Source organism: Streptomyces sp. XD-27 (assembly GCF_030553055.1).
Taxonomy (GTDB): domain Bacteria; phylum Actinomycetota; class Actinomycetes; order Streptomycetales; family Streptomycetaceae; genus Streptomyces.
The window spans coordinates 3941079-3995351 of record NZ_CP130713.1 but is presented as its reverse complement, the minus strand read 5'-3'; the positions used below and the strand labels follow the sequence as shown (position 1 = coordinate 3995351).

The window sequence follows — 54273 nt, the reverse complement described above, 5'->3', positions numbered from 1 at the left end:
GCCGGTGCGGCCGTGCTCGGGCAGGGTCCGCAGGCGGAGGCCGCCGTGCCGGTGGCGCTGGAGGGCGAGACCGCCCGCGCCCGACGGGCGGCGCGCGGCCTGCGGTTCACCCCGGTCGCGCCCAACACCACGGACGCCGTCGTCATCCCCGAGGGCTACGGGCAGAACGTGGTCCTCCGCTGGGGCGAACCGATCCTGCGCGGCGCGCCCGCCTTCGACCCGGACAACCAGTCGGCCAAGGCGCAGGCCGGGCAGTTCGGTTACAACAACGACTTCCTCTCCCTGCTCCCGCTGCGGCGCGAGCCGGGCCGTCAGGTGCTCGTGTCCAACCACGAGTACACCGACGAGGTCCTGATGTTCAGGGCCTACGACCCGGAGAACCCCACCCGCGAGCAGGTCGAGATCGCCTGGGCCGCGCACGGCCTGTCCGTGGTCGTGGTGCAGGAGGAGGACGAGACCGGCAAGCTGACCGCCGTCACCCGCCACCACCTCAACCGCCGGGTCACCGCGACGACGCCGTTCAAGGTCACCGGTCCGGCGGCCGGCAGCGAGCTGCTGCGCACCTCCGCCGACCCGACCGGCACCAAGGTGCTGGGCACGCTCAACAACTGCTCCGGCGGCACGACCCCGTGGGGCACGACGCTGCACGGCGAGGAGAACGTCGACCAGTACTTCGGCAACGCCGAGAAGGTCACCGACCCCACCCACGCCGCGCGCCTGAAGCGCTACGACATCAAGGGCGGCGCCAGCGAGCGCAAGTGGGAGCGTTTCGACAAGCGCTTCGACGTCTCCCAGGAGCCGCACGAGCCGCACCGCTTCGGCTGGGTCGTCGAGCTCGACCCGTACGACCCGACCTCTGCGCCCCGCAAGCGCACCCACCTCGGCCGGTTCAAGCACGAGGGCGCGCAGCCGCGGCTGACCGAGGACGGGCGCCCGGTGGTCTACTCCGGCGACGACTCGCGCTTCGAGTACTTCTACAAGTTCGTCTCCAGCAAGCGCATGATGCGCGGCACCAGCCGGGCCGCCCGCGAGCACAACCTCACCCTGCTGGACGAGGGCACGCTGTACGTCGCCAAGCTCACCGGTGACAGCCCGGCGACCGAGATCGACGGCACCGGCAAGCTTCCGAACGACGGCGAGTTCGACGGCAGCGGCGAGTGGATCCCGCTGGCCAGCGGCGACAAGTCCTTCGTCGAGGGCATGACCGCCGAGGAGGTCTACGTCTTCACGCGGATCGCCGCCGACAAGGTGGGCGCGACGAAGATGGACCGCCCCGAGGACATCGAGCCGAGCCCGCGCACCGGCCGGGTGTACCTGGCGCTGACCAACAACAAGGACCGCGGCGCGGCGGGCAAGGCGGCGGCCGACGAGGCCAACCCGCGCAACGCCAACAAGCACGGCCAGATCCTGGAGCTGGCCGAGCGCTGGAACGACCCGGCCTCGGACCGGTTCGCCTGGCGGCTGTTCCTGGTCGCCGGCGACCCGAACGACCCGGCCACCTACTTCGCGGGTTTCCCGAAGGAGCAGGTCAGCCCCATCTCCTGCCCGGACAATGTCGCCTTCGACTCGCACGGCAACCTGTGGATCTCCACCGACGGCAACCAGCTCGGCAGCCACGACGGCCTGTTCGGGGTGGCGACCCGCGGTGAGCGGCGTGGCGAGGTGCGGCAGTTCCTGACCGTGCCGACGGGTGCCGAGACCTGCGGGCCGATCGTGCAGGACCGGCGCGTGCTGGTCGCGGTGCAGCACCCGGGCGAGGTGGACGGGGCCAGCGTCGAGAAGCCGGCGTCGACCTGGCCGGACGGTCCGGGCAAGATCGTGCGGCCGTCGGTCGTCAGTGTGTGGCGCCGCGACGGGGGCGACATCGGCGTCTGACGCGATGCGTCGACAGCGTCGACAGCGTCGACAGCACCGATTACGCCGATAACGGCCCGAGGGGGGCTACGGGGGAAATGAGGAAATGGGGGAAATAGCGGGGGAATAACAGGGGGTGTCCCAGCACGTCGATCTGTGGGGGTCGACGTGCTGGGGCGTTATGGGCCGTTCATGCGGCCTTTCGTATGTCCGGGGACATCGGCGCCAGGAACGGCGGCAGGAAGGTCGGCCGCTGCCCGTCCGGTCTTTCGCCCGGTTTGCCGCCCGCGGTGCCGCCCGCCCTCTCGGCCGCCTTCTCCAGCGCTTTGGGGACATCGGCGACGCACTGGACCACGGCCGATTCCTCCGGTTTCGTGGCGTGTTTTTCCATGAGGATTCCGTCCACGGACACGGCGCATCCGACCGCGTGGGCCGGGGCGGCCTCGCCCACTCCGTTGACCGTGAGGGCCAGGAGTTCGTCCGCGGTGGCCTCGACGGTCGTGGACCATTTGCCCTTGAGGCCCTTCACGGCCCGGTCCTTCGCCATTCCGTCCGCGTCCTCGGCGCCGGTGTCGTAATTCACGTCGAACACCTGCGATCCGGCCGCTTCGTAGGTGACCTGGTGCAGGGATTCCTTCTTCCGTCCGGTGCCGCCGCCGTCGGCGGAACAGCCGCTGAGAAGGATCGGCAGCGCGGTGGAGGCGATGACCGCGGTACGTACACGCATGGGGCTACGGGGTTTCCTGTTCGAGGGTTCGGCTGACTGGCCTTCACCATCCTGACAGCCCGTTGAATATTACGTTCCGGATATTGCGGATCTGCGGGTACGAGCCGGGGCTAAACTCAATGGCTCCCTATTCCCGCAGAGTTGGAAGGTGAGAGGGAAAGGTATGCCGACTCCCGTCCCACCCAACCCGGCGAGCGCGCGCGACAGCCTGTTGCAGAGTCCGCTCGCGCTGCTGGACACCACGATGGACCAGCTCCGTACGCTCATCGTCGTACACGAGACCGGTACGGCGCTGGGCGCCGCCCGGGTCCTGGGCCGCGAGCAGTCGAGCGTGCAGAAGCAGCTCGACACGATGAACCGCAACTTCCGCGAGCTGTGCGGCGAACCGCTCGTGCTCAAACAGGGGCGCGGCAAGGACGTGCTGTTCACCGGCACCGGGCGGTCACTGGTCGAGCTGGCGCGGGGCACGCTCGGCAACTGGCTGGACGGGGTGCACGAGTCGCGCCGCCGGCTGGGCCGGACGCTGATGGTGGGCACCACGCGTTTCACGCTCCCCTATCTCGCCGACGCCGGGGAGCGGGTCGCCGAGGACTTCCGGGAGCGCGGCGTCGAGTTGAAGGTCGGGCACGTACGGACCCGTGACGTCCTGGCCAAGCTGCGCGCCAAGGAGGTCGACCTGGTCTGCGGCAGCGTGGTGACCCGCCCCGGCGGCGACAACGAGCTGGACGCCTTCGACGTGATGGAGTGGCGGCGCAGCGGCGTCTCCCTGCTGACGAACCTGCCCCCCGGGCAGCTGCCGGGCCCCACCGTGGAGACCAGCGAACTGCGCTACCTGCCCCTGGTGGTGTCCACCAGCGGCCTGATGTCGGGCGCCCTGCACACCTGGTTCGGCGCCGACTACCGCAACCGGCTCAACATCGCCGCCGAGATCGACACCATGAACTACGGCTTCGAGCTGCTGCGCTCCGGGCTGCTCCAGGGCTGCATGCTGGTGACGAAGGGGGTCGCGGACGCGGCGGGCGGTCATCCTCCCCCAGGCCTGACTCCCCCAGCGCGGCCGCTGGGCGGTGCCCCCAGGAGGTACCCCCAGCTGCCGGCGCCCGGCGCGGGCGGCACGTCGGTGGCGGTGGATCCCCGGTTCGCGTACGGCAGCGGGCTGCGCTCGGTGGAACTGGTCAACGACACCGGGCCGAGGCTGGAGGTGCTGCTGGGCGCGTTCACCCGGCGCGGCGAGCGCGACCACTACGACAGCGCCCACCCGCTCAACATGCTGTGGGACGCGCTGGCGGCGGAGGGCGCCCGCTGGCGCCGCGAGCAGCGGTGGCCGACGGCGGGACTGGAGCCGGACCCGTTCGAGCTGGCCAACTCCTACGATCCGAGCGAGAGCTGACCGTCCTGGCCGCGGGCACCGCCCTTCAGCGCGTGGCTACGGCGCCGCGTACAGGTCGAGGTCGACCAGCAGCGCCCGGTGGTCGGTGTGCGCCAGGTCCAGGAACCGGGCGGCACGCGGCCGCAGCGTGTCGCTGACCAGTACGTGGTCGATCTGCGCGCCCAGCACCGGGGCGGTCAGGCTCGGCCACGACGGCGTACGCGACGCACCTGTCGCCCGCGCGCTGTCCCGCAGCCCCGTGTCCAGCACGGAGCGGAACGCCGCGTGGTCCTGGGTGGCGTTGAAGTCGCCCGCCACCATCGTGGCCTCGCCGCCGCGCCCGGCCGCGTAGGCGCGCAACCGGCCCAGCTCGGCGCGCCACAGGTCCACCCCGCCCGGCTCCGGCGGCATGGGGTGGGCGACCTGGATGTGGACGCGCTGCCCGTGGACCGTGGCCACCGAGCGCGGCATGGCCAGCGTGGCGTCGATCCCCTCCTCGTTCCGGAGCGGGTGGCGGCTGAGGATCGCCGAGCCTTCGGCCGGGGCGCCGGTGACGACGTTCCGGTACGGATAGCTCGCGCGTACGGCGGGGCTGTCGAGCGCCGCCGCGCATCGGACGTCGCACTCCTGCACCGACACCAGGTCCGGGCGCTCCCGGCGCAGCGTGCTCAGCAGGCCGTCCGTGGCCCCGCCGTACTCCAGGTTGGCGCTCAGCACGCGCAGCCGGGCCACCACCGGGCCGCTCGGCTCGGGCCCGGCCGGGCCGTCGTAGGGCTGGGTGAACCAGCCGGTGGCCGCGGCCGCCACCAGGGCCCAGACGCAGCCGGCGGCCCACCGGGCGGCCACGGCCAGGAGCAGCGCGAGCAGCACGGGGACCAGCAGCCACGGCAGGAAGGCCAGGAGTTGCGGGACCGGGGTGATGCCGTCCGTGTCGGCCGCCCGGCAGCCCAGCACGACGCTGGCCGTGGCGAGCGGGGGGATGGCGCACCAGGCGGCGATCCGCCGTCCCCGCGGGCGCGGCAGCCGCACGTACGGCGCGAGCGCCATGAAGCGGGCCGGGGGCTTGGGCAGCGGCTCGGTGCCCCGCCGCTCCGCGACGGACGGTTCCACGTTTCGGCCTCTCGGTGGGCGGCGGGCGCGGCGTACGGGTCGATTCTCCCTCGGAGGCGCGCCGGGCCCGCTCCGGACCCCGGGGGCGCACGGGGTCCGCACCAAGTAAGTTGATTTTTATACGAGTTAACCCTTCGCCGAGCCCGGCGGTATGCCAGACTGCTTGATCGTGACCGAACAGACCGTCGCGATCGAACGACTCATGGCGGTGGAGCAGGCGATCGAGGTGTTCGCCGACGGCGGCTTCGTGATCGTCTTCGGCGACGAGTCCCGGGGGAACCACGGCGATCTGATGCTCGCCGCCGAGTACACCCACGAGGACGCGCTGAAACAGATGCTGGACCACACCTCGGGCGTCGTCTGCGTGGCCCTGCCCGACGAGCGCGCCGCCGCGCTGCGGCTGCCGCAGATGGTCGCGGACAACTCGGGGCTGCACGAGACCGCGTTCACCGTCTCCGTGGATTTCAAGGCGTCCGCCACCACCGGTGTCCCGGCCCGGGAGCGTGCCCGTACCATCCAGGCGCTCGCCGACCCCGCCACCGCGCCGGAGGACCTCGGCCGTCCCGGGCACGTCTTCCCCGTACGCGCCGAGCCCGGCGGTGTGCTCCAGCGCGACGGGCACACCGAGGCGGCCGTCGACCTGTCCCGGCTCGCGGGGCTGTCCGGCACCACCGCCATGTGCGAGATCGTCACGCCGGACTGGGGCACGGCGCGCTACGACGACCTGAGCCGCCTGGCGGCCAGCCGCCTCCTCCCGATGATCTCGGTCCGCGATCTGGCGGCGTACCGGCTGGCGCGCGTGCAAGATCGAGTGGCCGGCTGGTAACCCCGGGTCTACGTTCGAAAGTGGCGTTCGAAAATTTCGACAAGGGTGGACGCCACCAGTAACGCCACCAGTGGTGAACGCCACCGTTCACCGACGCTGACACCGGGACCCACCATGGCGACTCCCCGCCCGGTATCGGAGACGGGCACCGTCGAGGAAGCGACACACCACGGCAAGGGCATCGCGCTCGCCGTCATCGCGTCCTGCCAGCTCATGGTCGTCCTGGACATCACGATCGTGAACATCGCGCTCCCGCAGATCCAACGGGCGCTGGACTTCTCCACGACCAGCCTGTCCTGGGTGGTCAACGCCTACACCCTCACCTTCGGCGGACTGCTGCTGCTCGGCGGCCGGACCGGCGACATCCTGGGCCGCCGCCGGATGTTCGTCTTCGGCGTGCTGCTGTTCGTCTTCGCCTCCCTGCTCGGCGGGCTCGCCCAGAACTCCGGCCAACTGCTGGCCGCCCGCGCCCTGCAAGGAGCCGGCGGCGCCATCGCCTCCCCCACCTCGCTGGCACTGATCACCACGACCTTCGACGAAGGCCCGGAGCGCAACCGGGCCTTCGGGGTGTTCGCCGCCGTCTCGGCGGGCGGCGGCGCCATCGGACTGCTGGCGGGCGGCATCCTCGTGGAGTGGCTCGACTGGCGCTGGATCTTCTTCGTGAACGTCCCCATCGGCGTGCTGATCGCGTTCGCCACCCTGCGGGTCATCCGGGAATCCGAGCGCCACGCGGGCCACTTCGACCTCGCCGGCGCCCTCACCTCCACGCTCGGCATGGTCGCCCTGGTCTACGGCTTCATCCGCGCCGCGCAGGACGGCTGGCGCGACGGCTGGACGCTGGCCGCGTTCGGCGCGGCGGTCGCGCTGCTCGCGGCGTTCCTCGCCATCGAGCGGCGCTCCACCCAGCCCATCACCCCGCTGAGGATGTTCGCCGACCGCAACCGGGCCGGCACGTACGGGATGATGCTGAGCCTGGCCGCCGCGATCTTCGGGATGTTCTTCTTCCTCACCCTCTTCGTCCAGAACGTCCTGGACTTCAGCCCGATCCAGGCGGGCCTGGCCTTCCTGCCGGTCAGCGCGGTCATCGCGGTGGGCGCGGGGCTGGCCTCCCAACTGCTGCCCCGGTACGGGCCGAAGCCGTTCATGGTCACGGGGGCGATCCTCTCGGCGACCGGGCTGGCCTGGCTGACGCTGACCGACATCCACAGCACGTACGCCGGGAGCGTCCTCGGGCCGATGCTGGTGTTCAGCCTCGGCATGGGGCTGCAGTTCGTGTCGCTGACGCTGATGGCGGTCTCCGGGGTCGCACCGCGCGAGGCGGGCGCGGCGTCCGGCCTGCTCAACGCCACGCAGCAGGTGGGCGGCTCGCTGGGGCTCTCCATCCTGGTGACGGTGTTCTCCACGGCCAGCCGCAACAAGGCGGAGGACCTCGTGCCGGAGTTCATGGTGCGGGCGACCCCGCGCGAGCGGCTGCTGTTCCGGCGCACCGGTCAGCTGCCGGGGCACTGGGGGGACGAGGTGCTGACGGCGGGGGTGTCCTCCGCGTTCGTGGCGGCCGCGATCTTCACGGTGGTGGCGGCGCTGATCGCGCTCCTGGCGATCCAGGTGCGGCCGTCGGACCTGGAACGACTCCAGGGGACGGGCCCGCCCGGGGTGTGACGCCGGCGCGGGGCGCCGGTCACAGCCCCGCGCCGCGCAGCGCCAGCACCGTCTCCACCGTGTCCGCCTCCGCCGCCGCCTTGTCCTCCCGGTACCGCACCACCCGCGCGAACCGCAGCGTCACCCCCGCCGGGTACCGCGTCGACCGCTGCAACCCGTCGAACGCCACCTCCACCACCAGCTCGGGCCGCACCCGCACCACCCACCCGTCGTCGCTGACCGCGATCCGGCGCAGCGCCGCGGTCTGCCACTCCAGCATGGCGTCCGTCAGCCCCTTGAACGTCTTGCCGAGCATGAGATACGTGCCGTCCGCCCGCCGTGCGCCCAGGTGCAGGTTGGACAGCTTCCCGGTGCGGCGCCCGTGCCCCCACTCGGCGGCCAGCACCACCAGGTCGAGCGTGAGCACCGGCTTCACCTTGAGCCAGGACGCCCCGCGCCGCCCCGCGCTGTACGGGGCGTCCAGGGCCTTGGCCATGACCCCCTCGTGGCCGCGCTCCAGCACCGCCCGCTGGAACTCCCGTGCCGCGCGCCGGGTCGCCTCGTCGGCCGGGTCCGCCACCACCAGCCGCCGTACCCGCCGGTGCTCGGGGGCCACCCGTGCCAGCTCGGCGTGCCGCTCCCGGGTCGGCAGCGCCAGCAGGTCCCGGCCGTCCACGGAGAGCAGGTCGAAGAAGACCGGGGACAGCGGCAGCGTCTCCCGCGCGCCCGCTACATCGAGCCGGGAGCCGACCCGCCCGGCGACCTCCTGGAACGGCCGGGGCCGCCCCGCCGCGTCCAGGGCGATCACCTCGCCGTCCAGCACGGCCCGGTCCACCGCCAGCTCCCGCGCCGCCGCGACCACCTCCGGCAGCCGCGCGGTGATCTCGTCGAGGGCGCGGGTGTAGATCCGCACGTCCGCGCCGTCGCGGTGCACCTGCACGCGGATGCCGTCCAGCTTCTCCTCGACCGCGCACGGGCCGAGCCGGTCCAGCGCCTCGTCCAGGTCCTTCGCGCTCTGGGCGAGCATCGGCAGCACCGGCCGCCCCACCTCCAGCCGGAACCGGTCCAGCGCCGCCGTACCCTCCGCGAGCAGCGCCCGCGCGACCGCGCCGAGCGACCCTCCCAGCATCACGGCGCGGCGTACGTCGCCGGGGTCCGCGCCCACCGCGGCGGCCAGCCCCTCGGCGGCGAGCGCGTCCAGCGCGCCTTGCCGCAGCTCCCCGCCGATCAGCCGCAGCAGGAAGGACTGCTCCGCCTCGGTGGCGGCGGACATCAGCGCGCCGAGCTGCTCCTTGCGCCGCGCCGCCGCCCCCTTGCCCGCGACGGCCGCGATCCCCTCCAGCGCCGCGTCGACCTCCCGTACCTCCAGGCGGGGCTCCGGGGCGGGTGGCGGTCGGTCGCGCAGTGCGCTCCAGCCCACGCCGGTACGGCGCTGCGGCAGCCTGCCCGCCAGATATGTGATCACCACCGGGGCCTCGTCGGGCGGCGTCCGGGAGAACAGCCGGGCGAGCGCGGCCACCTTCTCCGTACGGGCGGACGTGGCCGCGACCTCCTCGGAGGTCCGGGCGACGTCGGCCAGCAGCATGCCCTCATCGTCACCCGGCCCGGACGCCGCCGCAGCTCGCGCGCGCGGGGTGGACACGCCGTCGTCCGGGTGACGGTGACGGCCGCCGCGCGAACGGGACGGTACTCCTACAGGTGGCGCACCTCGCAGTTGGTCCGCCCCTGGTACGACCTGTAAGGAGAGGCAAGATGGCGCAGGGCACCGTGAAGTGGTTCAACAGCGAGAAGGGCTACGGCTTCATCGCGGTCGACGGCGGTGGGCCGGACGTGTTCGTGCACTACAGCGCGATTTCGGCTACCGGCTACCGCAGTTTGGACGAGAACCAGCGGGTCGAGTTCGAGGTGGCGCAGGGCGAGCGGGGCCCGCAGGCGGACCAGGTCCGGTCACTGCACACCTGAGCCCGCGCCCGCATCCTGCCCGGGGCCGACCGCCGCCTGCCGCGGTCGGCCCTTCGCGCCGCGTACCTCCAGACCGCCGAGGAGCTCGCGGGTCGCGGCGGCGACGGCGTCCACGGCCTCCTCGAAAACGGCCCTGTTGTGGGCGGCGGGCGCGTGGAAGCCGGACACCTTGCGTACGTACTGCAACGCGGCCGCCCTGATGTCCGCGTCGGAGACCTCGGGCATCGCGGGCGGCCGGAGCGTCTTGATACTTCGGCACATGGTTCCAGTGTTACGTGTGGTTCCGGTGTTTCGTGGTCGCCTGCCGTAGGTCGCTTGCCGTTCCCGGTGCTACTCCTTGCCCTCGCCCTCGACGGCCGAGGGGTCCATCCAGAAGACCTCCCAGAGGTGGCCGTCCAGGTCCTGGAAGCTCCGGCCGTACATGAAGCCCTCGTCCATGGGCTCCTTCGACGGCTTCCCACCGGCGGCGAGCGCCTTGTCGGCCAGCTCGTCCACCCGCTCCCGGCTCTCGACGCCGAGCGCCACGATGGCCTCCGCGCCCTTCGAGGTGTCGACGATCTCCTTGTCCGTGAACGACTTGAAGAACGGCTCGACCAGCAGCATCGCGTAGATGTCGTCGCTGATCACCATGCAGGCGCCCTTCTCGTCGGTGAACTGGGGGTTGAACGAGTAGCCGAGCTGCTCGAAGAAGCCGATGGACTTGTCGAGGTCCTTCACCGGCAGGTTGACGAAGATCTTGGTGCTCATGGGGTGCCTCATCTCTGTGTGTCCGGACTGCTCGTATGCGTAGACCGCAGGAGTTCGCGAAACTCATCGCCCTCGCGATGACGAGTTCCCCGGATTTCCCGTCCGGTGGCGATGTCAGTGGTCCGTCCTAGGCTGAGGAACGAAGGGGAGGGTTCCTCGATGAGCGATCTCACGGCTACGGAAACGGCCACGGACGACGGCAGCGCGCGGGACGTGGAGGCGTCGCTGGAGCGGCACCGCGCGGAACTGACCGGGTACTGCTACCGGATGCTGGGCTCGGCCTTCGAGGCCGAGGACGCCGTCCAGGAGACCCTGGTGCGCGCCTGGCGCGGCATAGGGAAGTTCGAGGGGCGGGCGGCGCTGCGCTCCTGGCTCTACCGCATCGCGACCAACGTCTGCCTGGACATGCTCAACGGCAGGCTGCGCAGGGCCCGGCCGATGGACCTGGCGTCCCCGGTGAGCGCGAGCGCGCCGCTGCCCGACGCCCTGCCCGAGGCCACCTGGATCTCCCCGGTCCCGGACGGCCGGGTGCTGCCGGAGAACGGCGATCCGGCCGACCTGGCGGTGGCGCGGGAGAGCATCCGGCTGGCGTTCGTGGCGGCCTTGCAGCACCTGGCGCCCCGGCAGCGCGCGGTGCTGATCCTGCGCGAGGTGCTGGCCTGGAAGGCGAGCGAGGTCGCGGAGCTGCTCGGCACCACGGTCGCGTCGGTCAACAGCGCCCTCCAGCGCGCGCGTGCGGCGCTCGCCGCCCGCGAGATCGCCGACACCGCCCTGGCCCCGGCCATGGACGAGGAGCAGCGCGACCTGCTGGCGCGTTACGTGGCCGCCTTCGAGGCGTACGACCTGGACGCGCTCACCTCGCTGCTGCGGGAGGACGCGACGCTGTCCATGCCGCCGTACGAGCTGTGGCTGCGCGGCCACGCGGACATACGCGCGTGGATGCTGGGCACCGGGATCGGCTGCCGGGGCTCGCGGCTGGTGCCGGTGGTGGCGAACGGCACCCCGGCGTTCGGCCAGTACCGCCCCAGCGCGACGGGTTCCGGTCACGAGCCGTGGGCGTTGCAGGTCGTGGAGGTGTCAGGGACCCGGATCACCGGGCTCAACGCCTTCCTGGACACCGAGCGGCTGTTCCCGCTCTTCGGCCTCCCGGCGCGACTCGACCCGTAGCGGGCCACCGGGCGGCGACCGTTTCGCGGCGCCCGCCGCCGGCGCGCGCTCGTCTGGCGGCTCGGGTTCGTCTGGCGGCTCGGGTTCGTCTGGCCGCTCGGGTTCGTCCGGCGGTTCGGGCTCGTCCAGCAGGGGGAGTACGTCGTCGAACCCGGCCAGCGCGATCAGCGCGCGCAGCGCGGGCCCGGCCCGGCGGAGCGCCATCCCCCGCCCGTACCGCCCGGCGGTGAGCCGCAACCGGGCCAGCGCGTCGAGGGCGACGGCGTCGGGCCGGGTGAGGGCGCGGACGTCGCAGATCACCACGGGCGGGCACGCGGCGGCCTCCGGGGCACCGTCACGGAGCAGGGCACGCAGGCGCGCGCACAGCACGGCGACGTCGTCCCGGTGGACGGGGGCGGGGACGACCAGCACGGTGGGGTGTGGCGACCCGGGCGGGGTGCCTGCGGGTGGGGCTGCGGCTGCCATGCGCGGTCTGCTCCTGACTCCTGGGCGATGCGACGTGCCTGACTCCTGGGCGATGTGACCTGTGGGAGTAGGACTGCCCGACGAGGTGGAAGTCATCGCCACCGCGCCGTACCCGCGACCTGTGCCGTACCCGCGACCCGTGCCGTCCGGTTCGACGCACTGTCCCGGGCGTCGCGTTGCGTCTTACGATCATCACTCCGCGTACGAGGGGGCTTTGATGACGGCGGGTGGGTCGGCGGGGCGCAGGGCGGCGGAGGCGCGGCGGCAGGAACGTGAGCTGCGCGAGCAGTGGTTGGCGGCCCGGCAGCGGGCCTGGCGGTGGGAGGCGGCGAGCAAGGGGGAACAGCGCATCGCCGCCCAGCTGCTCGTGCTCGTCCAGCGCGGCTGGCGGCTGCTGGTGGACCGGCGCTGGCCGGGGACGTGCTCGGCCAACGTGGACATGCTGCTGGTCGGACCGGGCGGGGTCTTCGTCATCGACGTCAAGAACTGGCGCTCGGCCCCGGAGACCACGAGCGGCCGGCTGTACGCGGGCGGCGAGGACCGGCACGGGGAGGTCGACAAGCTGCTGGCGGTGACCCGGACGACGGAGCGGGCCGTCGAGGAACTGGGCCTGTCACCCGTAGCCGTACACCCGGTGATGGCCTTCACCGGCCGACGGCTCCACACCACGCTGGGCCGGGTCCGGCTGGTGGGGGAGTACGAGGTGGGCGCGGCGCTCGCGGCCCAGCGGGCCAGGATCGGCGCGGCGGCGGTCGGGCTCGTCGCGGGGCATCTGGAGACGGTCTTCACGGCGTACGAGGACTCCGCGGTGGAGGCTGACGCGGCCGAGGGTTCCACGGTCGGGGTGGTCGGTGCGGTCGAGGGCTTCGCGGCCGCGGCCGGTGCGGTCGACGGTTCCACGGTCGAGGCGGGCGCGGCTCCGCCGCGCGGCGGCGGCTCCATCTCGGTGCCGCCGGGCAGCCCCTTGGGGCCGGGCCAGGGGGACCCGGCGAGCCATGCGGCGGAGCCGCGTACCGACACCGGCCCTCGCCCCGGCCTCCCCCAGCGCGGTGGCGCCACCGGAGCACCAGCGCCCGCCGGTGGTCCCGCGCCCGCCGCTGGAGCGTCCGTACGCGCCGCACGGGAAACCGCGCCCGGTACCGCTACCGCTGCCGGTGCCGGAGGCGACGATGCGCTGTTCGATCTCGGCGGGTTGCGTGACGCGGTGGTCGACGCGGCCCGACAGGGCCCGATCGAGCGCTGGATGACCTTCCTCGACGCCGGCCAGATCCCGCTCGTACGGCGCAACTGGTCCGGCCCCGCCCGGATCAGCGGCCCGGCGGGCACCGGCAAGACGGTGGTCGGCCTGCACCGCGCCGCCTACCTCGCGCAGCGCACCACCAAGCGCGTCCTGTACGTCACGTTCGCCAACAACCTGCCCCGCGTGCAGGGCACGTTCCTGCGCGCCATGTCCCCCGAGGTGGCCGAGCGGGTCGACTTCCGCAGCGTGCACGCCTGGGCGGGAGAGTTCCTGCGCGAGCGGGGCGTCAGCACCCGACTGCATCGCAAGACGGCCGAGACCGCGTTCAACCTCGCCTGGATCCACACGGGCCGGGGCAGCTGCCTGGCGGAGATCGAACCGGCCCCGCACTACTGGCGCGACGAGATCGACTACGTCATCAAGGGACGCGGCATCACCGCCTTCGAGGACTACGCCGCCCTCCGCAGGCGCCGCAGGCTGACGGTGCTGCGCCGCCCGCACCGGGAGGCGGTGTGGGCCCTGTACGAGGAGTACGAGCGCCGCCGCCGGGAGAAGGACGTCCACGACTTCAACGACGTCCTCCTGCTGGCGAGGGACGAGGCGCGGGCCCGCCCCGACCTCTCGCCGTACGGCGCCGTCGTCGTGGACGAGATCCAGGACCTGACCCTGGTCGGCGTGCAGATGCTGCACGCCCTGGTCGGCGACGTACCCAACGGCCTGCTGCTGATCGGCGACGGCCAGCAGGCGGTCTATCCGGGCGGTTTCCGGCTCTCCGACGCGGGGATCGACATCCGCGGCGACCGCGGCCAGGTGCTGCGCACCAACTACCGCAACGCCAGGGAGATCCTGGAAGCGGCGCTGGAGGTCGTCGCCGACGACCAGTTCGAGGACATCGACGGCAGCCGCACGCCGGGCCGCCGCGACATCGACCTCACGTACCACGACGGCCGGGTGATCCGGGTCGCCGAACGGTCCCTGCACGACCACGACCAGGCGCTGCTGGCCGCGCTGCGCGCACGAGGCGGAGGCGACGGTGGCGGTGCCGGCCGGGGCTGGGGCGACACCGCCGTGCTGTGCCCGTCCCGGCGCGACATCGAGCGCTACCACCGGCTGCTGGACCGGGCGGAGATACCGGTCTGCACGCTGGAGAACTACGAGGGCCACCCGGTCGACGCGGTGAAGCTGGGCAGCTACCGGCGGGCCAAGGGACTGGAGTTCAAGCATGTGTTCCTGCCGCGCCACGACGCGGCGCTGCCGGGGGCGCCGCACGCGGCCCCGGAAGGGAATGCGGCCCCGGAAGGGAATGATGTGGTGCGGGAGCGGGAGGAACTGGCCCGCAGCCAGCTGTTCGTCGCCATGACCCGGGCGCGCGACACGCTGTGGCTGGGCAGCGTCCGGCCCCCGGCCGCCACCACCTCGGAGGACAGCTCATGACGGAGCGCGCCCCGGCCCGCCTCAAGGTCGCCGTACTCGGCGCCGGGAGCATCGGCTGCCACCTCGGCGGCAGTCTCGCTCCGTACGCCGACGTCACCCTGATCGGCCGCCGGGCGGCCATGGACGCGCTGGACGAGCACGGACTGACCCTCACCGGGGGCGGCCGCCCGAGCCTCCGCCTCGACCCGGGAGCCGTACGCACGGCCCGTTCGCCCGCGGCCGCGGCCGGAGCCGACTACGTCCTGGTGACGGTCAAGTCCCCGGCGACCCGCGACGCCGCCCGCGAGCTGGCCGCGCACCTCACTCCCGGCACCGTGGTGGTGAGCTTCCAGAACGGCCTGCACAACCCGCGGATCATCAGCTCCGTACTCGGCCCCGGACACACCGTGCTGGCGGGCATGGTCCCGTACAACGTGGTGCGCGCGACCGGCGCCGGACCCTCTGACACGCCCCCCGCCGCGACCCCTGTCGGGTACCACCAGGGCTCCGGTGGCGCCCTCATGATCGAGGACCGTCCGGAGGCCGCCGCGCTGGTCCGGGCCCTGGGCCGGGCCGGACTACGGGTCCAGGTCTGCCGCGACATGCCCGCGGTCCAGCGCGCCAAACTGCTGATGAACCTCAACAACGCGGTCAACGCGCTGTCCGGCCTGCCGCTGCGCGAGGAGCTGGGGCAGCGGGCGTTCCGTACGTGCCTGGCGCTGTGCCAGGCCGAGGCGCTCGCCGCGTTCCGCGCGGAGGGCGTCCGCCCGGGCCGCGTCGGCGCGCTCCCCGCTCCCCTCATGCCCCGCCTGCTGCGCCTGCCGGACCCGCTCTTCCGCCGTCTGGCGGCCTCGCCCCTCGCAATCGACGCCCACGCGCGCTCCTCCATGTGGGAGGACCTGCGGCGCGGCCGCCCCACGGAGATCGACACCCTTCAGGGCGAGATCGTCGCGATGGCCGCCCGCCATGGCCTTCCGGCCCCGGTCAACGCCCGTCTCGTCACCCTCGTACGGCAGGCGGAGGCAGCCGCCCCGGAGCGTGGCCGCACGTGGACGGGCCCCGAGCTGCTGGCGGACCTCCGGTCCCAGCGGGCCTGACGCTCCTCGCCGGGCGTTGGCGGTCTCCCGGCGCCGGGAGGACGCTGGAGGGAGAGGCCACGAGGGGCCGGACCCTGCGGGCCCCCGGGCCGACGGACGTACCTGGAGGTGCGGGAACGATGACGAAGTTCATGGACGTACACCGTGGGATGAAGGGCATCACGCCGGACCAGCTCAAGGCGGCCCACGAGGCCGATGCCGCGATCGAGGGCGAGGAGAAGGTCCACTTCGAGCGCGCCTGGGCCGATCCGGAATCCGGCACCGTCTACTGCCTGTCCGAGGGCCCGTCGGCTGACGCGGTAAAGCGGATACACGAGCGGACGGGCCACCCGGCCGACGAGATCCACCCGGTGCCGCTCACGATCTGACGGAGGTTCGGTCAGACCCCGGCGGCGAGCTTGAGCGTGATGACACCGGCGATGATCGAGGCGAAGGAGAGCAGTTTGGGGAGGGTGATCTTCTCCCGGTAGACGACCGAGCCCAGGACGACGGTGCCTATGGAGCCCGCACCGGTCCAGATGGTGTAGCCGACGCCGACGTCGAGGGTTTTGAGCGCGAGGCTGAGGGTGAAGATGCCGCCTGCCGCGGCGAGCAGCGTGAAGACGGAGGGCCAGAGCTTGGTGAAGCCCTTCGTGGCGTTGGTGCCGAGGGCGAAGGCGATCTCGAAGACGATGGCGATCGCGAGGTAGATCCAGGTCATGGCGGTGTTCCTTTGCTGGTCAGAGGGTGTGCCGGGGGCAGAGGAGCGCGGGGGCGGACGAGGGGTCAGCCGGCGGCCGGCTGAGCGGACTGCGTCTGCCGCCTGTCGGCGAGCTTGAGGCCGAGGACGCCGCCGATGATCAGGACGAAGGCCAGGGCCTTCCAGGCGTTGAGCGTCTCGTTGAAGATCACGGTGCCGAGGATGACCGTTCCGACGGAGCCGATGCCGGTCCAGACCGTGTAGCCGACGCCGACGTCGAGGGTCCGCAGGGCGAGACTCAGGAAGAAGATCCCGCCCGCGGCCGCGGCGGCGGTGAGCAGCGAGGGCCACAGCTCGGTGAAGCCGTGCGTGGCGTTGGTGGCGAGCGCGAAGACGACTTCGAAGACCGAGGCGATGAGCAGGTAGATCCAGGCCATGGGTGGTTCCTCCGTCAGCTTTAATTGTATGTACGTGCAAGTTTCTGCTGTCGAGGAGAAGCATGTACGTGCAAGTAAGCTGGTGTCAACCAAGGGAGAGACGAAGATGCCCGCAGGCCCCGCCGCGCAGCCGTCCGGCGCGCAGGACGCGCAGATGTGGAACCGCGTACTGTCCCTGCACGCACACGTCGAGCACCGCCTCGGCACGGCGCTCCAGCGCCGGCACGGCCTCGGCCTGTCCGAGTACCGGGCGCTCGGGCACCTCGCGGCAGCGCCGGACAGCGAGCTGCGCATGCAGGAACTGGCCGACAGGCTCGGCCTCAACCAGAGCTCGGTGACCCGACTGGTCGGCCGCCTGAACGCGGCCGGCTTCACGCACCGCGACACCTGCCCCGACGACAAGCGCGGCGTCTACACCGTGCTCGACGACTCCGGCCGCGCCCGCCACGAGGAGGCTCGCGCGACCTACGAGGAGACCCTGGCCGCGGCCCTGGACGAGTCGGCCCGGTCCGACCCGGCCACAGCGGCCGCCCTGACCGCCCTGCGATCCGCCCTCACCTGACCCGCCGAGCCCACCGTCGCCTCCACCGCCGTGTCCACCGCGGCGTCGACCGTCGCCTCCACCGCTGTCTCAGTTCGCCACGGCACGGACGATCAGCGTGCCGATGTGCCCGGGCGTCGGCGCGTCGAGCACGTACGCGTCGGCGTCCGCGAACCCGGCCCGCAGCAGGAGGCTCACCCACTTGCGGGGTGTGTGGCTGTAGCGGTACGTGAACATGGCCTTGCCCGCGAACCCGCCCTTGTACATCCCTTGGGGGCCGTACGCCCCGGGGATGGCCGGGGGATGCGAGAACGCCAGAACGCCGCCGGGGTTCAGCCGCTCCGCGACCAGGGGGAGCAGCTTGGCCGGGTCGGTGAACCAGACGGCGCCGAAGATCGAGTAGATGGCGTCATAGGTCTCGGTGCTGCCGCGGAGGTGTTCGAGTACCTCGGCACAGATGAACCGCGCGCTCGTCGACTCCCAGCGTGCGGACGTGCGCGCGACCATGACGGGTGAGAGATCCACACCGGTCGCCATGACCCCCTGCCGCGCGAGGTAGGCCAGGGCCCGCCCCGTGCCGCATCCGATCTCCAGCACGGACCCCGGCTCGCCGAGTAACTCGGGACCCGGCCCGTGCCCGGCGTACTGCGTCCAGCGAAAGACGGGCTCGGACTCGTACACGTCCTTCTTCGTGCTCTCGGCGTAGGCGTCCCAGAGTTCGCGTTCGGCGTCGATGTCGTGGCGTGCGGGCAACGGGCGTCCCTTGTGCGGTGGTTGGGGATACGGCGGCAACCCCGGCCCTCGGGGAGGAGGGCAGGGGCAGGCACTCTAGTGCCGCTTCAGTGGCTGTCGGGGACCTTGTTGTCACATGGCGAGCAGTCCGAGGCGTCCACCTCCCACAGCTCGTCGTCGACGTCGAAGCCGTTCCTGCGCAACAGGTCGGCGGTCCGCATCACCGTGCCGTCGCGGCGGCGTTCGACCAGCGGCGCGTGGTGCTTGTAGTGCCCTGCGTTGTACTCGTCGCACAGTGCGAAGTAGACGGGTGTGTCGAGGATGAGCTGATGGACGCCGATGTCCACGGTGTAGCCGACGCCCATGTCCACGCCGGGGTTCTCCATGGCGGTGATCAGGTAGGCGATCCCCTGGCCGAGGATGCGTTCGGCGAGGCTGCGGACCGCCACACTGTCGCGGAGCAGAAGCCGAACCTCGCGCTCCCAGAGGTCGGCCACGCCGACATCCGCGACCAGGTGCGGCACGCGTTGTTCTAACGCGTTGAGGATGACGCGCGGATCACGGGTCCGCGTCTGGACTGCTGTACTCATCGTGCGGTCTCCTCCTCATTTCGGAGTTTGCTGCACTTGCTGCCCCGTCCCTGCGGAGCCGTTGAGACGGGGAGTTCAGCGATGCTGGAGGGCCTCAACGCGTCCAGCCGCATGCCTCTGCTCTCGGCGATGCGCAACGCGTCGGTCAACGCCTCGGTCAGCCGGTTCACCAGGAACCGCAGTTCTCTGGTGTCCGCCTTACGGTTATCGACCAGCATCCGCGCGTGCTGGATCATCTCGGTGCCCATGCGAAGCTGCACGGCCTCCATCTCGTCGGCGAGCTTCGTCAGGTGGCTGTCGGTGCCGTCGTCACTGATGAGATAGGCGGGCTGCCCGGCCGGACCGGGCCACGGCAGCAGCCGCGGCTGCGCGGTCACCGTGCCGCCACCCTCACGCCGTGAATCCAGCGGGTGCCGACGTCGACGCCATGGACTGCGAGCCACAGCGTCCGCCGACGATGGGGCTGACGTCGCGCTTCCTGACACCGCTCGTGTGCGACGAGGTACGGCCGGACCAGCGCGACGTCCTCCGCGTGCACGGCAGGCGCCGTCGCGGCGGGCGCAGGTGGCAGGTTGACCGTGGGCGCGCCCTGCAGGCTGGTGGTGGACGAAGGGTGGGCCGCGCGGTGGCGCCCAGGCGCGGGCAGTAACAGCCGCAGCAGCCACTCAACGATTCGGGCGATAGTCTCTTCCATGTTGACGCTCCAAGGCAGCGTTGACCACGCCCCCGGACCGACGCACATCGGTCGCGGGGGTCTATCGAAGCCAACTGTCCTGCCTCGTCTAGCTGCTGACTTCCCGCCCGTGGGTATCCCCATCATGGGTAGGCTGACTGTCAGGTCAATGCGACACACTGTCACCAGCATGCGCAACGAGGCATCTCATGACCGCTTACAGGCCGCACACGGCGCTCCCGCGTGAACTCCTTGATCGCACGGACATGAGAACCGCGATCGCGACCCATGATTTCGGCACGGTGTTCTTCCTCGCACGTAGCGAGGCCGGGATCAGCTACTCGAAGATTGCGGCCGAATGCGACATCAAACCGGAGCGCGTGGGGGCCTTGGCGCGTGGTCAAGGTAGCGTGACCACATTCGACAAGATCGCACGGATTGCCGATGCATTACGCATCCCTGGCGATCTCCTCGGTCTCGCTCCGCGCGAATGGGAGGTTTCGCCGCCGGGTCGGATCACCACCATGCCTGCGCATTCCACTGCCACGAACGGAGACGGAGACGAAGTGCGGCGCAGGGAGTTCTTCAAAGCATCGGCCGGAACCGGGCTCGCCGTGGGGTTGCACGACCTCACTCGCCCGCAGGCACACCGCCGGGTCGGAAGCGACCTTCCTGAGCGACTCCGGGAGCGCACAGCCCGCTTGCGGCGCCTTGACGACGTACTCGGAGGCAGGGACACCTACCGGGTCTACCTCGGTGAGTACCAGGCCACGAAGGCTCTGATCCGCGATACCACCTGCACCGAAGAGACCAGCCGGGCCTTACTCTCCGTACTGGCCGAGCAAGCGCAGCAAGCTGGCTGGGCCGCGTTCGACGCCGGTAGGCATGCAGACGCAGCCGGGCTTTACGAGGCCAGCCACAAGGCCGCGGTCGATGCTGGAGATACCTCGCTCGCAGGTAACGCGCTCGCCTTCCTCGCCTACCAGACGGTCAACGGCGATCGGCAAGCCGGGATAGAAATCGCTGCCCGCTCGTGTGAGATTGCGGGTCCCGATGCGGCTCCAGGCGTGCGCGCGCTGCTGTACGAGCGGCTTGCGTGGGCGTACGCGGTCGCGGGCCACGCCTCTGAGACAGAGCGCGCCCTCAACGGCGCGGAGGCCGCGCTCGCTGAGATCGACGGCACCCCGCAGCCGGACTGGGTGACGTGGGTCGACCGCAACGAGCTGCGCATCATGACCGGCCGGTGTTGGACGGAGCTTCGGCGGCCACTCCGTGCTGTCCCCGCCCTGGAGACCGCGTTGGCTCAGTACGACGACACCCACGCACGAGACAAGAGCCTCTACCTGTCGTGGCTGGCCGAGTCCTACGTTTTCGCGGGGGAGATCGAGCAGGCCGCCGCCATCACGGGGCGCGCATTGGACCTTTCCGCCGGGGTGGCTTCTGCCCGCCCCTGGGAGCGGCTTGCTCCCGTACTGCGGCGGCTCGGCGAGTACCAGGCGCTACCAGCCGTCGCCGAGGTCCTGGAGAAGGCCAGTACCTGATGCTCACTTCGCCGCAACCGACTCGACAGTCGTAGCCACCCATCGAAGGTACGCATCCGATCCCGCCACGATTGGCACGGCCGAGATCTCCGGGTTCTTCCACGGGTGGTGTGCCAGGAAGTGGGCCTCTACTTCGGGATACCTGTCGGCCCGGGTCTTCAGCAGCAGTTGCCACTCCTCACCGGTCCCGAACTCGCCCTCATGCCAGAAGGCGGAGACCACTGGACCGACGATCTGTGCCCCGGCAGCCAGGCGAGCCATCACCACGGACCGGGCCAGCTCCACCGCCTGCTCACGGGTCTCCGTTGCTGTCGACACCTGGAGAAAGTCAGCCATGCGAGCGAGCCTATCCCCGTGGCCACGACACATTGGTCGATTCGATGAGGGCCTTCCCGATGATTCACTCTGGCTGTGACCCGTCGAGTAGGGACCGCAGCGCGTTGCTCACGGGTGGCACACTCCTGCTCCGTGGCTGACATAGCAACTCAAGTAGTGCCGGTGGCCTCCGCGCTTGCGGGACCGGCACGCCGAGCAGGAAGCCAGGTCGCTCCAGTCGTATGCCGACCTTCTGCAGGCGGCCACGGACATCGCACGTACGCTCCGGCAGACCGCTGAGCAGCTGGACGAGGGTCGCGAGGTCGACATGCACGAGGTTGTGGCGGTTGTCGATGGCCACATAGGCCAAGTGCGGCGGCAGGGGACCGTGGTGCGCCTCGTGGGGCCGCGCAGGGCCTTCGACCTCGTCACGTCGTTGGAGGATCAGGTCGCCCCCGTCTACCGCCTGCTCGCTGAGGTCGCGCGGTCGCGCGACGGCTCCGTTCTGGTGGAGCCTGCCCGGCGGTTGATGAGGAGCCGGGATGCGATCACCGATCACTTGCGGGAGACCGGAGGGCTCTCCTGACCCGACCCGTCGGACGGGCCTTGGCCCGACGACGGAGAACGGGCGGGCCGGTCGGGCCGCCTCGTGCGTGAGTGTGGAGCTTGCGAACCGGCCCGCACGCGTTGCTGGTGCGTGCGCCCCTCCAGGCGCGCGCACCAGCGCCCCACGGCAGGAGCTAGGCGGGGGTCATCCGCTGCATCTGGATTCCGTGGCGTTTGCCGATCTCGATGAGGCGGTCGATGTCCGGTGCCGCGTCCGACTGGGGCGGCAGTTCGCGCCGTTGGGCGGGTTCGCCCGCCTCCTCGAAGAACTTGTCGATGCCGCCCGGCGTGTAGGTGACCAGGATCCGCGTCGTGCTGGTGGGCTCGAACCGTTCCAATGTGCCCTCGGGGATGTGGAAGAAGTCCCCGGGGCCGCCGTCGACCGTCTTGTTGCCGATGTGGTACCGCAGTGTCCCCTCGATGACGTAGACGCTCTCGGTCCCGGGGTGGATGTGGGGCGGCGGGCCCATTCCCTCCGGGATGGTCATCTCCATCACGGTCATTTCGCCGTTGGTCTCATCGCTCGATGCCTTGACCTCGTAAAGGCCGTTCAGCATCCAGAACGCCTTTCCTTCACCGCTGCGGCGCACGTGGGCGTTCTTCGCCACGGGACGCCTCCTCTCCTCAGGGGACCTGCACCATGGGTTCCCACCGGAGGGCGCGGCCGAAGGCCGCCATATGGGTGGGGCGGCGCCTCAGGTGTGCTGGGTGGGACGGGAGCCGAGGTGAGTCAGGATCAGGGAGGGGATACGAGGGCTGATTCCGCCCAGGGCCGCCAGGATCCGGTACGGCGTGCCGGGGATGCTGAGGCGCCGGTTGCGGGCGAGGTCGCGCAGGGCGGTGTCGGCGACCTGGGCGGCGGGCAGCCACAGGAAGCCGGGGACGCGCGAGATGTCCCTGCCCGTGCGCTGGTGCAGTTCGGTGCGGACGTAGCCGGGGCACAGGGCCATGACGCGGACACCGGGCCGGACGGTGTTCCCGTGGCGCAGGCTCTCACTGAAGGCCGTCATCCAGGCCTTGGAGGCGCCGTACGTGCTGCGGGGGTAGAGCGCCCAGATGGAGGCGACGTTGATGATGCCGCCGCGGCCGCGGGCGTTCATGGCGGGCAGCGCCGCGTGGGTCAGGCGCAGCACGGCCTCGCAGTGCACGCGCAGCATGCGGATCTCGTCTTCCACCGGCACCCGCGGGAACGGAGCGGGGTGAGCGAATCCGGCATTGTTGACCAGGATGTCGACACCGGCGGCCGCGCGTTCCTCCACCAGGGCCAGGTCCTGTTCCTGAGCCAGGTCGGCGACGAGGGCGTCGGCGGCGACGCCGTGGGTCCGGCGCATCGCCGTGGCGGTGGCGCGCAGGCCCTGCTTGTCGCGGCCTACCAGCAGGAGGTCGCAGCCTTTGGCGGCGAGCCGGTCGGCGAACGCGGCGCCGATCCCCCTGCTTCCCCCGGTCACCAGGGCACGTGGCACGGTTCTCCTTCCCTGCGGACGACCGCCAGTTGGCTGGTGGCACGGAATGCTGCCAGCGGCGTGCGGCGCGTCAAGGACGGCGTTCTGGTCATCCACCTGGCCGAGATCGCTGATCAGGGGCGGGCATCCTCGCCTGACGGCTAGGGTCCCCGCGAAGCGGAGTCGGTCACGAGGCGTGCGGGAGGGGACGGAGTGCCGGAGGCTGTGAAGCGGGCGCGCCGGGAGGGTTTCACCGTGTTCCCATCGGTCCACGTTGCCGGGGGCAGGGTGGTGCATCTCGTCAAGGACGGGCAGGTGCCGGAGCCGGTGCGCACCGATCCGGTCAAGGCCGCCCTCGCCTTCCAGGAACAGGGCGCCACCTGGCTGCACCTGGTGATGGCCGAGGACGGGAGCGGGGGCTTCGACGTCGACACGGCCCGTCGCGTCATCGGCGCCGTCGACATCGACGTGCAGCTGATGTGCCGTGCCGGAGTGGTCGACGACGACTCCCTCGCCCGGGCGCTCGGCACCGGCTGCACCCGGCTCAACCTCGGCCGCGGCTCCCTGGCCGATCTCCGCTGGTGTACCACGGCCATCGCCCGGCACGGCGAACGGCTCGGCGTCAGCCTGCCCGTGCGCCGCACCGGCGGCGGCCTGCGCGTGGCCGGGCTCGGGCCTGTCGCCGACTCCGGTGAACTGGGGGACGTCCTGAGCGTGCTGGACCGCGCCGGGTGCGCCCGTTACGTCGTCACCGACGTGAGCAGGGAAGGCACCCTGTCCGGCCCCAACCTCGGCCTCTTTCGCGATGTCTGTGGTCGTACGCCCGCGGCGGTGCTGGCCGCGGGCGGCGTCACCACCCTTGAGGACCTGCGGGCCGTCGTGGCCCTGGCTCCGCACGGCGTCGAGGGCGTCCTCGTCGGCCGGGCCCTGTACGCCGACGCGTTCACCCTGCCGCAAGCCCTTGCCGCCGTCGAGCCAGGGGCGGGAAGAGCCCGATAGCCGGGGCAGCCGGAGCAGTTGGGGCAAGCCGGGGCCGGATCAGGCCACGCCGTGCGTGAGCGCGAAGGCCGCCGCCCTGGCGCGGGCGGCGCTGCCGGCGCTGCCGGCGGCGCCGAGCTTGTCGTAGATGGTGTCGAGGTGCCGTACGACGGTGTGGAGGCTCAGGAACAGCTCCTCCGCGATCTGCTGGTCGCTCAGGCCACGGGCCAGCAGGCGCAGGATCTCGACCTCACGCGGTGTCAGGTGCGTACCGGCACCGCCGAGACGGTCGGTCCGGTCCGACACGGACGCCGCGATTCCGCGCAGGAGGGCGGCGGCATCGGCCTCGGCGCGCTCCGCGCCGAGGGTGTGGAACGCGCGGTACGCCGCCTGGGCCTCGGCCGCCGCCTCCGGCGCCCGCCCCAGCGCGGCCAGCGTGTCGGCCAGCCGCAGGCGGGCGCGGGCGGCCTCGAAGACGCCGCCGCGGCCGTAGTGGTCCACCGCGTCCGCGAACCGGCGCCCGGCCTTCTCGTGGTCCCCGAGGGCGGCGGCGACCGCCCCGGCCGCCAGGCACGCCGACGCCCGCATCGGCTCCGTCGCCGCGTCCGCCGCCACGGCCGCCAGCTCGGTGGCCGCGGCCTCCGCGGCCCGTACGTCGCCCGTCGCCGCCTTCGCGCGGGCGAGCAGTTCCAGCCCGGGGGCGCGTTCCAAGCGGGCCGTGGGGCCGAGCTCGCGCAGGTACCGCTCGGCGAGGTCGGCGGCGGCCGCGGCGCTCCCGTCCGCGATTCCGTACGCGTTCTGGTCGTTCCGGTCCGCTCCGTATGCCTTCCGGTCCGCCGTTCCGTCCCTCGTTCCGTCCGCCTTCCTTCCCGCGTCCCCGCGTTCCAGCTCCAGTTCCGCGCGGACCAGCAGTGCCGGGATGCCGCCGGGGGCGCGCGGCGGCGGACCGGCAGCGGGCGCCGCCCGGAGCGTCGCCTGGCCCACCTGGGTCGTCTGGTCCGCTTGGCCCGCCTGGGACGCCTGCTCCGCCTGGGAGATGCCGTCGAGCAGCGTCGCCGCCTCCTCGAACCGGCCCTGCCGGCACCTGAGGCGCGCCAGCTGTACGACGGGCTCGGCGGCGCGGGCGGGGCGGGTCGCCTCCAGCGCCCGTATCGCGGTCGCCAGCTCCGCCTCGGCCTCCGGCCACAGGCCGCGCCAGAACAGCACCCCGGCCTCGTGCGTACGGCAGATCGACAGCATCAGCCGATGGTGCGAGCGGGCCGCGAGGTCCCGCAGGGTCCGGCACGACCGCGCGGCTCGCTCGTAGTACTGGAGCTGCTCGCAGGCGGACACGAGACAGCGGCAGCAGGTGGCCGCCGCGTCGGGGTCCCGGATCTCGCCCGCGACGGCCGCCGCCGCGGCGCCGTCGACCAGCCGCATCCCCTCCCCGACATGGCCCTGCCCCACCATGGCGAGCCCCTGATGGGCCAGTCCCAGGAGCTCCAGATCACGGTCGGCCGAGGCCCGGCCGACCGCCACGGCCGCGGTGGCTGCGCGCACCGCGGCCTCCGGATCGTGGTCGGCCGCCAGCGCCAGCTGCGCCTCACGAACCGCAAGCCACCCGGCCTCGGCCCCGGACGCGGTGCCGGATGTCGTGCCGGGCTCGGCGCCGGACGTGGTGCCGGACTCGGCGGCGGATCCGGCTCGGGACGCCGTCCCGGCCTCCGCCCCGGCCTCGGCATCCGCCCTCACCCCCTCCAGCAGCCCCCGGGCCCACCGCAGCCACCCCCTGGCGTCCGTGTCGTCCCCCGCGGCGTGCCGGTCCATGGCCAGGGCGGTGGCCACGCGGGCCGCGCTGCGGCGGTCGCCCGCGTCCTGGTAGAGCCGGAAGGCCCGCGTGCGTGCCCCGGTCGCCGTGGCGGCGTCGTCGAGCCACCACGCCGCCGTGCCCAGCCCCTCGTACGCCCGCGCGTATGCCGCGCCCGCCCGCGAGCCGCCCTTGTACCGCTGCGGGGCCCCGCCCTCGTACATCCGCGCGTCCCCATCGCGGTGCAACGCCCGCTCAAAGGCCGCCCGCGCGTTCGCCCACGCGCCGCGGGCCAGCGCCTCGCCGCCGGAGGCGATCTCCTCTTCAAGCCGTTGAAGCTCTTCGAGCTCTGCTGCAAGCGCTCTGTCGGTGTCCACGTGGCTGCCCACCCGCTGCCGGGGCCGGTTCCTCCCTCCATGGTCCGCCCGTACGGCACACGGGCAAACCCGGCGAAGCGATGGGCGAAGGGATCGGCGAAGCAACAGGCCGCGACGGAAATGGCGAAGGGATCAGCGGGCGCCGATCGTACGGCCGCCGCGTCACACTGGTGGTGGAGGAACGGATCCGCCGTCGCGCGGAAGTGGGCACGCCGATGCCGTACGTAGCCGTCAGCGCACTGAGCCACCCCGGGCTGGTCCGCGCCCGCAACGAGGACAGCCTCGCGGTCGGGCCGTGGACCCTGTGCGGCACCGTGACGGAGAACCCGCAGACGCTGCTGTTCCCCCTCGGCACGCCGCTCCTCGTCGCGGTCGCCGACGGCCTCGGCGGACAGCCGGCCGGTGATGTCGCCAGCGCCCTGGTCGTCCGCCGGCTCGCCTCGCTCGGCCCGTCACTGGACACCGAAGAGGCCGTACGCGACGCCGTGAACGTCTGCAACCGCGCCGTCCACGCGGCCGCCGACACCAATCCCGACCTGGTCACCATGGGCACCACGGTCGCGGGCGCCGTCGTCCTGCCGGAGTCGCTGTTCGCGTTCAACGTCGGCGACAGCAGGGTGTACGACGCGACACGGGACGGCTTCCGCGAGGTGAGCGTGGACGACAACCCGCCGCTGGCCCCGGGGCAGCGCACCACGCCGATCGTCACCCAGACCCTCGGCGGCACCCCCGGCTTCAGCGCGGTCACGCCCCACGTGGCGACGATCGGGCTCTCCGTGGGCGACCGCTACCTGATCTGCTCCGACGGCCTGACCGATCCGGTGCCGGACGACGCACTCGGCGAGCTGCTGCGGGTGCACGACGACGGCCGCGCGGCGTTCGAACTGTGGAAGGCCGCGATCGACGCGGGCGGCCCCGACAACATCACGCTCGCACTCGTCCGCATCGGCGATGCCTAGCCACGCCCGGCTCCCGGGGCGGGCTCCCGTGGCGGCTCCGATGGCGCGGGCACGGGCGCCAGCGCGCGGGACTCCCCGGCGAGCCTCAGCATGGGGACGAGACCAGCGGAGCAGTGGAGGTGGTCACATGGACGGGCCGTCGCCGCAGGCCAAGCGGCCGGTCAGCGCCGTGCTCGCCGGGCCGTACGGGCATCCCTTCCACCCGATCCTCGTCACGGTGCCGATCGGCGCCTGGGTGGGCAGCCTCGTCTTCGACATCGCCTCCCACATCGTGGACGACCCCGACTTCCTGTCCCGGGGAGCCATGTGGCTGATGGCCATCGGAGTGATCGGCGCCCTGGTCGCGGCGGTGGTCGGCTTCCTGGACCTGCTGGTCATCCCGGCCGGCAGCCGCGCGTTCCGCGTCGGCCTGCTGCACATGACGCTGAACCTGCTGGTGACGGCGGGCTATGTGGCCGGCTTCCTGTGGCGGCAGAGCGACGGGCCGTCGGGCAGCGTGCCGGCGGGACAGCTCACGCTGAACGCCGTGAGCCTGGCCGTGCTGGGCGTCTCCGGATTCCTGGGCGGCAAGCTCGCCTACCACTACGGGGTCCGGGTCGCGGACGAGGCGACCCAGGCGGAGGGCTTCACCCCGTACCGCCGCGGGACTTCCGGACGTACCGGCTGACCCGAGACCCGCCGGGTGCCCGACACCCGCCGGTCTGGTCCTCCAACCTCCAGCCTCCTGACGCCGACGACTGCGGCAGGGCAGGGCGTTTGGCGGAGTGCCGTCCCGCGGCAGGCGCGCCTTGCACGACTGTGGATGACTATGCGTTACCACTTTCTACGGAACGTGATCCCGCCTGGTCGCTCGGCTCGAAGCCCGGCCCGACCACGAGCCACGCGGATCAACGCACGCAACGGAGAGAGGTAAGCAGTCGATGGCAGTGGAGACACGTCCGGCCCCGGCGGGGAAGGCCCAGACGCAGGACCAGGAGCAGGCGCGGCTGAGTCTCAGCACCGAGGCGGCGCGGAACCTGGCGACCACGACCAAGTCCGAACCTCAGATGCAGGCGAAGAGCTCGCGGTGGCTGCTGCGCAAGCTGCCGTGGGTGCACGTGCCCGGTGGGGCCTACCGGGTGAACCGGCGGCTCTCGTACACCGTCGGGGACGGCCGGGTGACCTTCGACAAGAACGGCTCCAAGGTCCGCGTCATCCCCGCCGAGCTGGCCGAACTGCCACTGCTGCAAGGGTTCGACGACGCCACCGCGCTGGGCGCGCTGGCCGAGAAGTTCGTCCAGAAGGAGTACGAGCCGGGCCAGGTCATCGTGGAGGCGGGCCGGAAGGCCGACCACGTCTTCCTGATCGCCCACGGCAAGGTGGAGAAGGTCGGCACCGGCGCGTACGACCAGGCAGAGACCATCCTGGGCCGGCTGGGCGACGGCGACGCCTTCGGCGGCCAGATGATGAAGGACCCCGGCGGCAAGTGGGAGTTCACGGCCCGCGCGCTGACCCACACCACGATCCTGACGCTGCCGCACTCCGCGTACAAGGCGGTCGCCGACCAGTACGCGGCGCTGCGCTCCCACGTCCAACTGCTCAGCGCCAACGGCCACAAGAAGACGAACAAGTCCGGCGAGGCCGAGATCGAGTTCCTCTCCAGCCACGTCGGCGAGCCGACGCTGCCGGTCACCTTCGCCGACTACGAACTCAAGCCGCGCGAGTACGAGTTGAGCGTCGCGCAGACGGTGCTGAAGGTGCACAGCCGGGTCGCCGACCTCTACAACGAGCCGATGAACCAGACCCAGCAGCAGTTGCGGCTGACCATCGAGGCCCTGCGCGAGCGCCAGGAGCGCGAGCTGGTCAACAACCCCGAGTTCGGGCTGCTCAACAACACGGACTTCGAGCAGCGCATCCCGACCCGCTCCGGCCCGCCCACCCCGGACGACCTGGACGACCTGATCGCCATGCGCCGCAACACCCAGTACCTCTTCGCCCACCCGCGGACCATCGCGGCCTTCGGCAAGGAGTGCAACAAGCGGGGCATCTACTTCCACAGCGTCGACGTCGACGGCCACCACATCCCCGCGTGGCGGGGCGTGCCGATCCTCCCCTGCGGCAAGATCCCGATCTCCGACAAGGGGACCTCGTCGATCATCGCGATGCGTACCGGGGAGAAGAACGAGGGCGTCATCGGCCTCTACCAGACCGGGATCCCGGACGAGGTCGAGCCCGGCCTCAACGTGCGGTTCATGGGCATCGACGACAAGGCGATCATCTCCTACCTCGTCAGCACCTACTACTCCGCCGCCATCCTCGTCCCCGACGCGATCGGCATCCTCGAGAACGCCGAGGTCGGTGCGAGTGCCTGAGCGCCACCAGAACCCGCCGGTGCCGCCAGTCCCGTCAGTGCTGCCAGTGAAGGAGGGCTGAGACGGTGTCCCTGCTGTCTCGGATGTCCGCCGTCGCGGCCACCGACGAGGTGGCGGACCTGGTGGGCGCCCTGCTGTCCGATCCGGCGCGCCCGGGGAGGCCGGACCTGCTGGCGCCGCCGTCGGAAACGGTCGCGGAAACAGTCGCGGAGACGGCTCCCGACGCGTCTCCGAACGCGGCTCCGAACACGGCTCCCGACGCGGCTTCGGCCCCGCGTCCGGAGCCGGCGGGACCGGACGCGCCGGTGCTTCCGTCGGGGCCCACGGGGCTCGGCACCTCGGCCGCCAGGGCCCTGATCCCGTCGCCGGCCGTCGAGCCCCCGGTCCCCGGCGGTCGTACGGAGCAGGCCGCCGCGGAAGCGGCCACGGCCGGGCTCCCGGTGCTCAGCGGGCCCACGGGGCCGGGCACCTCCGCCGCCCGCCTCGCGGTCAGGGAGCGCTCCTCCGGCAGCCTCGGCAGCCCCGGCAACCACGGCAGCCCCGGCGGCACCAACGGCTCCGGCAGCACGGACAGCTCCGACGGCGCCGGCAGCCGGTCGTCGTCGCGGCCGGCGCTGTACTGCCCGCCCGCCGTCCGTGACGACCCCGCCCTGGGCGAGGCGGTCAACGAGCGGCTGGTGGCGTGGGCCGAGGAGGTGGGGATCTACCCTGGCCGGCTCGACATGGTCCGTTCGGCCAACTTCGGGCGCCTGATGATGCTGGCCCACCCCGAGACGGACGACCCGGACCGGCTGCTCGCGGCGGCGAAGTGCGGGCTGTCGGAGTGGGCGGTCGACGACCACATCGTCGACTGCGAGGTGGAGGAGCCCCGCCACGAACTGCTCGGCCAGCGCCTCGCGATCTGCCACTCGGTGATCGACCAGGCCCAGCTCCCGCTGCGGTACGCGCCCCAGCTCGAACGGGTCGTGCGGAACGACCCGGTCGCGCGGGCGCTCCGCTCCTGCCTGGACAACCTCCTGCTGTACGCCACGACGACCCAGGTGCGCCGGCTCCGCCACGAGCTGGCCATCATGTTCGTCGCGTACAACCAGGAGGCGAACTGGCACACGCAGGGCCTGAGGCCGCCGGTCTGGGAGTACCTGATGCACCGGCACGAGAACAGCTTCATCCCGTGCATGGTGCTGGTCGACGCCATCGCCGGGTACGAGGTGCCGATGGCCGAGTTCTCCGATCCGCGGGTGCGCCGCGCCTTCAACCTGGCCGGCACCGCGACCGTGCTCATGAACGACCTGTACTCGATGGGCAAGGAAGACCCCACGGACTTCAGCCTGCCCATGCTGATCGCGGCCGAGGACCAGTGCTCGATGGAGGAAGCGGTCGAGCGCAGTGTCCGGATCCACGACGAGCTGATGCACACCTTCGAGGCCGAGGCCGCCGCGCTCGCCGCCACCGGCTCACCGGAGCTGCGCCGCTTCCTGACCGGGACGTGGTTCTGGGTGGCCGGCAACCGCGAATGGCACGCCGGCAGCGCACGCTACGCGCCGACCACCTGACCTCAGCCGTAGTCGCCACCTGACCTCAGCCGTAGTCGCCGCCCGACCTCAGCCGGGTCGGCTGCCCGACACCAGCTGGATCGGCCCCCTGACCTCAGCCGAGGTCGGTCGCCCGTCCTCATCACCTGAACCCCCTCCGTACGCAAGGAGTCCTCGCACCATGCCTACCACCCAGACGGAGATCGCCGCCATGGACGACGTGCTGCGCACCGAGTACCAGAAGTCCGTCGCCGAGTACTGGAACACCGAGAAGGACCCCGTCAACCTGCGGCTCGGCGAGGTCGACGGCCTGTACCACCACCACTACGGCATCGGCGACTTCGACCCGTCCGTCCTGGAGGGGCCCGAGGACACCCGGGACCAGCGCGTCATCGAGGAACTGCACCGCCTGGAGACCGCCCAGGCCGATGTCCTCCTCGACCACCTCGGCGCCATCGCCCCGGCCCACCGCCTGCTGGACGCCGGCTCCGGCCGCGGCGGCACCAGCATCATGGCCAACGCCCGCTTCGGCTGCCAGGTGGACGGCGTGACGATCTCCGAGGCCCAGGTCGGCTTCGCCAACAGCCAGGCGGCGCAGCGGGGCGTGGCCGACCAGGTGCGGTTCCACTTCCGGAACATGCTGGACACCGCGTTCGACACCGGCTCCCGCCGGGGCATCTGGACCAACGAGACCACCATGTACGTGGACCTGTTCGAGCTCTACGCCGAGTTCTCGCGGCTGCTGGAGTACGGCGGGCGGTACGTGTGCGTCACCGGCTGCTCCAACGACGTCACCGGCCTGCGCTCGAAGGCCGTCAGCCGCATCGACGAGCACTACACGTGCAACATCCACCCGCGCAGCGAGTACTTCAAGGCGATGGCGGCCAACAGCCTCGTGCCCATCAACGTCGTCGACCTGACCTCGGCGACCATCCCGTACTGGGAGCTGCGCGCGAAGTCCTCGGTGGCCACCGGCATCGAGGAGGCCTTCCTGACCGCGTACAAGGAGGGCAGCTTCCACTACCTGCTCATCGCGGCTGACCGGATCTGAACTGGTCCAGCCGGGCGAACCAGCGGGCGTTGGACGCCACTGCCCGCTGGTATGTGCCGTGGTGGTCGCTGTCGCCGTACGAGAGCACCGTGGCGTGCGCTCCCCGCTCGGCCAGCGTCTTGGCGCAGCTGACCGTGTTGCCGATGGGCACGTCCTGGTCGCCCCGCGCGGTGTGCAGGCGGACCGGCACCCGGGGAGCCCACGCGCAGACGCCGTCGTTGCGCCGGAGTACCTCCGCGAGCGCGCCGGTGGGGTGCTGGAGCCGCTCGTACCACTCCGCGGTGAGCAGCTCCTCGACGCTGCCGGGGAGCTGCTCGACGATCTCCCTGTTGCGGTGCTCGCCGTCGAAGAGCCCCTCCACGCGGTCCGCGTACGGCGCGCGGAAGGCGTCGCGCGGGTCGGCATAGAGCGGCCACAGCCGGTTCTGGGCGACCAGGAAGTACGTCAGGTAGAAGACCCCCGAGCGGCCCTTGACCCGGCCGTCGAAGATGGCGGGCAGCTCCTGGCCCTCGATGTCGTACGGGCCGGCGACCGGGGCCAGCGCCCGCAGCCGGAAGCGGGGTTCGGCGCCGCGGGCCAGCTCGCGGCCCAGGGCCATGGCGACCTGGCCGCCCTGGGAGAACCCGGTGGCGTAGACGTCCGCGGTGAGCCGCCTTCCGCGGTCACCGGCGGCGGTACGGGCCGCGCGCAGGGCGTCGACGGAGGCCGAGACGGAGGACGCGGTGTCCACGTACGGATGCGTGCCGGGCCCGGTGCCCAGGCCCAGGTAGTCCGGCGCGACCACGGCCCGGCCACCGGAGGCGTACAGCAGGGCGCCGATGTCCGAGGAGTCGTCCCCGGTGGAGGGCGCGCTGCCGCGGTAGGCGATGGTGCCGTGGGTCTCGGAGACCGTGCTGAGCCGGTCGCCGCCACCGTCCGGCAGGACGAGCAGCGCGGAGGCGGTGGTCGGCGCGCCGAACGGGGTGATGGTGGCGTACGTCAGCCGGTAGGAGTCGGTGCCGTGGCGCGCGGCGGCGGCGTCCACGCCCGCCCCGGAGACGATCCGCACCACGTCCGCGCGGCTCGCGTGGCCCAGCGGCGTCACGGACAGCAGCGTGCCGCGCGGGGCCGTCGGCGGCGTGGTCGGTGGTGCGGCGGGTGCGGGTGCGGCGGAGAGGGACAGGAGCAGGGCGGCGGCACCGGCCACCGCGCTGATACGGGCGGCGGCCGTCGGTGCTGCGGTTTCCGTCATACGCCGATGGTCGGGGCCGCCCGGGGCCGTGGGGAATCCGGAAATGAGCCAAGATTCCGGTCAGATCCAGGGTCCGGTCAGATCCAGGATTTCGGTGGAGCCAGGATTCGGGGTTACACGACGGCTCGCTCAGGCATGGGCGTTTCGACGCCGTCCAGCTCCAGGGCGCACCGGGGACCTGACGGGACGAGGCGCGGCTGGTGCAGCAGCACCCGGAACGGGTGGACCGGATCCTCCGGCAGCTCGCCGGCCAGCACGGTCGTCCCGACGTCGTGCTCCCGCTGATAGGCGATGACCTTGCCGTTGACCAGAAGCTCGACCGCCCCGGTCCGGCCCGGTCCGACGTTCACGGTGATCGAGTGGTCGCCGTGGTCGAGGTGGAAGTGGTGGCTACGGGGCATGGCGCACCTCCACAGTGCTGATCGCCGTCTCCAGCCGCCCTCCGGCTACGTCCAGCGTAGCGTTTTAAACCGATTGTCCCCCGGTTAATCGGTTGTCGCCCCGGGCCGTCGTCTGCTGCACTGCCCGACGACAGGTCACCGGCAAAGGAGACGCCCATGCGCACTGCGTTCATGTTCGCCCCGAAGGAAACCCCCACTTCTTCAAAGGACATGACGCTTGGTGCGCACGTTGAACCTCGGGATTCTGGCCCATGTCGACGCCGGTAAGACCAGCCTGACCGAGCGGCTGCTGTACGCCGCCGGGGTCATCGACGAGATCGGCAGCGTCGACGACGGCAGTACCCGGACCGATTCCCTGGCGCTGGAGCGGCGGCGCGGCATCACGATCAAGTCCGCGGTCGTGTCGTTCGCCGTCGAGGACGCCACCGTCAACCTGATCGACACCCCCGGTCACCCGGACTTCATCGCCGAGGTGGAGCGGGTGCTGAGCGTGCTCGACGGTGCCGTCCTGGTCGTCTCCGCCGTGGAGGGGGTGCAGCCGCAGACCCGCGTGCTGATGCGGACGCTGCGGCGGCTGCGCATCCCCACCCTCGTCTTCGTCAACAAGATCGACCGCGGCGGCGCGTGCCACGACCGCCTGCTGCGGAGCATGTCCGGGAAGCTGACCCCGGCGATCGTGCCGATGGGTTCCGTCACGGGCCTGGGCACCCGCGCGGCCGCCGTCGAGCCGTACGGCGCCGCCGACGCCGGCTTCACCTCCGCGCTGGTCGAACGGCTCGCCGAGCACGATGAATCGCTCCTGGCCGCGTACGTGGACGACGAGGCGGCGGTTCCGTACGACCGGCTCCGCGCGGAGCTGGCGGCGCAGACCGGGCGGGCGCTGGTGCACCCGGTGTTCTTCGGGTCGGCGATCACGGGCGCGGGCGTGGCCGCGCTGACCGCCGGCATCAGGGAGCTGCTGCCCGCGGCGGCGGGAGAGGCGGCGGACGGGCCGGTGTCCGGCACGGTCTTCAAGGTCGAACGCGGGCCCGCCGGGGAGAAGATCGCCTACGTCCGCCTGCGCTCGGGCACGGTACGGACCCGGGACGTGCTGCGGTTCGGCGCGGACGGCGGGGGTGCGGACGGCGGTGCGGGCGCCGACGGCGGCGCGGGCCGCGACCGCGGCGCGGCCGCCGCGGCGCGTGAGGGCAAGGTCACCGCGGTCGGTGTCTTCGACGGTGGTGCGGCCGTGCGGCGCACGTCGCTCTCCGCGGGGCAGATCGGCACGCTCCGGGGGCTCGACGGCATCCGGATCGGCGACACGCTCGGTGACGCCTCCGGTGTCGCGACGGGCGCGGTCGGCGCGATCGGCGGGCCTGGCGGCCCCGGCGGCCCCAGTAGCCCCAGCGGCCCCAGCGGCCCTGGCGGACCCAGCGGACCCAGCGGACCCAGCGGCCCCGGCGGCACGGAACGACGCCGGCACTTCGCGCCGCCCACGCTGGAGACCGTCGTCGTCCCCCGCCGCGCCTGCGACCGCGGCGCGCTGCACGCCGCGCTCGCCCAGCTCGCCGAGCAGGACCCGCTGATCGACCTGCGGCAGGACGACATCCGGCAGGAGGTGTCGGTGTCCCTCTACGGCGAGGTGCAGAAGGAGGTCATCCAGGCGACGCTGGCGGACGACTTCGGCGTCGACGTCACCTTCCGCGAGACGACGACGATCTGCCGGGAACGGCCGGTCGGCACCGGCGCGGCCGTGGAATTCATGGGCCGGGAGGACAACCCGTTCCGCGCCACGGTCGGGCTGCGCGTCGAGCCGGCGGCCGCCGGCTCCGGCGTCCGGTTCCGGCTGGGGATCGAGCTGGGGTCGCTGCCGTTGTCCTTCGTGAAGGCGGTCGAGGAGACCGTGCACCGGACGCTGGGGCAGGGAATCCACGGCTGGCCGGTCACGGACTGCACCGTCACCCTGACGCACTCGGCGTACACGCCGCCCCCTCCGTCCGGCTGGAGCACGTGGTCGAGCAGCGCCGGCGACTTCCGCAAGCTGACGCCGCTGGTCCTGATGAGCGCCCTGCGGCAGGCCGGCACCCGGGTGTACGAGCCCATGCACCGCTTCCACCTGGAGGCCCCGGCGGACACGTTCGGGGTGCTGCTGCCCGTACTGGCGCGGCTGGGAGCCGTTCCGCAGGCGTCACCGGCCGTCCGCGCGCCGTCACGCGTGCCGGGGGGCGTGTCGGAGGGCGTGTCGGAGGGCGTGTCGGAGGAGGTGCCCGAGGGCGTGCTGGAGGGGCAGATCCCGGCCGCGTCGGTGCACCGGCTGGAGCGGCGGCTGCCGGGCCTGACGCGCGGCGAGGGCGTGCTGGAATGCGCCTTCGACCGCTACCAGCCGGTGCGCGGCGCGATCCCGACCCGGGAGCGGACGGACCACGATCCGCTCGACCGCAAGGGATACCTGCTGCGGGTGGTGCGGCGCGTGGCCGGGCGAGGGGAGGGCGGATGACGAGGCCCGTTCTACGATGGACCGCTGGGGAAGGAGCCCAAGTGACAGACCAGGACGGAGCCGGCGGCGTCGGTTGGCCGAGGCGTTCCCGCCGCCGGGGCCAGGGCGAGCTGGAAGCCCAGGTGCTGGCGGCGCTCCAGGGGGCTCCCGGCCCGGTCGGCGCGGCCTGGGTCCAGGAGCGCATCGAGGGGGATCTGGCCTACACCACGGTCATGACCATCCTGTCCCGGCTGCACGCCAAGCAGGCCGTGACCCGCGAGCGGGTCGGCCGGTCCTTCGTGTGGCGGGCGGCGTCGGACGAGGCGGGCCTGGCGGCGCTGCGGATGCGCCGGGTACTGGACGGCCACGGCGACCGCGAGGCCGTCCTGGCCAGCTTCGTCACGGCCCTGACGCCCGACGACGAGCGGCTCCTGCGGGACCTGCTCGGCGACGCGGGCCCGGCGGAGCCGGGGGAGTCAGGGCGGTCCGAGCCGCCGGCGGAGCCGAAGGCCTGACCGATGGGTGTGTTCGTCTTCCTGCCCTCGTCCTGCCCTTAACGGCGCTGCCGGTCGCGCGCCTGGCCGAACTGCACCTCCACCCGCGCAGCGCCACCCGCCTGCTGTCGGCCCTCGGGGCCGTGCTGGCGCTGTGCAGCACGCTGTGCCTGATGCTGCTCGTGGTCGTCGGCACGGCGCAGCTGCCCGGCAACCCGCTGCCGGACGGCTGGTCGGACCCCGAGGTGCGCGCGGCGGTGCCGTACGACGAGGTCGCGGGGAAGGCCGCCATCGGGGCCCTCGCCGCCGTGGGCGCGGCGTGCGGAGCCCTGCTGTGGCGGCACCGGCGGGTACGGCGGCGAGCGCACGACGCGCTCACCGGTCTGCCGGACGCGCCGGTCGCGGTGCTGCCCGACACCACGGCGTACGCGTACGCCCTGCCCGGCGGCGGGCCGGACGCGAGCCGTACGCGGTGTGCGCGCTTCGCGCGTCGCACGGGCCTGACGGCCCTGACGGGTCGTACGCGTCGCGCCCCCGGCCGGATCGTGGTCTCCGAGGCGATGCTCGCCTGCCTGGACACCCGGGAGCGCCAGGCCCTGCTCGCCCACGAGCGCGCCCACCTCGCCGCGCGCCACCACCGCCACGTACTGGCGGCCCAGCTGGCGGCGCGGGCGAACCCGCTGCTGCTTCCGCTGCGCGCCGCGGTGGCGTACAGCGCCGAGCGATGGGCGGACGAGGAGGCGGCGCTCGCGGTCGGCGACCGGAAGGTCGTGGCGCGGGCCGTCGGCAAGGCCGCGCTGGTCTCACACGGCACGCCAGCGGCGACGCTGCTCGGCTTCGCCGCGCCGGGGCCGGTGCCGCGCAGGGTGGCGGCGCTGCTCGGTCCCGTCCCCCGGCGCGCGGCTGGCCGCCCGCGTTCACGGCGGTGGGCCTGGCCGCGTGGACGGCCGCGGCGGGGACGGCGGTCTCCGCGCTGTCCTCGGCGAACGCCGCGTTCGCCCTGTTCGCCGTCCTCAAGGCCGCGACCCCGCTCTAGCCGGGGCGCGGCCTGCCCGGTCCCGCCGGCCTCGCTGGTCCTGTCGGCCTCGCTGGTCCTCTCAGCTCCGCTGGTCCCGCTGGTCCGGTCGGTTCTGCTGGTCCCGCTGGTCCTCTCCGCTGCGCCGGTCCCGTGGCAGCAGCCAGGCGGCCAGGGCCGTCGTCGCGCACAGCGTGAGCCCCGTCGCGACGAGGCCCGCGCGCATGCCGGGGAGGGAGAAGCCCTCGCCCGTGCCGCCGCCCGCGAGGAGTACGCCGAACAGCGCGACGGCCAGGGCTCCGCCCGTCTGGCGGAGGGAGTTGAGCAGGCCGGAGGCCGTGCCGACCCGGTGGCCGGGGACCGCGTCCATGAGCAGGGCGGTGAGCGCGGGGACGGCCAGCGCGCCGCCCATGCCCGTGGGGATGAGCAGCACCAGCACCAGCCAGAGCGGGGTGTGGGCCGTCAGCGGGAGCAGGGCGAACATCGCCAGGGCCAGGACCGCCTGGCCCGCGACGATGACCGCGCGGCGGCCCACGCGTTCCGCCAGCCGCGGGGACACGAGGTTCATCGACGTGATGACCACCGCCAGCGGGACGAACATCAGCCCCGCCGCCGTGCCCGTCATGCCGCGCAGCTGCTGGCAGTAGAGGCCGAGCAGGAACACGACGCCGTAGAAGCCCGCGTTCACGGCGAAGCCGACCGCGAGGGGCACGGTGACCTGCCGCTGCCGCAGCATGCCGAGCGGGACCACGGGCGCGCGGTGCCGCTTCTCGGCGGCGTGGAACGCGAACGCGGCGGCGACCGCGACGCAGAACGCGGTGAGGACCGGCGCGGAGGTCCAGCCGGTGTGCCCGCCCTCGATGACCCCGTACGCGAGACCGGCGAGGGCGAGGACGGCGGTGGTCTGCCCCGCGAGATCGATGGGGGCGGGGCGGCGCGGCGAGGGCGCGGTGCGGGCGAGGAGCACCAGGATCGCGGCCCCGATGGGGAGGTTCAGGAGGAAGACGGTGCGCCAGCCCGCGGCCTCGGTGAGGACGCCGCCGAGCACCGGCCCGGCGGCCACGGCGGCGGAGCCGCCCACCGTCCACAGCGCGATGGCGCGTGCGCGGTGCCGCGGATCGTCGTACGCCTGCCGGATCAGCGCGAGCGAGGCGGGCATGACGACCGCCGCCGCCCCGCCCTGGACGGCGCGCGCCGCGATCAGCGGGCCGATGCCGGGGGCGAGGGCGCAGCCGAGCGAGGCGAGGGTGAACAGGGCGACACCCCAGGCGTAGGCGCGCCGCGCGCCCGCCCGGTCGGCGAGGGCCCCGGCGGAGAGCATCAGCGCCGCGAACATCAACGTGTACGCGTCGACGACCCACTGGAGCCCTGACATGCCGCCGTGCAGCGAGGCGCGTATGGCGGGCAGCGCGATGTTGACCGCGGAGACGTCGATGGTGATGACGGTGAAGCCGAGGAGGGCGGCGATCAGCGCGACGGAGGAGGAGGCCGGGGAGGCGGGGGAGGTGGGGGAGCCCGGGGACGGCGCCGACGCCCGCGGCGCGGGACGGTGTTCCGCACGCGCGGCGGACCTTCGCTGCTGCCGTGAGGCAAGGGCGGACGACATACGGGAACCTCCTGCGGTTCGGGCCGGACGGACGGGCCGGCGGTGCGCGGTGCACGGGGCGCGGTGCGCGGTGCACGGGGCGAGCGGTCGGCGCGGGACGGGCGGTCGGTGGGGCGAGCGGTGGCGCGGGACGGGTGGTCGGCGGGGCTGCGCCCGGCCGGTGGCACCACTCCGTAGGCAACTGCGCGCGCGGCCGCCCCACACCGTGCGGGCGGCACCTGCCCCCGCGTCCGCGGCCCGGCGTCATGCGCCCCCTGGGACCGCGGCGGCCGGGCCGCCCGCAACGTCGACCAGTCTCTGCCGCCGCCCCGCGCGGCGGCAGGCCGTGGTTCACCCGGGGCGCCGCGTTCCTGGCCCTGGCACGGCCCCCCGAACACGGGGGCCAGGAGCGACAATGAACAGATGTCAGAGGGCACTGAGCTGGGCAGGTACCTGCGGGCGCGCCGCGCACGGATAACCCCCGAGGAGGTGGGTCTGCCCGCGGGCGCCGGCATCCGCCGCACGCCGGGGCTGCGCCGCGAGGAGCTGGCGACGCTCGCGGGTGTGAGCGTCGACTACTACACGCGGCTTGAGCGCGGCCGCGAGACCAATCCCTCACCCGCCGTCGTCGACGCGCTCAGCCGGGCCCTGCGCCTGTGCGAAGACGCCCACGAGCGCCTGCACGACCTCGCCGAACTGGCCTCGGGGCGTTACACACAACCCCAGCCCACCACCGAGCACACGGTGCGCGAATCCGTCCTCCGGATGCTGGAGGCGGTGCGTCCGCTGCCCGCGTACGTGGTCAGCCGCTACAACCACGCGCTGGCCGCCAACCCGGCGGCGCGTCGCCTGATGCCCGGCCTGTGGGACTGGCCGCCGGAACAGCGCAACCTCACCCGCTATCTGTTCCTGCACCCCGTGGGGCGCACGCTCTACCAGCCCTGGGAGGAGAACGTCACCAAGTCGGTGGCGCACCTGCGCGCGGTCGGCGGCGCCGACCCGGAATCGCCCGAGCTGGCGGCCCTCGTGGGCGAACTCCTCCTGAACTCACCGGACTTCGCGCGGATTTGGGCACGATACGACGTGGGCGAGCGGGGCGGCGGCTCCAAGACCTTCGCGCACCCGAAGGTCGGCATGATGACGCTCACGTACGAGGTCATGACGCTCGCCCGGACCGGCGGCCAGCGCCTCGTCGTCTACCAGGCCCCGCCGGGCACCGCGGACGAGGCGGCGATGCTCCGCCTGGAGCCCGCGGCACGCGCGGTCGCCGGGCCGTCCGGTCAGGAGGGGGAACGGACATGAACAGGCGACGGCAGAAGAAGCTGTCCAAGCGCCTTGTCCTCGCGGTGATCCGCGACGACGCCGCGCAGGTGGCGGCGGTCCTCAGAGCCGGCGCCCATCCGGAGACGCCCGACCCGGAGGGCACGACGCCGCTCTACCAGGCATCGGTGAACGGCGCGGCGCACCTCGTCCGCCTGCTGCTGGCCGCCGGGGCCCCGCCCGACACCGAGAGCGGGCACGGCGAGCAAGGGACGCCGCTGTGCGGGGCGGCGTGCTGGGGGCACACCGACGCCGTACGCGAACTCATCGCGTACGGCGCCGACGTGAACCTCCGCGAGGACCACGGCACGGGACACTCGCCGCTCGACTGGGCGATGAGCGGCCCGCACCCGGAGACCGCGGCCGTGCTGCTCGCGGCGGGGGCGAAGCCGCGGGACGAGGCCGGCTGACAGCGGCCCGCCGCCCCCGCTCAGAGGTCGAACTCGGCCGGCGGGATGTCCAGCGCGAAGCACGCCTCGCGGACCACGGCCTGCTCGGTCGGGTCGAAGTAGCCGTCGGCGCCGCCGATGACGATGCCGATCTGGATGACGGCCCGTGCCTCGGCGGGCTTCTTCTTCGCCTTGCCGATCTCCTGCATGACGCTGACCTTGCCGAGGGCGAAGTCCGCGGTCAGCTTGTTGACGTTCTCCTCGAAGCGGCGGTGCAGGTCGTCCGACGGGAAGTTCTGGAGCACGTCGTTGGTGGCGATGAGCTGGGCGACGCGCTGCCGCTCGGACGGGTCGATCGAGCCGTCCGCCGCCGCGACCAGGGCGCACATCGCCATGCTCGCGTCCCGGAACGCCCCGCTCTTCAACTCGTTCTTCTTCGCCATGAGCTGAGCCTGCATCGTCTGGGCCGAATCCTTGAGCCGGTCCCACAGAGCCATGTGAATCTCCTCGTCGGTTCTCTCGGTCGCGCGTGTGTCGGGTTTGTCGCGCCGAACTGAAATCTACACGCTTGTAGAATCTGTGCGGCACGCGCCGCCGGTCAGTGCGGCGGCCCCGCACGGCCCGTGGCCTGCTCGGCCCAGATGGTCTTGCCGGTGCCGGTGTGCCGGGTGCCCCAGCGCTCGGTGAGCTGTGCGACCAGCATCAGACCCCGCCCGCCCTCGTCGAAGGTGCGGGCCCGGCGCAGATGCGGCGCGGTGCTGCTGGCGTCGGAGACCTCGCAGACCAGGGACCGGTCCTTGATCAGCCGCAGCTGGATGGGCGGGGTGGCGTACCGGATGGCGTTGGTGACCAGCTCGCTGGCCACCAGCTCGGTGACGAAGGTGAGCTCCTCCAGTCCCCATACCCGCAGCTGGTCGGCGACCCGGACGCGCGCCTCGGCGACCACCGCGGGGTCCGCGGGCAGGTCCCAGACGGCGACGTGCGCGGCGTCCAGCGCCTGGGTACGGGCGACGAGCAGCGCGACGTCGTCGGCGGGCCGCGTGTCCAGCATCGCCTTGAGCACGGTGTCGCAGGTGCGCTCCAGCGTGGGAGCAGTGGGGGCAGTGGGGGCAGTGGGGGCACCTCCCAGAGTCCGCTCCGGGGGAGGGACGGCGTCGGAGAGCGCGTTGCACAGCGTGCGCAGGCCGTCGTCGATGTCGCGGTGGCGGGCCTCGATCAGGCCGTCCGTGTAGAGCGCCAGCAGGCTGCCCTGGGGCACATCGAGCTCGTACGCCTCGAACGGCAGCCCGCCCAGGCCCAGCGGCGGGCCCGGTGCCAGGTCGAGCACGTCGACCGTGCCGTCCGGCGTCACCAGGACGGGCGGCGGGTGGCCGGCGCTGGCCATGGCGCACCTGCGGGAGATCGGGTCGTAGACCGCGTACAGGCAGGTGGCGCCGAGGTCGCTGGAGCCGCCGAAGTCGCCGGCCCCGAGGCCGCCGGTCGCCCGGAGCCCGCCGGTCCCTCCGAGGCCGCCACTCGTGTCGTCCGCCTCGCCGCCGCTCTCCGCGCCGAGGCGGATCACCAGGTCGTCCAGGTGCGAGAGCAGCTCGTCGGGCGGAAGGTCGACGTCGGCGAGGGTGCGTACGGCGGTACGCAGCCGTCCCATGGCCGCCGAGGCGTGGATGCCGTGGCCGACCACGTCGCCGACGGCCAGGGCGACGCGGGCGCCGGAGAGCGGGATGACGTCGAACCAGTCGCCCCCCGCACCGGCCAGCGAACCGGCGGGCAGATAGCGGCTGGCCACCTCGACGGCCGCCTGCTCGGGAAGGCTGCGCGGCAGCAGGCTCTCCTGCAGGGCGAGCGCGGTGTGCCGCTCGCGGGTGTACCGGCGGGCGTTGTCGATGCAGACCGCGGCGCGCCCGGCGAGCTCCTCGGCGATCTCCAGGTCCGCGGGACCGTACGGATCGATGGACGAGTCCAGGCGGGCGAACATCACCACGCCCAGGTTGGTGCCGCGCGCCTGGAGCGGCACCACCACGAACGAGTGCGGCCAGTGCTCACGCACCCAGGCGGCGCGGACGGGGTCCTGCGTCATCCAGGCCGAGATCTCCGGGTCGCTGACCAGGTGGACCGCGCCCCGGCCGGTGACCAGGCAGCGGGTCGGCGGCGAACTGGCCGGGTAGTCGGCCAGCTGGCCCGTCTCGACCGCCGGATCGACGATGGAGCGCAGCGCCGCACGGCGCAGCCGCAGGGGGCCGGCGGCCGGGATCGGGGCCGGTTCGTCGCCGTGCAGGACGGCGTCCAGCAGGTCGACCGAGATGAAGTCGGCGAACCCGGGGACGGACACGTCGGCCAGCTCCTGGGCGTTGCGGGTGACGTCCAGGCTGCTGCCGATCCGCCTGCTGGCCTCGTTGAGCAGGGCCAGCCGTTCGCGCGCGTTGTACTGCTCGGTGAAGTCCAGGGACGACAGCATGACGCCGTGCACCAGCCCCGCCGGGTCCTTGAGCGGTGAGACGTGGATGGCCCAGGCGTGGGCCTGCGGCTCGCCCGGGAGGTGGACGAACCGCTCGACGTACTCGGCCCGCCCGGTCGCCGCGACCCGGTCGATGAGCGCCTGGTCCGCTTCGAAGGCCGGCCCGTGCAGGGCCTCGTCCAGTCGGAGTCCGCGCAGCTCGCGCGTCGAGGCGGCGGCGTTCCGCTCGAAGACGCTGTTGATCTGCCGGATCCGGCCGTCGGTGTCGAAGATGCCCTGGGCGAACGGGGACTGGAGGTACGCCCAGCTCTGGAGCCGGGCCTCGGTGGGGTCGTCGGCGGCGGGCTCGTCGGCGCGGTCGAGGGTGCGCTCGTCGACGTGCAGCGCCGCCTCCAGCAGCCAGCTGGTCCGCTCGTCGCCGTCGACCAGCGGGCGGGCCCGCAGGGCGCACTCCACCGGGCCGCCGTCGCGGTCGCGCAGCGACACCCGACCGGACCAGCTCTCGCGGGCGGCCAGCCGCGCGCGGGCGGCGTCCGGGAGCGGCGACGCGAGCAGACCGGCCGCGGGCAGGCCCACCACTTCGGCGGCGGAGTACCGCAGAAGCCGCTGCGCGCCGGAGCTCCAGCTGGTGAGCGCCCCGTCAGGGCCCACCACGGCCACGGCAGCCGGTGTGTCCATGGTCGCTCATCTCGCCTTCGAGACCTCTACCCCACCAGCATGCCCCTGAGCGCGGTGCGCCGTCGCGGTCGGGGATCCCGTATGCGGGCCACGGTATGTCGATCACGTAACAGCAGCCGATGAACGGCCGTTACATGGCTGACAGGCCACCGAGAAGCGCCGCTCATAGCTTCTGAGACACCAACCGACGAACCGATCCGAATCGAACCGGAGCCCCGGCTATGAACCGCACCCGCACCCGCACCCGCGTCCGCACCCGCACCCGCACCACCACGCCCCGCCGCGCCAGGCCGGCGGCCATGGCGACCGCCCTGGCCGGTGTCGCCGCCCTCGGCCTGCTCACCACCGCCTGCGGCGAGAGCGGCAAGAGCGACAAGAACGCGGCAGGCGCCGCCTCCGAGGACATCTCCCGTACCGCGAGCGTCGCCCGTGCCAGCACGGCCCCGTACGTCGTCAACCACTACGGCGAGGAGCACGCGGACAAGGGCCGGGCCGTGCGCAGCCCCAAGAACCTGGTGCTCTCCGAGTTCACCTCGATCCACGGCGTGCACTGGAAGCAGTGGGGCTCGAAGAAGGCCGTGGGCACCGGAAAGGTCACGGGCACCTGGTGCCTGGACAAGTGCCTCGACAAGCCGCTGAACGCGACCGTCACGCTCTCGGACCCCAAGACCGTCAAGGGGAAGAAGGTCTTCTCCAGCTTCCGGCTCAAGCTGTCCGGGAAGCCCGGCTCGTACGATTCCGAGGACCTCAAGGGCAAGCGCCCGCTCGCCACCCGCTGAGGCGTGTGGCGGCCGCCCGCGTGCCGCTCGAGCGAAAGGGTCCCGATGCACCTCACACCCAAGGCCGCGGCCACCCTCGCGCCCCTGCTGGCGCTGACGCTGGCGGCCCTGGGCACGGCGGGCTGCGGCGGCCCCGATGACCGGCCCCATGTCGAGGGTCCGGCGCCCAGCCTCACCCGGGGCGCCGGCCGCCCGGTCTACGTCGCCGACGCCGCCGGCCGCCCGCTGCGCCGCCCCACGAACCTCGGCATCACGGAGCACACGGGGCTCTTCCAGCTGAGCTGGCGGAACTGGGGCCGGGCGAAGGCCGTCGCGACCGGACGGGTGAGCGGCCTGTGGTGCACAACGACCAAGTGCAGCGAGGACGGTTACCCGGCCACCGTCGAGCTCAGCCGCCTGGAGGACCGGGAAAACGTGGCGTACTACACCCGCGCCACCGTACGGTCCGCCCACCTCCCACCCGATCAGGCGGCCGAACTGCGCGACGCGCGGCTACCGGTCCCCGAACCCTGAGGAGCCGCAAGCGATGACCGACGTGCTGCTGGTGGAGGACGACCCGCTGCTCCGCGAGGCCACCCAGCTCTCCCTGGAGACGTACGGGTACGAGGTCCGCACGGCGTCCGACGGCCTCACCGGGCTGGCGCTGTTCCGGGACCGGGCCCCCGACGTCGCCGTCCTGGACGTCATGCTGCCGCACCTGGACGGGGTCAGCCTGGTGCGCCGCATCCGGGAGGAGAGCCGGCTGCCGGTGCTGTTGATCTCCGCCCGTACGGACCCGGTGGACGTCGTCCTCGGCCTGGAGGCGGGCGCCGACGACTACGTCACCAAGCCGTACGACATCCCCGTACTGGTCGCCCGCATCCGCTCGGCGCTGCGCCGGGCCGCGGACTTCCCCGGCAGCGGCCCGCCCGAGGAGGAACCACCGCTGCGGTTCGGCGACCTCACCGTGGACACCGCCTCCATGGAGGTCCGCCGGGACGGCCGACTGCTCGACCTGACCCCCACCGAACGCAGGCTGGTGCTGGAGTTCGCGGCCCAGCCGGGCGTGGTGCTCTCGCGCACGACGCTGCTGGAGCGCGTGTGGGACTACGCCTGGGGCGGCGACACGCGCGTCGTCGACGTCCACGTGCAGCGGCTGCGCGCCAAGATCGGCCGCGACCGCATCGAGACGGTCAGGGGCTTCGGCTACAAGCTGGCGACGTGACGCGTCACCGGTGACGCGTCATGACGCGCCACGGGCACGACACCGGGCCACGACACACCGGATACGGGACCGGACACGACACCGGACAGGAACACAACACCGGGGCCGGGCCACGACACCGGGCAGGAACACAACACCGGGCCGGGCCATGACACCGGACAGGACACCGGAAGACAACACCGGACGGGACCCATGGGACTACGCACCAAGACTGCCCTGGTCATCGCCGGGACCGCCGCGATCGTCGCCACGCTCATCGGCCTCCTGGTGCACCACCGCACCGCCGAGGACCAGCGGAGGAACGCGGCCCGCGCGGCCGACGCCCAGCTCCAGGACGCCTTGGACGACTACGCGGCCGGGATCGACAGCGGCGCCCTGGTCAATCCACGGGGCTTGCCGGCCACCCTGCGCGAGACGATCACCCGCCGCCCGGTGCGGGCCACGTATCTCCAGCACCCCGGCGGCGGCCGGGACCCGGTGATGTGGGCGGCCGCCCGTATCGACGGCGACGTCCTCGCCGTACGCCGCTCCTACGCCGAGCAGACCCGGGCCCTGACCGACCTCGACCAGGTGCTGCTCGGCTCCGGCGCGGCGGCCACCGCACTCGGCTGCGGGCTGGGCATCGCCGTGGCCGCCACGGCCGGACGCCGCATCGGCGCGTCCGCGCGCACCGCGCAGCGGATCGCGGACGGCGACCTGACGGCGCGGGTCGAGCCCAAGGGCAAGGACGAGATCGCCCGCCTCGGCGCCGCCGTCAACACCATGGCCGACGCCCTGAGCGCCCGCCTGGAGGCCGAACGCCGCGTCACCGCCGACATCGCCCACGAACTGCGCACCCCGGTGGCCGGCCTGGTCACCGCCGTCGGTCTCCTGCCCCCGGGCCGCCCGGCCGAACTGGTCAGCGGAGGCGTGGACGTACTGCGCCGCCTGGTCGAGGACGTCCTGGAGGTGGCTCGCCTGGACGTCCCGGGCGTGGAGCAGGCACAGCGCGAGGCGGTGCGGCTGAGCACGCTGGCGCGCAGGGCGGCGGCAGCGGCGGGCGGCGACGGCGGCGGCTCCGCCGGGGACGTCGACGCAACGGTCAGGGGGGACGTCGACGTCACGGTCCGTACGGACGCGACTGTCGAGACGGACCCGCGCCGGGTCGAGCGCATCCTGATCAACCTGATCAGCAACGCGCGGCGGCACGGCGCCGCACCGGTGACCCTGGAGGTGGACGGCCATGCGGTGAGCGTGCGCGATCACGGCCCGGGCTTCCCCGCCGACCTGCTGACCGAGGGCCCGCGCCGCTTCCGTACGGGCGCGCGTGAGCGGGGCACGGGCATCGGCCTGGGCCTGACGATCGTCGAAGGCCAGGCACAGGTCCTGGGTGCCCGCGTCACGTACGAAAACCCCCCGACCGGCGGCGCCAGGGTCACGCTGGACCTGGCGCCGGATACGGGACAGGGCCCGCACTCTTGAGGAGTGCGGGCCCTGCTGCGGGGAGCGCCGTAGCCGACGCCTCCCGAAAAATCACACGTGAATCAAGCCCGAAGGCGTGAATCAGGGGTGAGTCAGGCGGGAACGATGTTCTCGGCCTGCGGGCCCTTCTGGCCCTGCGTGACGTCGAAGGTCACCTTCTGGCCTTCCCGCAGCTCGCGGAAGCCCTGGGTGGCGATGTTCGAGTAGTGCGCGAAGACGTCGGCGCCGCCGCCGTCCTGCTCGATGAACCCGAAACCCTTTTCGGCGTTGAACCACTTCACGGTGCCAGTAGCCATGTCGATCTCCTTAAATAGGGGCAGTACGGAAATCCGCAAATTCTGCGAATCTCTGGTCGCCGTAATGACCCCATCCGGAGAGACCGGAAAAACAAAACGCGCCCGAGGGTCACATCCCGTCAGGCGCACACTAAGTTCATGGGTACCACAACTGCAACAAAATCCAAGGTAGCACAGATTTCTCGGCCGTGCGGGTTTTTTCCCGAGAATTTTCAGATGCCCGCGTAGAGCTTCCCGCACGACCCCGCGTGTGCGACCCTGGTCAGACTCTTCCCGTCCCTTCTCTCCTGGTGAGGCCGTATGCGCTGCATCATCGCCGGCTACCCCTTCGATCTCACCGCAAGCGAGGTGGAGCAGGCGATGAGCGGCATCAAGCCTGAGCCCGCCGCGGGCGAGTGTGTCGTGATCGGGCGGCGCAGCTACCCCGTCATGCAGGTCGGCGCGGTGGTCACCCGCCAGGACCGCCGCGACTTCACCGCCTTCGAGGTCACCCGCGCGATGCGCAAGCTGGGCTTCACCTGCCGCACCGGCGCAGGCGTCTGAGCCGCAGGCTCCGACTCCGACTCCGACTCCGGCGCCGACTCGGGCACCCGGCACCGGCACCACGTCACCGCCAGACGGTCACATCGAGCGTGATGTAGTCGCTGGTCGAACCCGCGGGGGCCTTGCCGCGCATGGTGAGCATGGCGAGGACGCCGTCCTGGGTCGTGAGGCAGACCTGCCTGCCCGCGCTGAACTTGGACAGGGGGACGCGGGTGCCGTAGCGGGTGTCGCTGGAGCACACCTCGTGGCTGCCCTTCTGGCCGGGGTCGAGGAGCACGGTCTGGGTGAAGTCGGTGCACAGGTCAGCGGCCCCGCCGGCATAGGTGCAGTACCCGATGTCATGGCCGATGCCGCTGATCGGGCGCACCGGGTCATCGCTGAACTCAAGGCTGTACCCCTCGGGCAGGTTGACGCCCTTGTAGGTGTCGGCGGTGGGCTGGGGCGTGGGCGCGGGAGACTCGCTCGCGTCATCCGCAGGCTTGTCGCCCGGGCTCTGCTCCTTCCCTTCCCCCTTCTCCTTCGGCCCGCCGCCGTCGGCCTGCTGGGCATTCGCCGTGTCGTCGTCCTTCAACCGGGTCATGGCGAAGGCCGTGGCTCCGGCGGTGACCAGGACGAGGGCGATCGCTCCCGCGAGGATCGGTCCCGGGCGCCTCTTGGGCGGCGGGCCCGGGGCGACGGCTCCGGGCTGCGGCATCGCTGAGGCCGCAGGCGGGTACGGCGCGGGGCCCGGCTGCGGGGCCTGCGCAGGCTGGTAGCCGGTGAACGCGCCCCCGGCCGCACCGAACGCACCCGGCTGGGCCGCCGTCGACGGGACTGCCGTCGACGGGACTGCCGTCAACGGGACCGCCGTCGACGGGACCGCGGCAGGCGGCGTCGCGTGCCCGGCCGGGGGCGGCGCGATGTCCGGGGCGGTCGGCGTGGGCCCGACGGGCGCCGTACTCGGCGGGGGCTGCGGAACCGGGGCGTTGGTCCGCCGGGTGATGTCGGCGGCGACCGCGCCGGGCACCCAGTCCTCGGGCCGGCGCAGCGAGGTCTGCGCGGACGCGGCCGAGCACATCGCGATGATCTCGGCGATGCCCGGACGGTCTTCCGGGGCCTTGGCCAGACAGCGGGAGACCAGTTCCCTCAACTCGTGCGGCACCCGCGACAGGTCGGGCTCCTCGTGCACGATCCGATACAGAACGGCGGTCGAAGTGCCCTCGCCGAACGGGGGCGTTCCGGTGGCGGCGTACGCGGCGACCTGGCCGAGCGCGAAGACATCGGTCGCGGGCGAGCACCCGGTGCCCGACGCCTGCTCGGGCGCCATGAACGCGGGCGAGCCGACGGTGACCCCACTGGCCGTCAGTGACGTCGCGTCGGCCGCCCGCGCGATGCCGAAGTCGATGACCCGCGGCCCGTCGGACGCGAGCAGCACGTTCGCGGGCTTCAGGTCGCGGTGGACGATGCCCGCGCCATGGATCACCTGGAGCGCCTCGGCCATCCCGGCGACGAGCAGCACGACGGTCGGCACCGGCAGCGGCCCGAACTCCGCGACGGCGGCGTGCAACGAGGGCCCCGGGATGTAGGCGGTGGCCAGCCAGGGGTTCGGCCCGTCGGTGTCGCGGTCGATCACCGGCGCGGTGAACAGCCCCTGCACCCGCTGCGCCGCCTCGACCTCCTGCGTGAACCGGCGCCGGAACTCGGGATCCTGGGCGAAGTCGGGCCGGATCACCTTGATCGCGACGGCCCGCCCGCCGGGCGTGTACGACAGATACACCTTGCCCATGCCGCCCGCGCCCAACTTCGCCCTGATCTGGTAGCCGGCGACCGAACGCGGGTCGTCGGGGGCGAGCGGAGAGAAGACACCATGCGCCGCGTCAGGCACGGCAGCGGCGGCGGGAGCGGAACCGGCGGCCGTCGGCGGAACGGTGGGCGGCGGAGGCGTGGCCGCCCCGCCGGGAGACGCGGGCGGATCCGGCCAATTCTGCTGAGAGTTCATCGGAACTTTCCCTCGCCCAGTCCTCAGTGCGACACGCTGCGCGGACGGGAGAGGCCAACGGGTCCCCCATCCCGTAACAGGTGCCGACCCTATAGCAGAACGGTTCCTGCGGGCCGCCCGGTCGAGGCCGGACCGCTCGGATCAGCCGACCCCCGATCCGAGCTCGAACCACACACTCTTGCCGCCGCCCCCGAAGATCCCGGGCCCGATCGCGCACCCGCCCCAGTCATCTGCGAACGCGGCGACGAGGCCGATGCCGCGCCCGTGTTCGGTCTCGGAGTCGTCGTAGCAGCCGGCGTCCAGGGTGGGCAGATGCGGGTTGGTGTCGTAGACGCTGACCCGCACGCCCTTGTCGCCATTGCGCACGACGCGCATGGAGGCCGGGCCCTCGGCGTGGTGAACGGTGTTGGTGACGAGCTCGGACGTTAACAGCTCTGCGGTGTCGGCGATTTCGGCTGCGCCATGGGCTTCGAGGATGAGGCGGATGGTGTGCCGGGCGATGTGCGGGGCGAGGGGAGTGTGCGCGAACTCGAGGGAGTACGCCCAGTCTTGGGGCAGGTCATGGCTCATGACGCCTCCGTGGAGTGAGTGACGTGACACTCACGGTAGGGGCATCGGGCAGACAAGTGCTACCGATTCCGGAAACCTGGTCTGACTCGACCTGTGTGGGTGACAACGGCACACTGTGAGCGAACGACGGAAGAGGGACCATGCCACCGAGGAACGCCCCCACGGCGCGCCAGATCCGGTTAGGCGCCGAGCTGCGGAAGCTGCGCGAGCGCGCTGGCCTGACCGCAGCAGAAGCCGCCGCCCGGCTGGGCACCGAGCGCCCGAAAATCAGCAACATCGAGACCGGCCGCTTCGGCGTCAGCGCCGATCGGGTGCGGGCACTCGCCCGTGCTTACCATTGCGCGGACGAGGCGCTCATCGACGCCCTCGTCGGCATGACGGGCGAGCGAAGGCGTCACCACTGGTGGGAGGAGTACCGGGGCGTCGTCCCCAACGGCTTCCTGGACCTGGCCGAATTCGAACACAACGCAGTGAAGTTGCGTACCGTCCAAACGGCCACTCTGCCGGGCCTGCTCCAGACCGTCGACCACGCACGCGCGCTCTTTCAGCAGACCGCACCCCCGCTTCCGCCGCACGAGGTGGAGCACCGCATCTCTCACCGGATCAAGCGCCAAGTGGTCTTGTTCCGGGAAGACCCGACCGAATACACGGCGATCATCCACGAAGCGGCCCTACGCATGCAGTTCGGCGGCAGGGCGGTCACGCGGGCGCAACTCGACCACATCCTCGCGATGGGTGAACGCGACCACGTCACGATCCACGCCCTCCCGTTCGAGGCAGGAGCTTTCCCCGCGCCAGGACAGACGATCGGCTACAGCATCGGCCCAGTTCCGCAGCTCGACACCGTTCAGCTCGACCACATCCACGGGCCCGTATTCCTCGATGCGCCGGCACAGCTGGAGACGTACCGTAGCGTCCTGGACCGCATGGAAGCGCTCGCCCTTAAGCCGGAGGAGTCACGCGACTTCATCCGTGAAATCGCACGCTCGCTTTGAAAGGCAGGAAAGATGTCCACACTGGACTGGCAGAAGTCCTCCTACTGCCAAGGGGCAAGCAACTGCCTTAACCTCGCGACCGCACCCGACCGCACCGTTCGACTCCGCGAGAGCGAGAACCCCGGAACCGCACTCCGTACCACCCCCGCCCGCCTTGGCACTTTCATCCGCGCCGCCAAGGCCGGGGCCTTCGACACTCTCACGGAACTCGCCATCTAACGCGCGCCGCATACGCTGCAATGACGGGCCCCGGACGCTCGCGCAATGCGCCCGGAGCCGCTGGCAGCTCCGCAGACCTCAGCTCGCTCGCCACACAAGCGGATGTGCCGCCTTGCCCTTTCCACGGAACGAGACCACCGCGGGGCGGTCACCTTTCGGAATCAGGTGGATGGTGCAGAGGGACAACGCCGAGTTCGGCCGCAGACGGTCCTTCGAGGCGTGGCCCCGGCACCCGTCGATGCCGTCCCCCTCTCCCGAGAAGGACAGGTCGAGTAGGTTCGCCGACTGCACATCGAGGCCGCCGGCGGTGCGTACGCCGACGCCGTCATCATCCATCATCGGCAGGAGCTCCTCCTTGCCGACATTGCGGTATTCAAGCGTGACGTACCACGGCACGAGATTCTTGCGGTCGTCACCCAGGTCGTAGTCACGCAGGTCGGCGAGGCTCCCGGCGCGAACGCTCTTGGGCGTGACGCGGATGGGGACACTTTCGCCCTTGGAGAGGCTGTCCTTCCATGCCGAGTCGGCGGTCTTGCCAGCGGGCAGCAGCTTGCCGTCGCCCTTTCCGTCCCCCACCTTCCACAGGAGAGTGCCGCCGGCCTCGTCGGAGTAGGCGACGGTCGCGGGCTTGTGCCCCTTGGGCAGCATCACGACCTGGCACCTGGTGGCAGTAGCGCCCGCGTCGAGTGATTCGCCGCCGCCGGACTCGTCGCAATTGTTTGGTTGGCCCGAACCCGAGGGTGAGGCATGCGGGGTTGTCTCCGAGAGGGAGAACACCTTGCCCGGAGTGCCGTCCGCGAGGGTGATCGTGAAGTTGTCCTCCGGGTCCGGATGGATCAGCGGCTCTGAACCGGTGTTGGTGTAGCTGACGGTCAGGTAATGCGGGACCATGCCCTGGAGTTCGTCGCCCAGCGGTACGTGTTCCAGATCGGCCGCCGTGCCTTGCGTGAGCCGCCTGGGCGCGATCTTCAGCTGGTGCGTTGTATCGCGCGACTCCGTGCCTTTCACGATCGAGCTCGTCCACGTTGCCTGCCGTACCGTCGATTCGACCGGCAGCGGCTTGGCCGGTGCGGACTTGCTCGTTTTCTCCTTGCCTGAATCGGTGCCCGTATCCCTGCTGGAGTCCTTGTCCCCATCCTCGCTGCCCCCGCACCCCGAGACCAGGACCGCAGCCGCCACGGCCAGAGTTATCCCGGCTATCGACTTGCGCATGTTTCCCCCAATAGCTGAATCCGGCCCGGGGCACCTGACCCCGAACCAGTCGCCGATGCTGCCACATGGCGAGGTATGCGCCCTGGCGACCGATGGGAACCGGACGGGTCGGTCTCGTAGTCCATCTATGCGTGTCGTGAAGTCGGTTGCTGGCATGTCAGTGCCAAACTGTAGGGTGGCATGGCCAACGATCTGATGCGGGGTGGGGCATGAAGTTCGATATGGGCAGTACGGCGTTGTCGTCCTTGACGACGCAGACAGCTGGTTCGAGCAACGACCTGGGCGTCTTGATCCGCCAGCTCGTCGCCGCGGCTGAGCCGTTGGAGGGGCGTTTCAACGGAGCGGGTAAGCGGGCCTTCGACGCGTTTAAGTTGAACGCTGATGAAATTACTTCAGCATTGAACGGAGCGCTCTCGCAGATCCTGGGCGGGCAGTCGGGGATGGACAAGGCATTCCGCACTGGTGACCAGGAGTCGGCCGACAATGCACAGACGTCTCTGGCCGCGGCGAACTTCGACGCTGCCCGGTTCTCCGGGCGCTGAGACAGGGGGGAACCAGAACATGGCGAGCCAGGACCGCAATAGCTACGACTCCGGTGCCTCCGGCGAGGCGCAGGGCAACATCGCCGTCGTCATCGCCCAGCTGGAGCAGGTGCTCAACGACCGGGACCGGGCGGTGAAGGCCGCGATGGCGGACTTCGCGGCGGATGGCGTCTCGGAGGAGTACCACGCGAAGGAAGTCCGCTGGAACAAAGCGGCCGCCGAGGTGAGGTCGATCATTCAGCTGGTGCG

The 54273-nt window shown here is 72.1% G+C and carries 56 protein-coding genes and 1 pseudogene (2 of these 57 running past the window's edge); 32 read left to right on the top strand and 25 right to left on the bottom strand.

Annotated features, from left to right (window positions below):
- Positions 1-1875, top strand: partial view of a PhoX family phosphatase gene (locus Q3Y56_RS17185; RefSeq protein WP_304462792.1) — the 3' portion only. Its footprint begins 198 nt before the window's first position; 1875 of the gene's 2073 nt are visible here — the last part of the coding sequence; its start codon lies off the left edge, out of view; its stop codon occupies positions 1873-1875.
- Between the two features lie 169 nt (positions 1876-2044).
- On the opposite strand, the gene Q3Y56_RS17180 is transcribed toward Q3Y56_RS17185, so the two are convergent.
- Positions 2045-2581 (bottom strand): hypothetical protein, encoded by a 537-nt coding sequence (locus Q3Y56_RS17180; RefSeq protein WP_304462791.1) that lies wholly within the window; start codon positions 2579-2581, stop codon positions 2045-2047.
- Positions 2582-2825: 244 nt separating this feature from the next.
- Here Q3Y56_RS17180 and Q3Y56_RS17175 point away from each other — a divergent pair, with 244 nt between their 5' ends.
- On the top strand, positions 2826-3971 hold the full coding sequence (locus Q3Y56_RS17175) for a LysR family transcriptional regulator (protein ID WP_304465655.1): 1146 nt from the start codon (positions 2826-2828) through the stop codon (positions 3969-3971).
- A 36-nt stretch (positions 3972-4007) separates the two neighbouring features.
- On the opposite strand, the gene Q3Y56_RS17170 is transcribed toward Q3Y56_RS17175, so the two are convergent.
- On the bottom strand, positions 4008-5060 hold the full coding sequence (locus Q3Y56_RS17170) for an endonuclease/exonuclease/phosphatase family protein (RefSeq protein ID WP_369696760.1): 1053 nt from the start codon (positions 5058-5060) through the stop codon (positions 4008-4010).
- A gap of 169 nt (positions 5061-5229) precedes the next feature.
- Between Q3Y56_RS17170 and ribB the strand changes: the two genes are divergently transcribed.
- Both ribB and Q3Y56_RS17160 read left to right on the top strand, forming a co-directional pair.
- Positions 5230-5886, top strand: coding sequence for a 3,4-dihydroxy-2-butanone-4-phosphate synthase (gene ribB / locus Q3Y56_RS17165; protein ID WP_304462790.1), 657 nt, complete (start codon positions 5230-5232; stop codon positions 5884-5886).
- 114 nt (positions 5887-6000) lie between these two features.
- The gene (locus tag Q3Y56_RS17160; RefSeq protein ID WP_304462789.1) at positions 6001-7545 is read left to right on the top strand and encodes an MFS transporter; all 1545 of its coding nucleotides are present in this window, start codon (positions 6001-6003) and stop codon (positions 7543-7545) included.
- Positions 7546-7564: 19 nt separating this feature from the next.
- On the opposite strand, the gene Q3Y56_RS17155 is transcribed toward Q3Y56_RS17160, so the two are convergent.
- Complete coding sequence (locus tag Q3Y56_RS17155; protein ID WP_304462788.1) at positions 7565-9109, bottom strand: ATP-dependent DNA ligase; 1545 nt, start codon at positions 9107-9109, stop codon at positions 7565-7567.
- Positions 9110-9276: 167 nt separating this feature from the next.
- Between Q3Y56_RS17155 and Q3Y56_RS17150 the strand changes: the two genes are divergently transcribed.
- A complete protein-coding gene (locus Q3Y56_RS17150) occupies positions 9277-9486 on the top strand; it encodes a cold-shock protein (RefSeq protein WP_304462787.1) in 210 nt (69 codons plus the stop codon).
- Here Q3Y56_RS17150 and Q3Y56_RS17145 read toward each other — a convergent pair.
- Both Q3Y56_RS17145 and Q3Y56_RS17140 read right to left on the bottom strand, forming a co-directional pair.
- Positions 9472-9747 (bottom strand): DUF2277 domain-containing protein, encoded by a 276-nt coding sequence (locus tag Q3Y56_RS17145; protein WP_304462786.1) that lies wholly within the window; start codon positions 9745-9747, stop codon positions 9472-9474. The two genes, Q3Y56_RS17150 and Q3Y56_RS17145, sit on opposite strands and share 15 nt — an antisense overlap.
- Before the next feature lie 69 nt (positions 9748-9816).
- Positions 9817-10233 (bottom strand): VOC family protein, encoded by a 417-nt coding sequence (locus tag Q3Y56_RS17140; RefSeq protein WP_304462785.1) that lies wholly within the window; start codon positions 10231-10233, stop codon positions 9817-9819.
- A 159-nt stretch (positions 10234-10392) separates the two neighbouring features.
- On the opposite strand from Q3Y56_RS17140, the gene Q3Y56_RS17135 reads away from it, so the two are divergent.
- Positions 10393-11400, top strand: a complete 1008-nt coding sequence (locus Q3Y56_RS17135) for a sigma-70 family RNA polymerase sigma factor (RefSeq protein ID WP_304462784.1) — start codon at positions 10393-10395, stop codon at positions 11398-11400.
- Here the strand turns inward: Q3Y56_RS17135 and Q3Y56_RS17130 are convergent.
- Entirely contained in the window at positions 11311-11865 is a 555-nt protein-coding gene (locus Q3Y56_RS17130; protein WP_304462783.1) for an STAS domain-containing protein, read from the bottom strand. The genes Q3Y56_RS17135 and Q3Y56_RS17130 overlap by 90 nt on opposite strands.
- Before the next feature lie 217 nt (positions 11866-12082).
- On the opposite strand from Q3Y56_RS17130, the gene Q3Y56_RS17125 reads away from it, so the two are divergent.
- The 3 genes from Q3Y56_RS17125 (at position 12083) to Q3Y56_RS17115 (ending at position 15983) form a co-directional block, all read left to right on the top strand.
- Positions 12083-14539 carry a nuclease-related domain-containing DEAD/DEAH box helicase gene (locus Q3Y56_RS17125; RefSeq protein WP_304462782.1) on the top strand — a complete coding sequence of 819 codons (2457 nt, stop codon included), beginning with the start codon at positions 12083-12085 and terminating at the stop codon, positions 14537-14539.
- Positions 14536-15615 carry a 2-dehydropantoate 2-reductase gene (locus Q3Y56_RS17120; RefSeq protein WP_304462781.1) on the top strand — a complete coding sequence of 360 codons (1080 nt, stop codon included), beginning with the start codon at positions 14536-14538 and terminating at the stop codon, positions 15613-15615. Before Q3Y56_RS17125 ends, Q3Y56_RS17120 begins: the two co-directional genes overlap by 4 nt.
- Positions 15616-15734: 119 nt before the next feature.
- Positions 15735-15983: an SCO4226 family nickel-binding protein gene (locus tag Q3Y56_RS17115; protein WP_304462780.1), complete on the top strand. Its 249-nt coding sequence runs from the start codon at positions 15735-15737 to the stop codon at positions 15981-15983.
- Positions 15984-15994: 11 nt separating this feature from the next.
- Here the strand turns inward: Q3Y56_RS17115 and Q3Y56_RS17110 are convergent, their stop codons facing one another.
- Together Q3Y56_RS17110 and Q3Y56_RS17105 are read right to left on the bottom strand one after the other, a co-directional pair.
- The gene (locus Q3Y56_RS17110; RefSeq protein ID WP_304462779.1) at positions 15995-16315 is read right to left on the bottom strand and encodes a multidrug efflux SMR transporter; all 321 of its coding nucleotides are present in this window, start codon (positions 16313-16315) and stop codon (positions 15995-15997) included.
- Between the two features lie 65 nt (positions 16316-16380).
- Positions 16381-16731 (bottom strand): multidrug efflux SMR transporter, encoded by a 351-nt coding sequence (locus tag Q3Y56_RS17105; RefSeq protein WP_304462778.1) that lies wholly within the window; start codon positions 16729-16731, stop codon positions 16381-16383.
- 106 nt (positions 16732-16837) lie between these two features.
- On the opposite strand from Q3Y56_RS17105, the gene Q3Y56_RS17100 reads away from it, so the two are divergent.
- The gene (locus tag Q3Y56_RS17100; protein ID WP_304462777.1) at positions 16838-17293 is read left to right on the top strand and encodes a MarR family winged helix-turn-helix transcriptional regulator; all 456 of its coding nucleotides are present in this window, start codon (positions 16838-16840) and stop codon (positions 17291-17293) included.
- A 69-nt stretch (positions 17294-17362) separates the two neighbouring features.
- Here Q3Y56_RS17100 and Q3Y56_RS17095 read toward each other — a convergent pair whose 3' ends face one another.
- The 4 genes from Q3Y56_RS17095 to Q3Y56_RS17080 all read right to left on the bottom strand — a co-directional run bounded on the left by Q3Y56_RS17095 (position 17363) and on the right by Q3Y56_RS17080 (position 19288).
- The gene (locus Q3Y56_RS17095) at positions 17363-18025 is read right to left on the bottom strand and encodes a class I SAM-dependent methyltransferase (RefSeq protein ID WP_304462776.1); all 663 of its coding nucleotides are present in this window, start codon (positions 18023-18025) and stop codon (positions 17363-17365) included.
- Positions 18026-18111: 86 nt separating this feature from the next.
- Positions 18112-18594: a hypothetical protein gene (locus tag Q3Y56_RS17090; protein WP_304462775.1), complete on the bottom strand. Its 483-nt coding sequence runs from the start codon at positions 18592-18594 to the stop codon at positions 18112-18114.
- The gene (locus Q3Y56_RS17085; RefSeq protein ID WP_304462774.1) at positions 18591-18971 is read right to left on the bottom strand and encodes a hypothetical protein; all 381 of its coding nucleotides are present in this window, start codon (positions 18969-18971) and stop codon (positions 18591-18593) included. The genes Q3Y56_RS17090 and Q3Y56_RS17085 overlap by 4 nt, the downstream gene beginning before the upstream one ends.
- Positions 18968-19288, bottom strand: a complete 321-nt coding sequence (locus tag Q3Y56_RS17080; protein ID WP_304462773.1) for a hypothetical protein — start codon at positions 19286-19288, stop codon at positions 18968-18970. The genes Q3Y56_RS17085 and Q3Y56_RS17080 overlap by 4 nt, the downstream gene beginning before the upstream one ends.
- A 245-nt stretch (positions 19289-19533) precedes the next feature.
- Between Q3Y56_RS17080 and Q3Y56_RS17075 the strand changes: the two genes are divergently transcribed.
- Complete coding sequence (locus Q3Y56_RS17075; RefSeq protein WP_304462772.1) at positions 19534-20808, top strand: helix-turn-helix transcriptional regulator; 1275 nt, start codon at positions 19534-19536, stop codon at positions 20806-20808.
- Positions 20809-20811: 3 nt separating this feature from the next.
- Here Q3Y56_RS17075 and cutA read toward each other — a convergent pair whose 3' ends face one another.
- Positions 20812-21144, bottom strand: coding sequence for a divalent-cation tolerance protein CutA (gene cutA, locus Q3Y56_RS17070; RefSeq protein WP_304462771.1), 333 nt, complete (start codon positions 21142-21144; stop codon positions 20812-20814).
- Between the two features lie 175 nt (positions 21145-21319).
- Here cutA and Q3Y56_RS17065 point away from each other — a divergent pair, with 175 nt between their 5' ends.
- A complete protein-coding gene (locus Q3Y56_RS17065) occupies positions 21320-21709 on the top strand; it encodes a hypothetical protein (protein WP_304462770.1) in 390 nt (129 codons plus the stop codon).
- Between the two features lie 154 nt (positions 21710-21863).
- Here Q3Y56_RS17065 and Q3Y56_RS17060 read toward each other — a convergent pair whose 3' ends face one another.
- Together Q3Y56_RS17060 and Q3Y56_RS17055 are read right to left on the bottom strand one after the other, a co-directional pair.
- Positions 21864-22337 (bottom strand): cupin domain-containing protein, encoded by a 474-nt coding sequence (locus Q3Y56_RS17060; protein WP_304462769.1) that lies wholly within the window; start codon positions 22335-22337, stop codon positions 21864-21866.
- Positions 22338-22424: 87 nt separating this feature from the next.
- Complete coding sequence (locus tag Q3Y56_RS17055) at positions 22425-23192, bottom strand: SDR family oxidoreductase (RefSeq protein ID WP_304462768.1); 768 nt, start codon at positions 23190-23192, stop codon at positions 22425-22427.
- Between the two features lie 234 nt (positions 23193-23426).
- On the opposite strand from Q3Y56_RS17055, the gene Q3Y56_RS17050 reads away from it, so the two are divergent.
- Entirely contained in the window at positions 23427-24170 is a 744-nt protein-coding gene (locus Q3Y56_RS17050; protein ID WP_304462767.1) for a HisA/HisF-related TIM barrel protein, read from the top strand.
- 39 nt (positions 24171-24209) lie between these two features.
- Here Q3Y56_RS17050 and Q3Y56_RS17045 read toward each other — a convergent pair whose 3' ends face one another.
- On the bottom strand, positions 24210-26312 hold the full coding sequence (locus Q3Y56_RS17045; protein ID WP_304462766.1) for a helix-turn-helix transcriptional regulator: 2103 nt from the start codon (positions 26310-26312) through the stop codon (positions 24210-24212).
- 215 nt (positions 26313-26527) lie between these two features.
- Between Q3Y56_RS17045 and Q3Y56_RS17040 the strand changes: the two genes are divergently transcribed.
- The 5 genes from Q3Y56_RS17040 (at position 26528) to Q3Y56_RS17020 (ending at position 32205) form a co-directional block, all read left to right on the top strand.
- Positions 26528-27271 carry a PP2C family serine/threonine-protein phosphatase gene (locus Q3Y56_RS17040; RefSeq protein ID WP_304462765.1) on the top strand — a complete coding sequence of 248 codons (744 nt, stop codon included), beginning with the start codon at positions 26528-26530 and terminating at the stop codon, positions 27269-27271.
- A 127-nt stretch (positions 27272-27398) separates the two neighbouring features.
- Positions 27399-27938 (top strand): DUF2231 domain-containing protein, encoded by a 540-nt coding sequence (locus Q3Y56_RS17035; RefSeq protein WP_304462764.1) that lies wholly within the window; start codon positions 27399-27401, stop codon positions 27936-27938.
- A 253-nt stretch (positions 27939-28191) separates the two neighbouring features.
- The gene (locus Q3Y56_RS17030) at positions 28192-29622 is read left to right on the top strand and encodes a family 2B encapsulin nanocompartment shell protein (protein ID WP_304462763.1); all 1431 of its coding nucleotides are present in this window, start codon (positions 28192-28194) and stop codon (positions 29620-29622) included.
- Between the two features lie 65 nt (positions 29623-29687).
- Positions 29688-31175, top strand: coding sequence for a family 2 encapsulin nanocompartment cargo protein terpene cyclase (locus Q3Y56_RS17025; protein WP_304462762.1), 1488 nt, complete (start codon positions 29688-29690; stop codon positions 31173-31175).
- Positions 31176-31335: 160 nt separating this feature from the next.
- Positions 31336-32205 (top strand): geranyl diphosphate 2-C-methyltransferase, encoded by an 870-nt coding sequence (locus Q3Y56_RS17020; protein WP_304462761.1) that lies wholly within the window; start codon positions 31336-31338, stop codon positions 32203-32205.
- Here the strand turns inward: Q3Y56_RS17020 and Q3Y56_RS17015 are convergent.
- Both Q3Y56_RS17015 and Q3Y56_RS17010 read right to left on the bottom strand, forming a co-directional pair.
- The gene (locus tag Q3Y56_RS17015; RefSeq protein ID WP_304462760.1) at positions 32183-33436 is read right to left on the bottom strand and encodes a S9 family peptidase; all 1254 of its coding nucleotides are present in this window, start codon (positions 33434-33436) and stop codon (positions 32183-32185) included. The two genes, Q3Y56_RS17020 and Q3Y56_RS17015, sit on opposite strands and share 23 nt — an antisense overlap.
- A 113-nt stretch (positions 33437-33549) precedes the next feature.
- Complete coding sequence (locus Q3Y56_RS17010; RefSeq protein WP_304462759.1) at positions 33550-33837, bottom strand: hypothetical protein; 288 nt, start codon at positions 33835-33837, stop codon at positions 33550-33552.
- 220 nt (positions 33838-34057) lie between these two features.
- Here Q3Y56_RS17010 and Q3Y56_RS17005 point away from each other — a divergent pair, with 220 nt between their 5' ends.
- The 3 genes and pseudogenes from Q3Y56_RS17005 (at position 34058) to Q3Y56_RS16995 (ending at position 37822) form a co-directional block, all read left to right on the top strand.
- A complete protein-coding gene (locus Q3Y56_RS17005; protein ID WP_304465653.1) occupies positions 34058-36313 on the top strand; it encodes a translation factor GTPase family protein in 2256 nt (751 codons plus the stop codon).
- Positions 36314-36354: 41 nt separating this feature from the next.
- Complete coding sequence (locus Q3Y56_RS17000) at positions 36355-36807, top strand: BlaI/MecI/CopY family transcriptional regulator (RefSeq protein WP_304462758.1); 453 nt, start codon at positions 36355-36357, stop codon at positions 36805-36807.
- A gap of 3 nt (positions 36808-36810) precedes the next feature.
- Positions 36811-37822 (top strand): annotated as a pseudogene (locus tag Q3Y56_RS16995) (M56 family metallopeptidase).
- Positions 37823-37883: 61 nt separating this feature from the next.
- Here Q3Y56_RS16995 and Q3Y56_RS16990 read toward each other — a convergent pair.
- On the bottom strand, positions 37884-39407 hold the full coding sequence (locus Q3Y56_RS16990; protein WP_304462757.1) for an MFS transporter: 1524 nt from the start codon (positions 39405-39407) through the stop codon (positions 37884-37886).
- A 402-nt stretch (positions 39408-39809) separates the two neighbouring features.
- On the opposite strand from Q3Y56_RS16990, the gene Q3Y56_RS16985 reads away from it, so the two are divergent.
- Positions 39810-40688 carry a helix-turn-helix transcriptional regulator gene (locus tag Q3Y56_RS16985; RefSeq protein WP_304462756.1) on the top strand — a complete coding sequence of 293 codons (879 nt, stop codon included), beginning with the start codon at positions 39810-39812 and terminating at the stop codon, positions 40686-40688.
- Complete coding sequence (locus Q3Y56_RS16980; protein WP_304462755.1) at positions 40685-41116, top strand: ankyrin repeat domain-containing protein; 432 nt, start codon at positions 40685-40687, stop codon at positions 41114-41116. The genes Q3Y56_RS16985 and Q3Y56_RS16980 overlap by 4 nt, the downstream gene beginning before the upstream one ends.
- A gap of 20 nt (positions 41117-41136) precedes the next feature.
- On the opposite strand, the gene Q3Y56_RS16975 is transcribed toward Q3Y56_RS16980, so the two are convergent.
- Complete coding sequence (locus Q3Y56_RS16975) at positions 41137-41592, bottom strand: tellurite resistance TerB family protein (RefSeq protein WP_304462754.1); 456 nt, start codon at positions 41590-41592, stop codon at positions 41137-41139.
- Between the two features lie 101 nt (positions 41593-41693).
- Positions 41694-44225, bottom strand: coding sequence for a SpoIIE family protein phosphatase (locus Q3Y56_RS16970; RefSeq protein WP_304462753.1), 2532 nt, complete (start codon positions 44223-44225; stop codon positions 41694-41696).
- 221 nt (positions 44226-44446) lie between these two features.
- On the opposite strand from Q3Y56_RS16970, the gene Q3Y56_RS16965 reads away from it, so the two are divergent.
- The 4 genes from Q3Y56_RS16965 to Q3Y56_RS16950 all read left to right on the top strand — a co-directional run bounded on the left by Q3Y56_RS16965 (position 44447) and on the right by Q3Y56_RS16950 (position 47669).
- Positions 44447-45004, top strand: coding sequence for a hypothetical protein (locus Q3Y56_RS16965; protein WP_304462752.1), 558 nt, complete (start codon positions 44447-44449; stop codon positions 45002-45004).
- Between the two features lie 45 nt (positions 45005-45049).
- Positions 45050-45517 carry a hypothetical protein gene (locus tag Q3Y56_RS16960; protein ID WP_304462751.1) on the top strand — a complete coding sequence of 156 codons (468 nt, stop codon included), beginning with the start codon at positions 45050-45052 and terminating at the stop codon, positions 45515-45517.
- 13 nt (positions 45518-45530) lie between these two features.
- On the top strand, positions 45531-46208 hold the full coding sequence (gene cseB / locus Q3Y56_RS16955; RefSeq protein WP_304462750.1) for a two-component system response regulator CseB: 678 nt from the start codon (positions 45531-45533) through the stop codon (positions 46206-46208).
- A 192-nt stretch (positions 46209-46400) separates the two neighbouring features.
- Complete coding sequence (locus Q3Y56_RS16950; protein ID WP_304462749.1) at positions 46401-47669, top strand: HAMP domain-containing sensor histidine kinase; 1269 nt, start codon at positions 46401-46403, stop codon at positions 47667-47669.
- Positions 47670-47761: 92 nt separating this feature from the next.
- Here the strand turns inward: Q3Y56_RS16950 and Q3Y56_RS16945 are convergent, their stop codons facing one another.
- The gene (locus tag Q3Y56_RS16945; protein WP_197987712.1) at positions 47762-47965 is read right to left on the bottom strand and encodes a cold-shock protein; all 204 of its coding nucleotides are present in this window, start codon (positions 47963-47965) and stop codon (positions 47762-47764) included.
- A 300-nt stretch (positions 47966-48265) separates the two neighbouring features.
- On the opposite strand from Q3Y56_RS16945, the gene Q3Y56_RS16940 reads away from it, so the two are divergent.
- Positions 48266-48508, top strand: a complete 243-nt coding sequence (locus Q3Y56_RS16940; RefSeq protein WP_304462748.1) for an SCO5918 family protein — start codon at positions 48266-48268, stop codon at positions 48506-48508.
- Between the two features lie 64 nt (positions 48509-48572).
- Here Q3Y56_RS16940 and Q3Y56_RS16935 read toward each other — a convergent pair whose 3' ends face one another.
- Together Q3Y56_RS16935 and Q3Y56_RS16930 are read right to left on the bottom strand one after the other, a co-directional pair.
- Complete coding sequence (locus Q3Y56_RS16935; protein WP_304462747.1) at positions 48573-50486, bottom strand: serine/threonine-protein kinase; 1914 nt, start codon at positions 50484-50486, stop codon at positions 48573-48575.
- 141 nt (positions 50487-50627) lie between these two features.
- The gene (locus Q3Y56_RS16930) at positions 50628-51056 is read right to left on the bottom strand and encodes an ATP-binding protein (protein WP_304462746.1); all 429 of its coding nucleotides are present in this window, start codon (positions 51054-51056) and stop codon (positions 50628-50630) included.
- A gap of 140 nt (positions 51057-51196) precedes the next feature.
- On the opposite strand from Q3Y56_RS16930, the gene Q3Y56_RS16925 reads away from it, so the two are divergent.
- Together Q3Y56_RS16925 and Q3Y56_RS16920 are read left to right on the top strand one after the other, a co-directional pair.
- A complete protein-coding gene (locus tag Q3Y56_RS16925; protein ID WP_304462745.1) occupies positions 51197-52051 on the top strand; it encodes a helix-turn-helix transcriptional regulator in 855 nt (284 codons plus the stop codon).
- A 12-nt stretch (positions 52052-52063) separates the two neighbouring features.
- Positions 52064-52270, top strand: a complete 207-nt coding sequence (locus tag Q3Y56_RS16920) for a DUF397 domain-containing protein (protein WP_304462744.1) — start codon at positions 52064-52066, stop codon at positions 52268-52270.
- Between the two features lie 78 nt (positions 52271-52348).
- Here the strand turns inward: Q3Y56_RS16920 and Q3Y56_RS16915 are convergent, their stop codons facing one another.
- The gene (locus Q3Y56_RS16915; protein ID WP_304462743.1) at positions 52349-53482 is read right to left on the bottom strand and encodes a hypothetical protein; all 1134 of its coding nucleotides are present in this window, start codon (positions 53480-53482) and stop codon (positions 52349-52351) included.
- A gap of 209 nt (positions 53483-53691) precedes the next feature.
- Here Q3Y56_RS16915 and Q3Y56_RS16910 point away from each other — a divergent pair, with 209 nt between their 5' ends.
- Both Q3Y56_RS16910 and Q3Y56_RS16905 read left to right on the top strand, forming a co-directional pair.
- Positions 53692-54024 (top strand): hypothetical protein, encoded by a 333-nt coding sequence (locus Q3Y56_RS16910; protein WP_304462742.1) that lies wholly within the window; start codon positions 53692-53694, stop codon positions 54022-54024.
- A 19-nt stretch (positions 54025-54043) separates the two neighbouring features.
- Positions 54044-54273, top strand: partial view of a pore-forming ESAT-6 family protein gene (locus Q3Y56_RS16905; protein ID WP_304462741.1) — the 5' portion only. The gene runs 79 nt beyond the window's last position; the window shows 230 of its 309 coding nt (coding positions 1-230); it begins with the start codon at positions 54044-54046; its stop codon lies off the right edge, out of view.

Bases quoted from the DNA above. Each gene is read 5' to 3' on its own strand.
- Q3Y56_RS17180 (WP_304462791.1), bottom strand. From the start codon at position 2,581: ATGCGTGTACGTACCGCGGTCATCGCCTCCACCGCGCTGCCGATCCTT.
- Q3Y56_RS17175 (WP_304465655.1), top strand. From the start codon at position 2,826: ATGGACCAGCTCCGTACGCTCATCGTCGTACACGAGACCGGTACGGCG.
- Q3Y56_RS17160 (WP_304462789.1), top strand. From the start codon at position 6,001: ATGGCGACTCCCCGCCCGGTATCGGAGACGGGCACCGTCGAGGAAGCG.
- Q3Y56_RS17155 (WP_304462788.1), bottom strand. From the start codon at position 9,109: ATGCTGCTGGCCGACGTCGCCCGGACCTCCGAGGAGGTCGCGGCCACG.
- Q3Y56_RS17150 (WP_304462787.1), top strand. From the start codon at position 9,277: ATGGCGCAGGGCACCGTGAAGTGGTTCAACAGCGAGAAGGGCTACGGC.
- Q3Y56_RS17145 (WP_304462786.1), bottom strand. From the start codon at position 9,747: ATGTGCCGAAGTATCAAGACGCTCCGGCCGCCCGCGATGCCCGAGGTC.
- Q3Y56_RS17140 (WP_304462785.1), bottom strand. From the start codon at position 10,233: ATGAGCACCAAGATCTTCGTCAACCTGCCGGTGAAGGACCTCGACAAG.
- Q3Y56_RS17135 (WP_304462784.1), top strand. From the start codon at position 10,393: ATGAGCGATCTCACGGCTACGGAAACGGCCACGGACGACGGCAGCGCG.
- Q3Y56_RS17130 (WP_304462783.1), bottom strand. From the start codon at position 11,865: ATGGCAGCCGCAGCCCCACCCGCAGGCACCCCGCCCGGGTCGCCACAC.
- Q3Y56_RS17125 (WP_304462782.1), top strand. From the start codon at position 12,083: ATGACGGCGGGTGGGTCGGCGGGGCGCAGGGCGGCGGAGGCGCGGCGG.
- Q3Y56_RS17120 (WP_304462781.1), top strand. From the start codon at position 14,536: ATGACGGAGCGCGCCCCGGCCCGCCTCAAGGTCGCCGTACTCGGCGCC.
- Q3Y56_RS17115 (WP_304462780.1), top strand. From the start codon at position 15,735: ATGACGAAGTTCATGGACGTACACCGTGGGATGAAGGGCATCACGCCG.
- Q3Y56_RS17110 (WP_304462779.1), bottom strand. From the start codon at position 16,315: ATGACCTGGATCTACCTCGCGATCGCCATCGTCTTCGAGATCGCCTTC.
- Q3Y56_RS17105 (WP_304462778.1), bottom strand. From the start codon at position 16,731: ATGGCCTGGATCTACCTGCTCATCGCCTCGGTCTTCGAAGTCGTCTTC.
- Q3Y56_RS17100 (WP_304462777.1), top strand. From the start codon at position 16,838: ATGCCCGCAGGCCCCGCCGCGCAGCCGTCCGGCGCGCAGGACGCGCAG.
- Q3Y56_RS17090 (WP_304462775.1), bottom strand. From the start codon at position 18,594: ATGAGTACAGCAGTCCAGACGCGGACCCGTGATCCGCGCGTCATCCTC.
- Q3Y56_RS17080 (WP_304462773.1), bottom strand. From the start codon at position 19,288: ATGGAAGAGACTATCGCCCGAATCGTTGAGTGGCTGCTGCGGCTGTTA.
- Q3Y56_RS17075 (WP_304462772.1), top strand. From the start codon at position 19,534: ATGAGAACCGCGATCGCGACCCATGATTTCGGCACGGTGTTCTTCCTC.
- cutA (WP_304462771.1), bottom strand. From the start codon at position 21,144: ATGGCTGACTTTCTCCAGGTGTCGACAGCAACGGAGACCCGTGAGCAG.
- Q3Y56_RS17040 (WP_304462765.1), top strand. From the start codon at position 26,528: ATGCCGTACGTAGCCGTCAGCGCACTGAGCCACCCCGGGCTGGTCCGC.
- Q3Y56_RS17035 (WP_304462764.1), top strand. From the start codon at position 27,399: ATGGACGGGCCGTCGCCGCAGGCCAAGCGGCCGGTCAGCGCCGTGCTC.
- Q3Y56_RS17030 (WP_304462763.1), top strand. From the start codon at position 28,192: ATGGCAGTGGAGACACGTCCGGCCCCGGCGGGGAAGGCCCAGACGCAG.
- Q3Y56_RS17020 (WP_304462761.1), top strand. From the start codon at position 31,336: ATGCCTACCACCCAGACGGAGATCGCCGCCATGGACGACGTGCTGCGC.
- Q3Y56_RS17015 (WP_304462760.1), bottom strand. From the start codon at position 33,436: ATGACGGAAACCGCAGCACCGACGGCCGCCGCCCGTATCAGCGCGGTG.
- Q3Y56_RS17010 (WP_304462759.1), bottom strand. From the start codon at position 33,837: ATGCCCCGTAGCCACCACTTCCACCTCGACCACGGCGACCACTCGATC.
- Q3Y56_RS16990 (WP_304462757.1), bottom strand. From the start codon at position 39,407: ATGTCGTCCGCCCTTGCCTCACGGCAGCAGCGAAGGTCCGCCGCGCGT.
- Q3Y56_RS16985 (WP_304462756.1), top strand. From the start codon at position 39,810: ATGTCAGAGGGCACTGAGCTGGGCAGGTACCTGCGGGCGCGCCGCGCA.
- Q3Y56_RS16980 (WP_304462755.1), top strand. From the start codon at position 40,685: ATGAACAGGCGACGGCAGAAGAAGCTGTCCAAGCGCCTTGTCCTCGCG.
- Q3Y56_RS16975 (WP_304462754.1), bottom strand. From the start codon at position 41,592: ATGGCTCTGTGGGACCGGCTCAAGGATTCGGCCCAGACGATGCAGGCT.
- Q3Y56_RS16970 (WP_304462753.1), bottom strand. From the start codon at position 44,225: ATGGACACACCGGCTGCCGTGGCCGTGGTGGGCCCTGACGGGGCGCTC.
- Q3Y56_RS16965 (WP_304462752.1), top strand. From the start codon at position 44,447: ATGAACCGCACCCGCACCCGCACCCGCGTCCGCACCCGCACCCGCACC.
- Q3Y56_RS16960 (WP_304462751.1), top strand. From the start codon at position 45,050: ATGCACCTCACACCCAAGGCCGCGGCCACCCTCGCGCCCCTGCTGGCG.
- cseB (WP_304462750.1), top strand. From the start codon at position 45,531: ATGACCGACGTGCTGCTGGTGGAGGACGACCCGCTGCTCCGCGAGGCC.
- Q3Y56_RS16950 (WP_304462749.1), top strand. From the start codon at position 46,401: ATGGGACTACGCACCAAGACTGCCCTGGTCATCGCCGGGACCGCCGCG.
- Q3Y56_RS16945 (WP_197987712.1), bottom strand. From the start codon at position 47,965: ATGGCTACTGGCACCGTGAAGTGGTTCAACGCCGAAAAGGGTTTCGGG.
- Q3Y56_RS16940 (WP_304462748.1), top strand. From the start codon at position 48,266: ATGCGCTGCATCATCGCCGGCTACCCCTTCGATCTCACCGCAAGCGAG.
- Q3Y56_RS16935 (WP_304462747.1), bottom strand. From the start codon at position 50,486: ATGAACTCTCAGCAGAATTGGCCGGATCCGCCCGCGTCTCCCGGCGGG.
- Q3Y56_RS16930 (WP_304462746.1), bottom strand. From the start codon at position 51,056: ATGAGCCATGACCTGCCCCAAGACTGGGCGTACTCCCTCGAGTTCGCG.
- Q3Y56_RS16925 (WP_304462745.1), top strand. From the start codon at position 51,197: ATGCCACCGAGGAACGCCCCCACGGCGCGCCAGATCCGGTTAGGCGCC.
- Q3Y56_RS16920 (WP_304462744.1), top strand. From the start codon at position 52,064: ATGTCCACACTGGACTGGCAGAAGTCCTCCTACTGCCAAGGGGCAAGC.
- Q3Y56_RS16915 (WP_304462743.1), bottom strand. From the start codon at position 53,482: ATGCGCAAGTCGATAGCCGGGATAACTCTGGCCGTGGCGGCTGCGGTC.
- Q3Y56_RS16910 (WP_304462742.1), top strand. From the start codon at position 53,692: ATGAAGTTCGATATGGGCAGTACGGCGTTGTCGTCCTTGACGACGCAG.